This is a genomic window from Scytonema sp. PRP1 (assembly GCF_036697665.2).
Classification (GTDB): domain Bacteria; phylum Cyanobacteriota; class Cyanobacteriia; order Cyanobacteriales; family Nostocaceae; genus Kalymmatonema; species Kalymmatonema gypsitolerans.
Window position 1 is genome coordinate 115,343 of record NZ_JBAHYJ020000123.1, and the last position, 57,671, is coordinate 173,013.

A 57,671-nucleotide genomic window follows, 5' to 3' on the forward strand; every position below is an offset into this window, starting at 1 on the left:
TTCCAAGGGCACCTGCATGAGCAATTCCACGTAGACGACCCCAAACTAAAATATCTCCATCTGCAACTACGATACCACCAGGATTTAAGTCCCCTAAGAGAATAACATGACCGGGGTGGCGAATTTCCTCTCCAGAACGCAACGTCTTCTCTAGATACAAAGGTTCTGCAAGCGGGGGGTAAGCAGGTTTGGATTCAGAACCAAGCGTTGTTTGTCGCGGTACTTGTTCTACAGAATAGCCAGATGTGACAGCAGCGATCGCAGTTTGGCGACGACTGGTAGAAACCGATTTGAGCTGAATTTGAAATTGATTCAAACTTTCGGCGAGTTCTTGAAGCTGTCTGGTATCCAACAATCGGTCTTGCGCTATCAGATGCACGGCTGTATTGGGTGAAAAAGAGCGATCGCAAGCTAAAAGCCGCAGCTTCATCTGTTGCCAAATCTCAGTCCAACTGTATTCCGAGGCAGGCAATTGAGATTCTGTTGGTAAAATTAATAAAAGTTTTCCTTCCTGAGTTTTGAGTTGAACTTGGATATTGGGATTCACCGTATTTTCTAATGACGGTGATTCAGTCAATTCTAAATTTACAACAGCTGGATTGGACTCTATATCAGCAACGACGGAATTTGACTGAACATCTGGAAGGTGAGGATTGGACTGTGTACCGGATAAAACAGGATTTGCCTCAACATCGGGATGGTAAGAATTTGATTCGATGTCGGGATGGTAAGAATTTGCCTCAACATCGGGATGGTAAGAATTTGCCTCAACATCCGGATGGTATGAATCTGACTTTAAGTAAAGCAAAACAGAATTTACCTCTGCTTCAGGGAGGACAGGATTTTCCTCTGCTTGTGAAGTTGACTTTACATCAGAAAGGGCAGAGATTGCCTCCTCATCAGAGAAGGCTTTTTTTGACTCTAAATCAGGGATAGTAGAATCAGAAGTCATGTAACACTTGCCAAAATACGAAAAACGAGCAATTACCTATACTAGATTAGTCGCTGTGTACAACAGCGTTCTTAAAAATTTACATTTCTCATGCTGTATTTGTACTTAGTCTTTTGTAAACTATTGCCAACGCATCAGCATCGCCGACGTTCCCTGGAAACAGCACCACTGGCAAATTAGGAAATTGAGGATGGTCTGATGCAGTTGTCACCATTGAACAACCGGCTAAAATTTGACCGAGTAAACGTGCTGAAGTTAGTTCCAAACCAGTACTTAAAACATCGTTGGAAGTAATGCCACCTTTACTAATTAAGAATCCTATATCTGATGGTAAACCCCGTACGATATCCATCAATAAGCCTGAAACTTTTTCCCCAAACTGTAACCTTGTCTCAACATCCTTAAAAGTAAGTTCCTTACGGCTTGTGTAAACCACTGGTGTTTTCAAAGCATCATGTGCCGCACGGACATCATCTAAAATCTCGGTTAACAGCGTAGCACAATCATTTGCGACATCATCAACTAACCGCGAGACATCGACTTCGACTCCAACAGTTCCCTCTTGTTGCAACAGCACCTCTAACTGCTGAGTTGTCTTTTTCACATGGGAACCAACAATCACTGCACCTGGTTTCCCTCCTCGCACATACTGTGCCATATTTTCTGGGGCAATAGGTTGAGGAGGTAACGCTGCTAAAGCCGTTAAGATACTGGCTGCACTGCGAAACAAAAAGCGTTTTCCCTGACTGACTGCTGCAAGCACATCTTGTGCAAAGCGGTTGAGATCCGCTTGAATTTCAGCATCCACAACAGCGCACTGGTTCCCAGTGAGTTTCATCAGTCGTTCGAGACTACCAGCACGAATATCCGCCAGTAAAAATCTTTCTACCGACTCAGAACTGATACGTCCTTGTGTTTTTTCTTCGACATATTTAGGTAAGTAGCTGTGATGATAGCCAAAGACAGAATCACGGGCAAACTCGGTTTCATGCACGGGCGTGGTGACATCATCAGTCATCAAATAATGCACGCTGTCCTTAGTGATACGTCCGCCTTCAAAAAACGCTGGTACGAGAAAATGAGCATCAAACGGACCGAGTTCTTCAGCAATGACATCGGTTTCAATGGGGTAATGTCCCCGTAAAGTCGAATCAGAACGACTGACAATGAGAAACCCGTCTTTTTTAGCTGCTTGTAGGGATGAAGCAGCATCTCCCTCATCTCCTCCCCCTACTCCAGTTATCACTTGTTTGAGGTTATGGCAAACTTCTCTGGTAATAGATGCTGCTTTTTCTGGGGGTAGCGCTCTTGTATTTGTTAGCACAAATAAAATTGGTGAATCATCCTGCAACCCCAAGCGTAAGGTGTCCACATCCCAATGCATAAGCAGCAAGCAACTGTGGACTGTTTGAGAACCCGTAGGGTCATCATCTAAGACAATTATTTTTGGTTTGTTGGTCATTTTTAAGTCAATGGGACGACTGTATTTTTCTTATTTGTGCTTGCACATCAAGAGCAATCTGCAATGATTGATTTAGCAGTTGAGCATACTCGCCTGAAACAGGGCTAAGTTGCAGACTTTGCAATTTTGTTAAATTATTGACAAGTAACTCTTGATTATTAGTCTGTAACTTTTTATTATCTCTTAAAATTCGTTCTGTTTTCAAAGCGCGAACTAAATCTTCTCTTATAAGTTGCAGAGCAGCTACAACTTTTTCTCTATCAGTTATACTACTTTCTGTGTTCCCAGATGTTGCTAGTTGGTCATGAATATCTATCGCTTTGATCACAGCATGATATTCATCAACTTCATCTAACAGTGTTGTGAGTGTTTTGGGACAGGTTAAACGCCGCCAAAACCAGCGCCCAACTATGACACCAAGTGGGACGCTTATAAGTAAAATGATTCCTAAGAGAATTGAAGAACCAATTGTTGGCAGAATAATAAACCCATAAATCAACCCGACAATGATTGGAGTCAGCGCGAGTGCTACAATCATCTCATTCATAAAAAAACTCAATCGCTTGTCGCGATTTTTGATAATAGAAGGTCGGAAGATATTATCTGGGTCTAACCCAATCAGGCGTCTCAGTTCTCCTTTCGTCATTTCCAGGCTTAATAAATCTGGCTGCAATGGATACTCCTATGAAAGCGCGAGTAGCGTCTCTTTGATATGTTAATACTATGTACTCATTCAAGCTTTACCATTGGGGATTTGTCACGATTAATGCTGTCGCAGCTGAACTATCCAATGGATGGGAGAAGAAATATCCTTGACCATATTCACAGTTCAACCTTCTTAAAAATGCTAGTTGCTCTTTTGTCTCTACCCCTTCGGCGGTGACATCAACACCTAGTTTGTGTGCAAGTGTGACAATTGTCTCAATAATTTCCAAATTCTTGCCATTATTGTCTATCGGGGTGACGAAAGAACGGTCAATCTTTAAGGTACTAATTGGAAAGTTATGCAGACGACTTAATGAAGAATAACCTGTACCAAAGTCATCAATTGATAACTCAATACCCATCTCTCGAAGTTTTGAAAACGCAACAGTTGTCTCATTGCCATTTTCCATGATGACACTTTCGGTAATCTCTAGCACAAGATAGCAAGCATCAAGACCAGTCAAGTGCAATATTTGCGCCATTTGCTCAATCAAATCCGGTTGGGAAAACTGCTTGATCGAGAGATTAACACTTATTTTGTTTAGTGAATTGGTGGGATCATCGCACATTCGCCAAGCTTGCATCTGACGGCATGCCTCCTGCAGCACCCAGTAACCAATCGAGACAATCAGTCCTGTTTCTTCCGCTATGGGGATAAAATCTGTAGGAGATACTAGACCACGCTCTGGATGCTGCCAACGCAGCAAAGCCTCAAAACCTGAAATTGTGCCACTGGTAAGCGAAACTATCGGTTGATAATAAACTTGAAACTCCTGACGCTCGATCGCTTGGCGCAAAGCAATCTCTAACTCTAATCTAGCTACAGCTTCTTCATACATCTCTAAGTTGAACAGCTCATAGCGCGCCTTGCCTAGTGCCTTGGCTCGGTACATTGCTGTGTCAGCATCCCTCAGTACGTCTTGTGGTTGATTATAATCTACTGCTGAACTCAAAGCGATGCCAATACTCGCCGTGGTGGACACTTCATGCCCATTCAGCCTAAAAGGTAATGCGAGTTCCTGTTGAATTCGTTCAGCTACTTGAATGGCATTTGACACATTCTCAATTGGGTCAAGCAAAACGGTAAATTCATCTCCTCCAAGCCGTGCTGCTATATCCGTGGAGCGTACGCACGATTCTAACCTTTTTGCTATTTCAAGTAGAAATTGGTCTCCAAGTAAGTGTCCGAGACTGTCATTAATCAACTTAAATCGATCTAGGTCTAAAAATAGGACGGCAAATAAATAATCCTTATGGCGTTTTTTCTGCTCAAGTGCAACTCCTAATCGGTTCATAAACAAAGCTCGGTTAGGTAGACCTGTTAGTACATCGTAAAACGCATTCTGTAGCAACTGTTCCTCTGCCCGTTTGCGCTCAGTAATATCATGGGTAATCCCAAGAATCTGATGAATTTCCCCATGTTCGTTTAAAAGCGGCACATAGGTGACAACTATAGTGAAAGGGTCAGAACCAGGCAAACTAATTTTGCATTCTCCGGTTTGTAAGGTACGTGTCTCCACAGTTTGGCGGAGGATGGGGAGAAAACTATTTGTAACTTCTGGGGGGAATAATTCTTCATCTGTGTTACCAATAATTGCTTCTTGAGGATAACCGCTGCGCCTGACTCCGAAAGCATTGATAAACTGGAGCCGTCGCTCGGCATCATAAATCACAAATGTATCAGGGATGTTATCAAGCGCTAAGCGGAATCGCTCTTCACTAAGGCGCAGCGCCGACTCCACCTGCTTACGCTCCGTAATTTCAGCTTCTAGCTGCCTATTAGCTTCTAATAGTTGAGCAAATGACTGTTGCAGTTGAGTCGCCATTTGGTTATGCGCCTGAGCAAGAACTCTGAGTTCCTTGATGCCTTCTACTGTAACAATTTGGTCTAACTTACCATTAGCGATTTCCCTAGAGGCTTCACTTAACCTCACAATTGGTTGCGTTATCCAATGAGAAGTTTTCAATCCTATCACTGTAGCCAGTATCAATGCTACAAAACATAACAAAACAGTGATTCGCGTGTTGGCTTCAATATGCTCCATAAAATCGGCTTCTGGAACCACCACGACAATCACCCAATCTAGCCCATAACCGTCTGTAAAGGGCATAGTCTGTATGTATTGCCGCTTGCCATCTATTTCAAATTCGAGCTGCTGGCTAGGAGAAATATTATAAAAATTACTAAAATTTTGTTGTAAATACTGTGTTGTGAGACGAGTGACGCGATCGCTGCTTTTGATCGCCTTTAACCGTTTACCTTTTTTCTCTCCTCCCTCTTGACTCAGGATAAAAGGTTGCTCAGCCGTTGAACTTGCTACCAAGTCTCCAGAACGCTCAATAATAAATGTCTGTCCTGAACGACCGATTTTTAAACTGTGCAAAAAGTTACCTAGTTGCGATAGAGATTGCGTTGCATTCGTCACTCCACACAAGCTACCAGCCTCGTCATAAAGAGGTTGAGTTGCACTAATCGCCAGCCCTAATGAAGAGAAATACGGATAAATTTCAGTCCAAGTAAATTGACCTGCTTTCACAGCTTTTGTGTACCAAGGGCGAGTGCGAGGATCAAAGGTTGTGTTAACTCGAATTAACTTGAGGCGATTACCTTGGCTGTCGGTAGTGTAGGTATGATATTTACCACCTGTTGATTGGTTTAGGACGCGGATGACGAGTGAACCATTATTCAGGCGATCGACCGAATGAATGTCTCCCTTGGTACTTGCAAAAGCGATTGGGCTTAAGGAATTAAATAACTGCATTTGATGCCAAAAATGGCGTTCTAGACTTTTTATAGATTTTAAATTTAACTCACCACAACCAACAGAATAGGAGTTCATCTGAGTAACAATTTGTGGTGTCTTCATGTAAGCAGTAATATGTTGATGAATCCGAGTGACAATCTCAGTCCGCAGCTGCGAAGCAACCTCATTAACAGCTTTTTGACCATTTTTTAAGGAGAAGAACGCTGTTAGCCCTACAGCAGTAGAGATTTGCACCACAAAAGGTAGTACGAGAGCTACACGCAGCGGTGCCTTTAGTAAGCTCTTTGCAATCGGACGCAAGAAATTCTGCACTGGTATTTCTAGACAGATTTAATAAAAGGTACAATTGCACTTGCAAGCGTCTGAGATTGCTTTTAATCCTCTTCTAATTTTCTTATTTCTACTTCCACGTCTTGTGTAATTTTTAAAGCTTCATCAAGTTGTCGTACATATTCTCTCGCATCATGGCTGACTTGTAATGCTTGGATAGCAGTGAGGTTGCTATCCAAAAGTTCTGTATTGACAGCAATAAATTCCTTATTTTTCCTCAAAATACGTTCTGTTTTTAACGCACAAATTAAATTAGCTCTCGTGGTTTTTAGTAGGGCTATGGCTTTTTCTCGCTCAGTTAAACTCACTCCTTGGTTTCCCGCCGCTTCTAGCTGGTCATTAATATCTATTGCTTTTAATACTGCATGATAATTATCAATTTTTTTAAGAATATTTTTCTGATGTTCTCTGAATAATCTCCACTTAATCAAGTAAGCAATAGGAATTAATCCCCAGCCAAAAAACAATATCTGCTGTACATACTCGCCTAAAAGTGGTACAAGTGCAAAACCAGGATATTTTAATTTTTCATAAGCTTTCAAATCTCTAGGACTTAGGTCAGCTATTTGTTTCAAGTCATCTTGTGTAATATATAAGTCTTGTAAATCGGGTTGCATAGCTGTCTATTGATTCAAGAGATTAGCTATTGGTGAAAAATTGCCAAGCAGCATCTGCTCTTTAAAGCGATTATTTTGTCGTTTGAACTTTTATCTTCAATCGCAATTCATCCTTAATACGGTTGAGAATTGAACCTTCATCAAGCGTTCCCAAAATTTTACTAATTACAGCTTTAGGACCATCTGGTCCCCAAGTTGCCCCATTGGCTAAATACGCTTTGGTTACATACCCAAGACCATAGCAAGAAACGCCAGCCACACCAGCTTGAGTCAGCGCTACTGACACATAAGCACCCAAGGACGCGCCCCCAGTGGCAGGTGCAGATAGACCGAGTAATGTTTTCAGCGAACTCAACCCCAAGTTTGCCAACAGTTCGCTAGCAGTGATACCACCCATACTGAAGGCAATTGTTTGTAATAATTTTACGGCTCCGGCTTCGGTCATAGGAATGCCATAAAGTTTGGATAAACCTAGGATCAGGACGATATCTATGACTGCACCACTGAGAATATCTATAACTGTGACAGGATTGAGAGCGATCGCCATTGCCTTAGTGATCACCGCTTTCCAAATCAACTGATTGGCACTTGTATCTCGAATGTTTAGTTTTCGCTGCACCAATTGTTCGTTGACGTTGTCAGCATACAGCATTGTGTTGAGGGCAACCAAAGCTTTACCTTCGCGGTGCAGAATTTCCAAAATTTTCAGCTTCAGTTCCTCGACTTGGGCAGTACCTGTACGCACCTGCACACCTCTAGTACCGTCAGGACGATGAACCATTGTCCTCACTAACGGCGATGCTGCTGCCATAACAATTTCATCGGGTGAAAGTAATTCCCGCACCCTCTCATCCCGGATTTTTTCATAGATTGCCATCCGGTCTGCTTCGGGATACTGGTCTACTTTGTTAAACACTAGCAAGATCGGTTTACCCGCTTCTCGTAACTGGGCAAGGGCTTCGTGTTCAACTTTCGTCATATCGCCAGAAATCACAAACAGAATCAGATCTGCTTGTTTTGCCACCTGTTGAGCTAATGCGGTGCGGGTTTCACCATCTACCTCGTCTAACCCTGGGGTATCTATCAATTCCACTTGAGATTGACCAGTTCCCGATAAAGTCACTCGTAAAGCACGTTCTGTTTCCCCAATTGCTTCTTCAGTAATACTCCAACTTGCGGTTTGAGCATTGCGGGTGACACCGTGCAAGGGACCTGTTTCAAACACTGGTTGCCCCACCAAAGCATTGAGTAGAGATGATTTGCCGCGTCCCACCATCCCAAAAGCAGCTATTTGCACCACCATACGCTCTAACTTCGAGAGCATTGTTTCCAAATCCGCGATTTCCGTCTCAAGTCCGTTTTTTTCCTCTTGAGTGAGGTCAAGATGACCTACCAAATTTTGTAGTGCCGTTCGTGCCTGTTTATAGTTAAGTTCTGCTTGAATATCATCAAAAGTGAAAATGGCACTATCGAGTTCTTCCTCCCAGTTGAGAGGATTTTCGCCACTGTTGGGCAAATCGCTACGATGTGGATCGGGCAATGTTGAAGTCATATCAATTTTGGATTTTAAATTTTAAGTTACTTTAAGCTACTTATAGCTGATAAATTTTAATAAACCCCGTTACCATCCTAGTAATTTTTAGCAGCAGATTGGGGACGCGGGGAAATGAGTACGTAGGCAGGTGGTTAGTGAAACTTTTTGACAACTAACAATTAACTAATGGCTAACAAAAAGTCCTAAACTGAAGAATGCATCTAGTAGCGATATTGTTATTGACGAAATCACCTGTGCGAAAAATAGTTATTGCCGGTAACTGGAAAATGTTCAAAACCCAGGCAGAATCCCTGGAGTTTTTAAAAGGATTTCTGCCCAGCTTGGACGAAACCCCCCAAGACCGAGAAGTGGTATTATGCGTCCCCTTCACCGATTTAAACGTTTTGTCCAAGAATTTGCATGGAAGCCGTGTACAATTAGGGGCGCAAAATGTCCATTGGCAAGAGAGTGGAGCCTATACCGGTGAAATTTCCGGACTGATGCTCACGGAAATTGGGGTGCGCTATGTTATTGTCGGTCATAGCGAACGGCGGCAATACTTTGGGGAAACGGACTATACCGTCAACCTGCGCCTCAAAGCTGCTCAACGGTTTGGTCTTACCCCAATTCTATGTGTAGGTGAAACTAAACAACAACGAGATGCGGGAGAAACAGAATCACTTATTATCACCCAATTAGAAAAAGACTTAGTGGATGTAGATCAGGAGAATTTGGTGATTGCTTACGAGCCAATTTGGGCGATCGGCACCGGCGACACTTGTGAATCCAAGGAAGCCAATCGGGTTATCGGTTTAATTCGCAGCCAGTTGAGCAATCCTGGTGTGCCAATTCAATACGGTGGTTCAGTAAAGCCGAATAATATAGACGAAATCATGGATCAACCAGAAATTGATGGCGTTCTGGTGGGAGGGGCAAGTTTGGAACCTGCAAGTTTCGCCAGACTCGTGAATTATCGGTGATTTGTGTACATTTTTTCTCGTTCCCTGGCTCAGCCAGGGAATGCATACAGTGAGGCTCTGTCTCATGTAAAATCTAGCAAAAGTCATCCGGAAATCTGGAGGCTGAGCCTCTAGTCAAGCGTTCCCAGGCTGAGCCTAGGAACAAGTTTAGAGCGCAAATCTTATGACACCCAATTTGATAATTCGAGAACGCTGTTTTGAGTGGGGACAGCGAACATACCTCATGGGCGTTCTCAATGTCACGCCTGACAGTTTTAGTGATGGTGGCAAATTCAATACAACCACTGCTGCTTTAGCACAAGCGCAAGCAATGATAGCAGGTGGTGCTGATATTATCGATGTTGGTGGACAATCAACTCGACCAGGGGCACAGCAAATCACTGTTGCAGAAGAACTTGACAGAGTCTTGTCAGTGGTACAGGTTCTACGAAAAGAGATATCAGTACCAATTTCTGTAGATACAACAAGGGCAGTAGTTGCCAAGGCTGCTGTGCAAGCCGGTGCGGATATAGTTAATGACATTTCCGGCGGTACGTTTGACCCAGAAATGTTGTCCAGTGTAGCTACAATGGATGTGCCAATTATATTGATGCATATCCGAGGAAACCCACAGACAATGGCACAATTCACAGATTATCAGAATTTAATACAGGAAATTTATAGTTTTTTGGCAAAACAAATTGCCGCAGCAGTGGCTGCGGGTATTGATCAACGAAAAATAATTATTGATCCAGGTATTGGCTTTGCTAAGAACTATGAGCAAAATTTAGAAATTTTTCGCCGCTTATCCGAATTGCGTCAACTCAACTGCCCGATTTTAGTAGGAGCATCACGTAAAAGTTTTATTGGTCGTATTTTAAATCAACCAGACCCGAAAGCCCGAGTCTGGGGAACGGCGGCGGCGTGTTGTGCTGCTATCTTTAATGGCGCTGATATCCTCCGAGTTCACGATGTTAAAGAAATGCGCGATGTGTTGTTAGTTGCTGACGCAATCTTGCGACAATCTTCGTCAGTCCTAACCTAAAACTAGCTAGCACCACGTTCGGTACTCTTGCCATTACCACCTTCCTCCGTTGCCGATTCTTTCACCAACTCGTTCATCATGTCGCCAGTTTTGCCTGGATCTACAAAGACTACTTTGGCATTTGGGCTTTCACCAAGTCTGTAACTGGCATTGATGTAATCTTGAGCCACAAGATACCGCAGAATTTCCTTGCTTTCGGGATTGGTACGCAAAGCGTCAGAAATTATCTGCATTGAGGTTTTTGTACCTTCTGCTTTCTTAATTGCGGCTTGTCGCTGCCCTTCTGCTTCTAAAATTGCAGCGCGGCTATTAATTTCAGCTGCCCGCTGCTCTTCCATTGACCTGCGTACGCTCTCAGGCGGTGTAATACTCTGAATATCTACCCGGAGAATTTCAACTCCCCACTGTTCCGTTGTCCGATTTAACTCTTCTAATAAGGCTCTGTTCATGTCCACTCTGGATGAGTTGGTTTCCTCCAAGCTGTTCTGAGCAATGATTTCTCGAAGCGTGGTTGTAGTTAAGGTTGCTAACCCCTGTTGGAGATCGTCAATTTCGTAAAAGCTTTTCTCTATATTTCTGATCCGCCAGTACACAACCCCATCTACTTCTAGATAGATGTTATCTCTGGTGATCACATTTTGCGGCTTGATGTCCAATACCTGCTCGCGCGTTGTGTCCTCCATCACAATTTGATCGAGCAAGGGAACAATGAAGTTTAGCCCTGGTCTCAGTTTCCGATGATACTGCCCCAAGCGTTCCACTAAGGCTTCATTCCCCTGATTAATAAGTTTTGCAGAGCCTAATGCATATCCTATAAGGACTAAGACTATGGCAATAATCGGTTCCATGTATTCTCCTATTTAGCGTTTAGTGGCATTAACTGTAAGGACGCGGCACTACCATGTCCTATCTTCAGTCTAATGTCCAGAATGTGTAATGTTAATATCACAAGTTGCGGTACCAGGCAAGACTATTGGGAAATGTAAAGATTTACAGGTACTTAGGATTGGACATGGCTAGTGAACTACCCCGCGGCTCCGGGTGGACGGGGCTTCTGTACTCATAGGGGAGTGCCTCAGATGAGACTTTCGCCCCATCTTTGGTCTTACCTCCCCTCCTACAGCAGAGACGGCTGAACCTTCCGCCTTTAGCATTCTGATACCCTCTACTCTAATATTAATGGCTGCATTTCCATCTCTGTCATGATGAGCGCCACAGTTCGGACAAGTCCAGTCCCTTACGTCTAACGACATCTCTTTGACTTGGTAAAAACACTTAGAACAGAGCTTGGAACTAGGGAACCACCTATCAATTTCAACCAACCTTGCACCTTTGCGTTCTAGTTTGTAGGCTAAGAAGTTGGTCAATGTTCCCCATCCAGTATCAGAGATTGCTTTCGCCAAGTTATGGTTACGAACCATGCCTTTGACATGAAGATTCTCTACTATGACAGCTTGGCTATCGCTGACCAACTTGTAACTAAGTTTATGTAGAAAATCTTGCCGCGAGTTGCTAAGGCGTTCGTACACTTTGGCAACAACTTTTCTATATCTGTAGCGTGAATTACTTCCCTTTTGTTTACGTGCTAGCTTTTGTTGTTTGCGCTTGAGATTATTCTCGTGTTTGGCAAGATGCTTAGGATTATCATATTTGGACACCTTTTTACCGTCTGTGACAACAGCAAAGTGTTTCAACCCTAAATCAACGCCATAAATCTTACCTTCTGTTGTAGATGAATTTTCACATTCTACTTCAGTTAGGATAGATGCAAAGTATTTCCCCGATGGCGTTTTGCTAACGGTAACAGTTTTGATTTTCCCCGAAATCAGTCTGTGTATTTTGGCTTTGACTACTCCGATATTACCTGGAAGTTTGACATTGCCCTCTACTATTTTGACGTTTTGAGGATACTGAATTGACTGTTTACCATGTTTGGATTTGAACTTGGGAAACCCAGCACGTTTATCAAAAAAATTTTTGTATGCTGTGGTCAGATTGAGTGTTGTAGCCTGCAAAACCTGGCTATAACAATCAGCCAACCATTCCGTATCTTTTTCTTTTTTAAGTTTTGGTAATAGTGAATTGAGTGCCACTTGTCCAAGTCCTTTCCCTGTTTCTGTATAAACTTCAATAGATTTATTCAAAGCATAATTCCACCACCAACGCGCACAACCAAACGTCTGAGCTAGTTGTATCTGTTGTTCTTTTGATGGATATAAACGAACCTGTACAGCTTTGTGTAGCACTCAATATCACCTCCTTGTTTTGTTGATTCTACTAGTATATGTAGTTAGCAGTAAAGTAATATCTGGATAAATTTGGAAATTGTGAGGTACATCCATAAAGGATGTACCTCACAATTTCCCGACTATCCATCCCCACCGCATTGGTTGCGGGAATTCCATCAAATTCGTTAAATCACCAAGGGAGTTGGGTATGCAAATACAATTTGTATAATTATTCTACTGATATGATATCGAACATACTTTCCAGAAAACGTACAGGCGATGCCCCTCGTACTTTGCACCATCGCCACACAATGAATCGTTGTAGACTACATCTATAACCATTCTTGTGGGATGGATGTCGCAGTACGTGCCGCACTCCGTCGCCCGTCTTTGGTTTAGGGCGGACAAGATGTCCACCCCACAAGAAAATCAGAGCATTAGCCCTGTTTTTTGGCCTTTTTTGGGCTTTTTTGGGCGCAGTGAGTCTGTGTGATGAAATTTTTTCACACAAAGTGCCAATCAATTGCCATCCTTATACTATTTATCGATAGGCTCTAGCCACCGTTTGATACTTGCTGGTAATTCGGAAACCAGACGCAAGGGTAGCTGGGATGTAGAGAGAGATTGAGCGTAAGCTGGTGTTAAAAAAGGTTGGTAAATTTTTGCTTCTGGTGTTAATTGCTTGATAAATGCTAAAGTCACTCCTTGAGTTAATTGACGTAAAGATTTGGTTTCTTCGCCTATTCGTTCTTTAACAATAGTGGTGGCTGCACTTGTTGGGTATATTGGATCGCTAATACTTAAGTGAGTACCACCAATCGCAGTTAACAGATACTTCTCACCCCGCAGTTGGGTAAAAGGTTCTATCTGATGCTTCAGCGCTGGAGTCAGGGCGTCTTCGGTTCCAGTTAAGATTAAGACTGGTTTGCTGACTTGAGCCAGACCTTTTTTGCCGAAGAGGTTTCCAACTAGGGGGTTGAGAGCGATCGCACTCTTGATTCGCTGATCTTGTAACCTCAGTTTTCTCTCTTGTAAGGAAGCCGCCGCACACTGCAACCAATCACCAGGAGCTTCGCCAATATTTAAAGAATCTTTGCAAAATTTACGCAACTCCTCTAAGTCTACCTCTCCCCCCACCAAAGCCAAAGCGGTGTAACCTCCCAAGGAGTGACCGATAACAGTGACTTTTTTGGTGTTTAACTTTCCTTGAAGTTGTCCAGGTTGAGTATTGAGTTTTGCCAGTTCATTTAACGTAAAGCTGACATCTTTTGGTCGATCAATAAATTCAGTTGCTCTTAGCAGCTGTCCCAAATTCTGTGTATCTGAGGCTCTACTGACAGCGTTGGCGTTGCTACCAGGATGTTCAACAGCAGCAACAGTCAAGCCATAAGAAGCTAAATGACGCGCCAAATAGCTCAAAAATCTTCGGTTTCCCCCAAACCCGTGGGAAAGGACAACCAGTGGGTTTTCGGCGTTTCCCTGACTCGAATAAATGTCTACAGGAATCGTACGGTTACGCTGTCGGTCATTCAAAATGATTGTCTGCTGCTGTACTGCTTCAGAACCGAGCGCTGCTGGATTGAATGCTGCTTTAAAGGGTATGCTACTTTCAGCAGACAAGTCTCGTTCTAGTAAGAGACCAAAAGCTTGACTTTGTAAGTTATTTGGGTTAAAATCAACAGCCAAACCGATAGCTTTCGTGGCGTCTACGGTAATATTCTCTCCTGGGTAAGCTCGCAAGAAGCTGAGTGCGTTAAAACCGTTTGCCTGGCGTAGTGCGAAATTCAGGGTTGCCTTGATACTTTCTGATGTACTGCCTGGTATAACTCCACCTATGGATGATATAAATTCTCTACCTCCTGGCGATCGCACAAGCTCGTCAACAAATTTATCAGCAAAAGCAGGATTGATCTCCAACCGTTTCGTCAAAAGTCCTCTGACTTCAGGCGTGAGCATCGATGACAAAACTTCTAGCCCGGATGGTAGTGTCCCGGTTTTGACAAATTTTTCTAAATCTGCGATCGCTACCGACTGCTGAAATGGACCAAGGCGGATGGTGACTGTTTGGGCTGCCAGAGTTGAGGGTATTCCAACACCCCATCCCAAAGTAAGCGTCAAAACAGAGAGTAATCTTTGTCGCCAGGATGCCTTACGCGAATGTTTGCCAAGCTGAAACTGCATATAAGTCATGAGTCATTAGTCACGCTTTCATAGTGGCGCAAAATTTATGACTTTCCTAATCGCAATACAGTTTCCTGGAAATCTGGGGACGCAAAGGGGGTAAAGGGGACTGGGGACCCTTGGATTGGGGTAATGGTTATCAAACGAAAAATTATGTCCGGGGCTTTAACTCCCCCCAAATTTTAGAGCATTTCCCCAGTCCCCAGTCCCCAGTCCCCAGTACCCAATCCCAGAGCATTTCCCAGTCCCGATCTTAAAAGCCGATTCCGAAAAATCTGATAATACTCAAGATAGTACCTAAAGGTCCTCCTACAGTGTTGATGGTATCAGAAGTCTTAGCTAGACCATTCCGGCTGATTAACACAACATCATTATTGCGAAGTATGGGATTCGTTTGCTCGTTAATTCCTGCTGTTAAATCTACTTTTACTAGACGTTTGGTCACAGAACCATCAGGATTGAGGCGAACCAAATCTACATTAGCCCTGGTAGCTCTTGCATCGTTAAATCCACCTGCAGCAAGTATTGCTTGGTTTAAGGAGCTATTCGGCTGAATGTCTATTGGTCCTGCTCTTTTGACTTCGCCGACCACGTTTACTTGAATGCGTGAGGGGGATAAAGTTGTTGTCGCTAATTGAGTCGCTTCTGATCGGTTGATTTCGGTTGCAGTTGGAAAATAAATTGTATCTCCGTCTTGCACAATCAGATCTTGATTGATGTCACCACTTTCTAAAAGTTTCCACAGGTCAATTTTTATATTTTGTTCTCCACCAGTTCTTGTGGGGCGGCGGATCACGACATTGCGAATATCCGCTTGTGACGTGATTCCCCCAGCTAATTGCAGCGCCCGTGATACAGTGGGCAAACCTGATATGGTAGGCGCACCGGTTGTGGTGCCTGACCCTTCTGCAGCACCTTGGGTGATAAGATAGGTTCCCTGACGCACAACTTCACCAACGACTGCGACTGTACGGGGTGTGGTGGGGTTTGCGGCAAAGGTAGTTGCGGATAAATTTCGTGCCTCTGCCAAGTCTAAGTTGCTTGCCATTGGCACATAGATGGTGTCTCCATCTCGCAAAGTAATATCCTGTGGTAATGTGCCTGTTCGTAAGAATTCCTTCAAATTGAGGGTGAGGATTTGCTGTGGACCGCGTCCTAACTGACGCCGTAATTCCACTCTTGTCAGGTCCGCACTCGCTGTCACTCCCTGAGCTGTCGTCAATGCCGATAATACAGTGGGGTACTGCACACCAGGATTATCACCCGCGCCTCCTTGTAAGCTGAGACTGTAGCCTCCTGGACGTGTCACCTCTCCGGCAACATTAATATTGATGGGACGGGATGATAAAAGATTGACTGATATAATAGGACGCTTGAGATAGCGAGAGTATCTTTGAGTAATTAAGTCAGCTGATTGTTCTGTTGTTAGCCCTAACAGGGATACAGTGCCAATCAGAGGTAAGTTTATCCCTCCACCCGGCGGAATTTGGTACTCGCCTGAATACTCTGGAACCTCAAATACACTGATTCTGATGCGATCGCCGCCTGCTAATGTATAGTTTGTATCTACCCTACCCGTTGTGCCTGGTGCGGTTTGTCTCTGGGTATAGTTTGTATCTTTCTGTAACGTTGATGGTGCGGCTTGCGTTTGTCTATTTGTTGCGGCTGGTACGGCTTGGCTTTGAGAAGTTGTTTTTATTTGCGTCGTTGTTGGTACGGCTTGTCTTTGAGGACTTGTTTTTATTTGTGTTGTTGGTTGTTTGACTTGATTCTGAGCTAAGCTAACAGACGGAAACGCGATATGAACAACAGTTAACAGTACCACACCCCCGAATGGTTTACTGATAAATTTTAACCTTGCATTATCCATATTTACCTAAGACTACTATTTAGTAAAGTACTTTCTAAACATTTTTAGCTTGACTCTTCTTACCTATTCAAGTTCCTCACAATCATCTCTTCTTAAAGAATCTTCTTTTTCAGGAGCATAATTGTTTATTGTCTTTGAACTTTTAGTAAAGTTCATTTAAAGTTGAATATTTATCATACCTACTCTTTAAAATATTGTGGTTTTCATTACACTTTATATGATTGATTTTGCACTTCACTATTAGTATAAACAAAAATATTCCTCTTTAGCAAATATTACGGGTAATAAAAGTAGGATTTGTAAGTAATAGGTGGTGGTATCTAAGCAGCATGAAACTACAATAAAAATATTAGGAAAAACAGACAAAGCTTTGAATTTTCCTATTTATTTATACGTTATTCGTTGTTTTTAATAGTTATACAAAGAGCATCTGACTGAGGATGGTGAGTAAATAAGGTTAGCAGAATCCCCGTCAAACTATCCTTTGAGAGTTGTTATGTCTTTGGATTTGTTGGACAAAAAACTCCTCCAAAGAAGGACGAGACAAATTCATGGCAATGAGTTGCCCTCCCATCAAGCGAAGACTGGCAAGAAAATCATAAGCATCGCCTTGCACTTCACCTAGCCAAGAACCATTAGGCTGATACTCTAGATTGGGAACCCATTTTTTGAGAATTTCCCAATCACCACCTTGACCTTGGACATGATATACATTACTTGTTCCTAATAGTTCATTAAGGAAACCAGAGGAAATTAGTTCTCCTTGAGCAAGGATAGCAACGCGATCGCAAAGTTGCTCAACTTCACTAAGAATATGGCTGTTGAAAAAAACCGTCTTACCTGAAGCTTTAAGCGTCACAATAATTTCGCGCATTTGGTAACGCCCCACAGGGTCAAGACCGGACATCGGTTCATCAAGAAACACCAGCTCTGGGTCATTGATGAGTGCCTGTGCCATACCGACACGCTGTAGCATTCCTTTAGAATAGCGACGAAGCAGCTTTTTGCGGGCGTCTGCTTGGGATAACCCCACCAATTCCAACAGTTGAGGAATGCGTTGACGTTGTACTTTTTTAGGAATTTGAAACAGCCCAGCTGCTGCTTGTAAAAATTCCCAAGCAGTGAGGTAGTCATACAAATAAGGATTTTCGCTGAGATAGCCGATGCGTTCTTTAACACTGCGATCGCCCAATGGTCTACCCAAAAGCAATCCCCGTCCTGACGTTGGGCGAATAATCCCCAGCAACAATTTCAACAGCGTCGTTTTTCCAGCACCATTCGGTCCAAGTAACCCAAAAGTTTCTCCCTTATAAACTTTCAAAGAACAGCTTTTGAGGGATACGACTTTTTGATTCAAAAAAAAGCCAGTACGATAGACTTTTCGCAACTCAGAAGTTAGGACAACAGGCGGAATGCCTGTGGTATTTAGTTGAGAGTCGGGGGCGTCTGCAACAGACATCATGTTGTGCTTACGGCTACAGCAAAAATACGATGTAATGATAAATTACCCAGTTGACTGACAATAATAACACCTTATTGACGAATGTCCTCTCAATAGGGGATGAGGGAGTGACGGCTTCGCGGCTCGACTGAGCTTCGCCGAACGTCCGTGAGCGCTCAGCGGCTCGAGTGAGCCTTCGCCGAACTCCGAACGGAGGGAGGGACTGAGGGAGACTCATAATGCCCTACTTTATGAATGCGTGAATTTTGAATTGGTTTCCCTTGCTCCCCTGCTTGTTCACAGCATCCCCTTAGAACTAGGAATCATACCTGCACGACGCTTATCGATTTCTACTGCCATCCGCATTGCTCTGGCAAATGCCTTAAATGTTGCTTCAATAATGTGATGGGAATTCATGCCATCCAATTGGCGAATGTGCAGTGTCATTTCGGTGTGGTTCACTAAAGCCACAAAGAATTCGCGTACTAGTTGGGTGTCATAAGTTCCCACTCGCTGAGTGGGAATTTGCAAGCCATAGCTAAGGTGGGGGCGTCCAGAAAAATCCAACGCCACCTGAATGAGTGCTTCATCAAGAGGTGCAAAGAAATGACCAAAGCGGACAATACCTTTCTTATCGCCAAGTGCCTTGCTAATAGCTTGACCCAAGGTAATACCTACATCTTCGTTGGTATGGTGGTCATCAATGTGCAAATCCCCGGTCGCCTTGATCTCCAAATCAAATAACCCGTGGGAGGTGATTTGATGCAGCATATGATCTAAAAAGGGAATGCCGGTTGCTGCATTGCAAACACCTGTACCATCGAGGTTAACTCTGACATAGACATCTGTTTCGCTTGTCGTGCGGCTAATTTCGGCAATACGATCGCCATTGGGAGGCGCTTCGTTGTGTGAGGGGAGAATTTGGCGTAGGACGGAGTCCTTAGCGGAGGCATCGCTTATTTGCATACAGAACCTAGCTTATGCTTACTATAGAGTAATGGGTCAGAGCCATTTGCTAACAGCTAATCGCTAATGGTAAATAGACAAATAGTGATTATGAGTTAACAAATAGCAATACTAACTTTACATTCCCATGATTTCATATCCTGCATCCACGTACAGGACTTGCCCTGTGATTCCACTTGCCAAGTCACTACATAGGAAAGTCGCCGCATTGCCCACTTCTTGCTGAGTGACGGTGCGTCTTAAAGGAGCAATCTGCTCCACATGATGAATCATATCCAAAATGCCTCCTACAGCACTAGAGGCTAAAGTCCGAATCGGACCGGCAGAGATGGCATTCACTCTGATATTTACAGGACCCATCTCAGCTGCTAAGTATCGCACGCTCGCTTCCAACCCTGCTTTGGCAACTCCCATCACATTATAGTTGGGAATTGCCCGCACACCTCCTAGGTAGGTGAGAGTGACGATACTTCCTCCCTGTGTCATCAAAGGTTTAGCATATCCGGCGAGTTGCACTAGGGAGTAGGTACTGACCTCTAAAGCTAGATTGAAGCCAGAACGGGAGGTTTGGCTAAAATCTCCACTTAGATCATCTTTGTTGGCATAGGCAAGGCAATGGATAAGAATATCTAAAGACCCCCATTTAGCGCTAATCGTATCGAAGGTAGATTTAATCTCCTCGTCGTTCTGGACATTACAAGGAAGAAACAAACTAGGGTTTAGCGGTTCTACCAGTTCTGCGACTTTTTTCTCCATTTTGCCTTTCTCATCTGGCAAATATGTAATGCCTAGGTTAGCTCCTGCTTTGTGTAGTTGTTGGGCTATCCCCCAGGCGATCGAGCGGTTGTTTGCGATTCCCGTTACTAAGGCATTTTTTCCGGTGAGATCCAGCATAGAAATTCTTAATGTGAACATTCATGCTTGAGCATACTAGAATCTGACACCAATTTGTCTTTGTTTTGGGTACTATTTGCAAACATGATTTTTCAGTAAACTTTTGATACAACACAATTCACACTTAATTTTTAAGACATGGTCAACATATAGCGGTTATTAATGATTGTCTCGTCTTGCGGTAGCTGGTTGAAAGTAGGTAGTAGATAGTAGGTATTAGGTAGTCAATAGGATTTTTCTCCCTATCGGCCACATACCATTATCAAGAACCTTTTCATACCTTCAATAGAATTACTATGTCTATTTTTTTTACTTCATAAAACTTTTGAAAAGAAGTTTTGTAATTAACTATTAAAAAGGACTAGATCTAAAGACTAAAAATTATGTATTATGATGAACAAATAACTGTAAGGCAAAGATGATAAGTATAGGAAAGTACAAAAACGTTGACAATGTGTGATTGATTTTTCAGGTGTATTCTTAGGGAATCGGTTTTAGTTTTTCCGGCATTGGGTAGGGGAAGGGAGATGATAGTGACACAAGATAAAGCCCTAGCAAATGTTTTTCGTCAGATGGCAACCGGAGCGTTTCCGCCGGTTGTGGAAACATTTGAACGCAATAAAACCATCTTTTTCCCCGGCGATCCTGCCGAACGAGTGTATTTTCTATTAAAAGGTGCCGTTAAACTCTCCAGGGTGTATGAAGCAGGAGAAGAAATAACCGTAGCACTGCTGCGGGAAAATAGTGTTTTCGGCGTCTTGTCCTTGCTGACAGGAAACAAGTCAGATAGGTTTTACCATGCGGTTGCTTTTACATCTGTAGAATTGCTGTCAGCACCAATTGAACAGGTGGAACAAGCGCTAAAGGAAAACCCAGAATTGTCAATGTTAATGCTGCGAGGATTATCTTCGCGGATTTTACAGACAGAAATGATGATAGAAACACTCGCTCACAGAGATATGGGTTCTAGGTTGGTGAGTTTTTTGTTAATTCTTTGTCGTGATTTTGGCGTTCCTTGTGCAGATGGAATCACAGTTGATCTGAAGCTATCTCATCAAGCGATCGCTGAAGCCATTGGTTCAACCCGCGTTACCGTCACTAGGTTACTAGGTGACTTGCGCGAGAAAAAGATGATTTCCATACACAAGAAAAAGATTACTGTTCATAAGCCTGTTACCTTAAGTCGGCAATTCACCTAAAAAAGTTTTGAGTTCGGAGTCCTGAGTTATGAGTAAGATAAAAAAGTCAGAAAAAAGAACTCAAAACTTAGGGCTCAAAACTCAGACCTTTCTTGGATTGGAATAAGGATAGGTGAAAATTGAGTGAACTCAATGCTTGCCTTTTTCCCAATTTCCCACAGATAATGACTGGAAGTAGTAGGCTGTATCTGGAAGGATTTCGTCGGTAGCTGAAGATGACCACCGGGTACATCCTAATTTTGGCAATTTTAATTGTGGGAGGCGTGATTGCCACCGTAGGCGATCGCATTGGCACAAGAGTTGGCAAAGCGCGGCTCTCACTGTTCAAGCTGCGTCCTAAAAACACCGCAGTACTGGTAACGATTTTGACAGGAACTTTGATCTCGGCATCTACCCTAGCAATTTTATTTGCTATTGACGATGGTTTGCGCACAGGAGTGTTCGAGCTAGAGGATATTCAAAAAGACCTCAGGCGCAGACGCGAACAACTGAACACAACAGCAAAACAGCTAGAAGACACTAAAGGAGAGCTAGAGCAAGCTCGAAAAGAACAAAAGGCTCAAGAAGAACGCTTGCAGCAGACGAATCAGTCCTTGCAGGAAGCAAACGCCAAACAACAGGCAACACAAGCTCAACTGAACCGTACCATAAGCCAACAAGCTCAGACTCAAGCTCAACTTCAAGGCACACAAAACCAGCTTAATCAAGCAGTCAGTCGCTATAAACAAGCCATAGGGGAACTTCAAAGCGTTGCTGACGAGAAAAAAAAGCTGTTGGTGGAAATAGAACAAAGAAAAGTAGAACGTCAACGACTTTATGCGGAAGCGAAAAAAGCAATTGAGCAAGCCAAAACAGCGATTGGCAAACGCGATCGCGAACTAGCCAACCGACAGCAAGCTATTGAAGAACGTGATAAAAAAATCACCGCACTGGATCAACTCATTCAAAAACGCAATGCAGAAATTGCAGCCCGAGAGCAAGTGATTACTCAACGGGAATCTCGCCTCCAAGAATTGGAAAGACAACAATACTCTCTAGAACAGGAAGTGGCAAGGCTGGAAAAATACTACCAGTCTTACCGTGACCTGCGTTTAGGGAAACTAGCACTATTTCGTGGTCAAGTTCTTGCCGGAGGCGTTGTTCGTGTCGAGCAGCCTGTAGCAGCACGTCAGGCAATCATTCAACTTTTACAAGAAGCTAACCGAAACGCTAGCATCGAATTAACTGAGCCTGGGACGAATCCGACAAATTCGCAGCCGCTCCAAGTGACACAAGAGCAGGTAGAGCAATTGAGCAAGCAGATTAATGATGGTCGAGAATACGTAGTGCGAATTTTTTCTGCAGGTAATTATGTTAAAGGAGAGAAGCAGATTGGATTTTTTGCTGATGCAGCGCGCAATCAAGTGGTTTTTACCGGAGGTGAGGTCATAGCAACCACGAGCGCAGATCCCAACACCATGACATCCTATCAACTACGGCAACGGCTGGAACAGCTCATTTCTGCTTCGCAATTTCGTGCCCGTAACGCTGGGATTTTAGAAAGTATTCAAATTGATGGAACTTTCATTCGCTTTATCGCCCAGTTGAGACAGTACAACCAGCCAATAGATATCAAGGCTATTGCCGCTGAGGACACATATACAGCAGGACCATTGAAAGTTAAACTAGTGGCAATCCAAAACGGACAGATTATTTTTAGCACTTAAAAAACTAAGGATAAATGAAAAATGCTTAAGTACGAATGTGATTGAGCTATGTTGCTAATTGTTAATTTTTAATAATTTCTAGTCAAAAGTTTATAGTTCAAAAGCTATTGACTTTTGACTTTTGACTTTTAACTTTTTATTATGACTTTGCGTGAATTCTTGCCAACTCAACCAGCTATCTTGGGCTTCGACCCAGGTCGTGATAAGTGTGGTTTAGCAGTGATGGGACTGGATAGACAACTGTACCATCACCAAGTCGTATCGGCAAGCGAGGCGATCGCCGCTATTGTGTCGCTGCGTCAAAAATTTCCCATTTCCTTACTGGTGATGGGTGACCAAACCACGGCAAAACGCTGGAAACAGCAACTGTATGACCAATTAACAGATCCGCTGAACGTTATTTTAGTGGATGAGCGCTACACTAGCTTAGAGGCACGCGATCGCTACTGGCAAATGTATCCTCCTAAAGGATTGGCCAAGCTGATACCACAGGGCTTTCGGCAACCACCACGACCAATAGATGACATTGTAGCCATCCTGTTAATTGAAAGATACCTCAATCGTTTAACTGAATCAGTAGTTAGGAATCAAGAGTGAAGAAACAACAGGGAAAAGTGAAGAAAGAAGACTCAAGCAACCATTCTGTCTTCTCTGTTGTGTCTTCTATCTTATTTCTTACAGTTCTGCTCGAATAGTAAAAGCATAGTCTCCTCCCGGTTCAAGCTGGTAGTCTCGTTGCTCTAAAAAGCGACCGAGAGGTTCTTTGATTAAAGCTCGCCCTTGAGAAGGCTTGACAGACAGTTCTCCCTGGCGGAAATGCCATTGGAACTGCCATTCAAAGTCACCTGCTCTGACTTCACCTTCAAGAAAGCCCTGTTGCCAGGATTGACGGGTAATCCTCACATGGGCGGTAGTTTCTGGTAAACGTTTAGCACTCACAATGCTGTGTGTCAAGTTTAAAATGAAAGCTAACTTTTTATAGCTTTACATTTCCTCAAAATACCTCAAATAGACCAATGGGAGTATTTGGGTGTTCGCTTGACACTCCTACGGGTAAGATATATGAGAAATTCTAAAGCCCGCGCAAGCGGGCTTGATCCATGTAGCCGCAAGTTCACTCGTGCGGCTGTCAAGATTTTGGATTTGCAATTTAGCCGCAAGTTCACTCGTGCGGCTATCTAGATTTTAGATTTGCGATTCATCCACAATCGGTAAATCTAAATCCTGATTTAGAGATTACCGATTCACAGCCGCAGCTTCTCGCGCTGCAGCCGCCTGTTCTGGATGAATACCTAGGCGGGTGAGATTAATCCTGCCTTTGTTGTCAATTTCGCGGACTTTGACAATCACTTCATCACCGACTGCGACTTCATCCTCAACTTTGCCAACACGATAGTCAGCAAGTTGCGAAATGTGGATCATCCCTTCTTTGCCAGGTAAAAATTCCACAAACGCACCAATCGGTATGATTCGCGTCACCCGACCTACGTAGACATCACCTTCGTTGAGCTTTCGTGTCATGCCTTGGATGATGTTACGCGCTTTTTTCGCCTTGCTTTCATCCACGGCAGAAATCGTCACCGTTCCATCGTCTTCGATGTCAATTTTTGCACCTGTTTCCTCAGTGATGCCCTTAATCGTCTTACCACCTGGTCCAATGACCAGACCAATCATGTCTGAATCAATCTTAATGGTCAACAGACGTGGCGCATAAGGTGACATTTCCTCACGCGGTTGAGCAATTGTCTGGAGCATTTTCTCCAGAATATGCAACCGTGCTTCTTTAGCTTGGTGGACGGCTTGGGAGATAATATCCAAAGGCAAGCCTGGAATTTTCATATCCATTTGCAGGGCGGTAATCCCTTTATCCGTCCCAGCGACTTTGAAGTCCATGTCACCCAAAAAGTCTTCGATCCCCTGAATATCAGTTAGGACTCGAACTTCGTCGCCTTCCTTAATCAAACCCATTGCAGCACCGCTGACAGGTTTGGAAATGGGTACGCCTGCATCCATCAAGGCCAGCGTGGAAGCGCACACCGAACCCATTGAGGTAGAACCATTGGAAGAAAGAACTTCTGATACTACCCGAATGACGTAGGGAAATTCTTCTTTTGACGGTAGCACAGGTAATAAAGCTCTTTCTGCAAGCGCCCCGTGACCGATTTCCCGTCGTCCTGGCGCACGTAAGGGTTTGGTTTCCCCGACGGAGAACGGTGGGAAGTTGTAATGGTGCATGTAGCGCTTGTGTTGATCCTGTTGCAAGTCATCATTTAATGTTTGGGCATCTCCCGGTGTGCCGAGAGTACAAGCGGTTAGCACCTGAGTCAGTCCCCGGTTAAATAAACCACTGCCGTGGACTCGCTTGGGTACGACGCTCACTTGAGAAGATACGGGACGTACTTCATCAAGTTTGCGACCGTCAACGCGAACGTTATCTTCGATGATTTGACGGCGCATGAACTTTTTGGTAAGTTCTTTGAAGGTATTACCAACAGCCTTACTGTTTGCAGATGCGGCAACGCGAACGGTGTCTTCTTCTGGAAGTTCGGCGATCGCTGTTTGAATTGAATCCTTTATGGCATCTAAAGCTGTATCTCGTGCTGTTTTGTCCAGATCAAATTGCGACAGAATTTTCTTAATTCCCTCGGCAGCGCGATCGCGGATATAATTTTCCAGCGTCGGGTCTACCTCTGGTGGCTCCTGCACGACAATTTCCAGACCCATTTCTACGAGCAAATCTTGCTGCGCCTTAATTAAGTCCTGTACAGCTTCATAGCCAAAATCAATCGCTTCGATAATGTCTCTTTCTGACAGTTGATTGGCTCCTGCTTCCACCATGATCACACCTTCTGGTGATCCAGCAACTATCAGATCAAGGTCTCCTGCTTCAATTTCTGCATAAGTAGGGTTAATGATAAAATCATCTCCCACAAGACCCACACGCACTGCTGCCATTGGTCCATTAAATGGTATCTTAGCGATCAGAGTGGCGATCGAAGCACCAGTCACTGCTAGCACATCAGGTGGTACCAATTCATCCATCGACAACGTCAAGGCAATGACTTGCAAGTCATCTCGCAACCACGACGGGAACAAAGGACGCAGGGGACGGTCTATGAGACGGCTGGTAAGAATTGCTCTTTCTGGCGGACGACCTTCCCGCCGCATGATCCCTCCGGGAATTCTACCTGCCGCATACAGTCTTTCTTCGTAATCTACTGTTAAGGGAAGAAAATCAATGCCTTCTCTGGCATCTGAACGCGTAGCCGTCACTAAAACTGCTGTGTCCCCAGATTCTATCAACACTGAGCCACCAGCCTGGGGAGCTAGATGACCAACTTTCAGTCGAATATCCCGTCCGTCAAAGGATATTGACTTCTCAAATTCTCCCATTCAGTTTTTTTTCCTTCTATGCACGCTATTCTCTCTCTGTGGCAATCCTAACATTTATGCTCTATGGCTGACGTCAGTTCCATACAAAGATAAACAACTATAACTTACGCACCTAAGTCTACCCTCTTGAGGCAGGTATAAGAGGGCAAGCGAGTAAGGGGCTAGGGAAAATTTATTTTCCTACAGGCGTACCGGGCGCGGTAGGCTTATTCCTCATAGCCCTAGATTGTTTCTCAAAAACATCGCCAATGCCCAGCAATTCCTTAATTCCTTGCCTACGCAGTCTAGGTTGTACAATGAAACCAGCGTTGCAAATATGCCTACACTAACCTGGTATGTAAAGACACGTTTGCAAAGCTCTACTCTAATGAGAAGACGTCCAAACAGCGTCTCCTGACGAGCGAGCAAGTTTCGCGTCTCTACAAAAATCCAAGATTTTTTGGCTTGTGTATTGCACTTCATCAGCTTTACTAATATTTATTCAGTTTTTTTAAATGTTATCTATATGAAAGACTTGTCTATAAATATCTATAAATAATTTTAAAGAATAGAAAATCTACCAAAACAAGTAATTTGCGATATTAAAAGAAAAGCGTTGCTAAATTTAGGTATGAAACAAACCACTGCAAAAATCTAAAAAATACAATCTTTGCGACGCCCTTCGGGTATCTCCTCCCCAGAGGCTGCGCCAACGCCAGTTCCCTACGGCGGGAGACCCGCCTAAGCCCTGCGGGCAGGCTGTGCCAACAGGACTGGACTCACCAGTCGCCGTGACAGCTGGAAACCAACGCCAGTCACCTGGGCGTGGGAAACCCGCCTGCAGTGCTGGCTCCTCCTGCAGCGCTGGCTCGTCTTTACGCGATACAAAATTTATCTCACGTTCAGCAACAAAAAAAGAATTCTAGACCTTAAAAAAGCGAAAATCTAAGTTGTTGTCAAATGGCAATTTTACATGGTAGTTGGTTAACACAAAATCAGGGTAGTTGTTTATTTATTTGGGGGGAGACTTGGCGAACTCTTGGAACAAATTCTAGTAAGGGTGCATCACATATACCGCCACATCCATTGGCGATGACACCATTAGAATTAGTTGAATGGCTGGGTTCGCGTAATATTTCAATCGCTAGAAGCCTGCAAAAACAAGATGTAGAGAAGTTGTCTGCAACGTCTCTACGAAATCGCAAAACACCCAAAACTCCCAGCGCTGCTGAAGTAAGTTTGCCAACGCACTCGCAAATCATTGCCTTACCAACTCATATTTTAGAGAATACTTATGAGGAAGCAGCATCAATATTCCCAGCACATTCTGCCGCATTAGGTTTAGAAGAAGAAACTCCACAGTACCTGCAACCGTGGCTGATTGAAGGTTTTTGTCTCAACCCTGAAGAGGCAATAAAATTTCTCACTTCTCTACCACTGAATGTCCCCAACGGAGAAAATACCTTTTTGGGGGGAGATTTACGCTTTTGGGTGCAGGTTGCCCGCTGGAGTTTAGATTTAATTTCCCGTAGTAAGTTTTTGCCTGTCATTCAACGACAACTAAATAATTCCGTCGTCGCCAAATGGCAAGCACTTCTAGACAGCGCCCAAGATGGAACTCGCCTGGAAAAATTTTCTCAATTGATGCCACTGGCTTGTCGGACTTACCAAGGAAGTGGGCGAGATGAGGGAGATAAGGAAGCAACATCCTCCTCATACCCTCATATAAACCTCCCGCCCGAACCCCAAGAATTGCTGCTGGGATTTCTTCACAGTACGATAGATGCCCAAGTACGAGTGATGGTGGGTTCCCAAACTTTGGTAGAACCCAGAGTAATGGCGTCTTTACCGTCTGCGGTGCGAGAGTGGTTACATTCTTTGACGGCTGCGTCAAACACACTCAGCAGCGATCCGTTTGGGGTGGAACGACTGGAGGCGGCGCTGAAAGCTTGGACTATGCCCTTGCAATACCAAATGCAGGCGAAAAACCAGTTTCGTACCTGTTTTGTACTACGTTCCCCGGAGTCAGGCGAGACAGATTGGACTTTGGCTTATTTCCTCCAAGCGGCTGATGACCCAAATTTTCTAGTAAATGCGACAACGATTTGGAAGCATCCTCTGGAAAAATTGGTTTATCAAAATCGCACAATTGAACAACCGCAAGAGACATTTTTGCGGGGTTTGGGATTAGCTTCGCGATTGTATCCACCAATTCAACTCAGCTTAGAAACCCAATATCCTGAATCTTGCCGTCTCAATCCAGTTCAAGCTTACGAGTTTATCAAGTCTGTGGCGTGGCGGTTTGAAGATAGCGGTTTAGGCGTCGTTTTGCCTGCCAGTTTGTCGAACCGTGAAGGATGGGCGAACCGTTTGGGTTTAAAAGTCACAGCGCAAACGCAGAAGAAAAAGCTAGAACGCTTGGGTTTGCAAAGCCTGTTGAATTTTAAGTGGGAATTAGCAATTGGTGGGCAGACTCTTTCCAAGGCAGAATTTGACAAGCTGGTGGCGTTGAATAGCCCATTAGTAGAAATTAACAACGAGTGGGTGGAATTGCGACCTCAAGACATCAAGACAGCGCAAGCATTTTTTGCTTCTCGTAAAGACCAAATGGCGCTGTCTTTGGAAGATGCTTTACGCATCAGTACAGGGGATACCCAGACGATTGAAAAATTACCCGTGGTCAGCTTTGAGGCGTCTGGGGCATTGCAAGAATTAGTCACGACGTTAACGAACAACAAAGCCGTCGAACCTCTGCCTACACCCGCCAGTTTCCAGGGACAGTTGCGACCTTATCAAGAACGTGGGGTGGCGTGGCTTGCCTTTTTGGAACGTTGGGGCTTGGGCGCTTGTCTCGCGGACGACATGGGATTGGGAAAAACGATTCAATTCATCGCCTTCCTTCTACACCTAAAAGAACAGGAAACACTGGAAAAACCAACTTTGCTTGTTTGCCCAACTTCAGTGTTAGGAAACTGGGAACGGGAAGTCAAAAAATTTGCTCCAACACTGAAAGTTTTCCAATATCACGGTGACAAACGCGCCAAAGGTAAGGCGTTTTTGGAAGCAGCAAATAAGCATGATATAGTCATCACGAGTTACTCCCTAGTTCAGCGTGATGTCAAGTCATTGCAGGGCGTTTCTTGGCAAGTTATTGTGTTAGATGAAGCGCAAAATGTGAAAAATCCGGAGGCAAAGCAGTCCCAGGCAGTACGGCAAATAGAATCTACATTTCGCATTGCCTTGACAGGAACACCAGTAGAAAATAGACTCCAAGAACTCTGGTCTATTTTGGATTTTCTCAATCCAGGGTATTTGGGAAATCGGCAATTTTTCCAGCGACGGTTTGCCATACCAATTGAAAAGTATGGTGATGCAGCTTCGTTAAATCAATTGCGTTCATTAGTTCAACCTTTTATTCTGCGCCGCCTGAAAAGTGACCGCGAAATTATTCAAGACTTGCCAGAAAAGCAAGAAATGACTGTATTTTGTGGTCTGACTACTGATCAAGCAGCACTTTATCAAAAAGTGGTGGAAGAGTCTCTGGCTGAAATTGAAGAAGCCGAAGGTTTACAACGCCGGGGAATGATTTTAGCTTTATTGATAAAGTTAAAACAAATTTGCAATCACCCATCGCATTATCTGAAGCAAGACACATTGGAACAACATCATTCTGGAAAACTGCAACGGTTGGAAGAAATGTTGGAGACAGCGATCGCAGGTGGCGATCGCGCTTTAATTTTCACCCAGTTTGCCGAGTGGGGTAAGTTGCTAAAACCATATCTGGAAAAACAGATAGGGCGAGAAACATTGTTTTTATATGGGAGTACTCAGAAAAAACAACGTGAGGAAATGGTAGACCGTTTCCAACACGATCCCCAAGGACCACCAATTATGATTCTGTCGCTGAAAGCGGGTGGTGTTGGACTGAATTTAACACGGGCAAATCACGTTTTTCACTTTGATAGATGGTGGAACCCAGCAGTCGAAAATCAAGCAACAGATAGAGTATTTCGGATTGGTCAAACCCGCAATGTCCAAGTCCATAAATTTGTTTGCACTGGCACTTTGGAAGAAAAAATTCACGACATGATTGAAAGCAAGAAACAACTTGCTGAACAAGTTGTCGGTGCGGGCGAAAATTGGTTGACTGAACTCGATACAAACCAACTCCGCAACTTGTTAATACTTGACCGTAGTGCAGTGATCGACGAGGATGCAGAATGATTAGGAACCCCACCCCCTACCCCTCCCCGCAAGCGAGGAGGGGAGGAAATGCTTCTGACTTGTCGCAAGCAAGCAGGCGAGGAAATGCTTCTAACTTGTCGCAAGCAAGCAGGCGAGGAAATGCTTCTAACTTGTCGCAAGCAAGCAGGCGAGGAAATGCTTCTGGCTTGTCGCAAGTAAGCAGGGGAGGAAATGTTTCTGACTTGTCGCAAGCAAGCGGGGAAGGAAATGTTTCTGACTTGTCGCAAGCAAGCGGGGAAGGAAATGCTTCTGACTTGTCGCAAGCAAGCGGGGAAGGAAATGCTTCTGAATTGTCGCAAGCAAGCAGGCGAGGAAATGCTTCTGAATTGTCGCAAGTAAGCAGGCGAGGAAATGCTTCTGAATTGTCGCAAGCAAGCGGGGGAGTAAATGTCCCCCTCTCTGCTGGCGAAGAGGTGGGTAGGGGGGTGAGGTTTTATGCAGTTATAGAAGAGGAAACACAATGACAAGTTACACCCTTGAAGCGAGTCGAGAATGGTGGTCACAACGGTGGCTTGATTTGTTAGATTCCTATCGTTTTAAAAAACGTCTGGAACGTGGGCGAAACTATTCACGTCAGGGAAATGTCCTCAGCATCGAGTTTAAAGGCGCAAAAGTTTTGGCTAGGGTGCAAGGTTCGGATCCAGAACCATACAAAGTTTCCCTGTCCCTTGACCCATTTAGCGAGGAACAGTGGGGTTATGTGATTGAAACTATGTCGCAAAAGTCAATTTTTGCTGCAAAGTTATTGGCAGGGGAAATGCCGCAAAATATGGAAGACGTTTTCACTAGCAATGGTCTTTCCCTATTTCCTTTTACCTTGTCTGATGTTCACAGTAAATGTTCTTGTCCTGATAAGGCTAATCCCTGCAAACATGTTGCTGCAATTTACTATCAGTTAGGCGATCGCTTTAGTGAAGACCCATTTGTTTTATTTCAATTACGGGGACGCACAAAAGAGCAAATTATCAGTGATTTACGCCAGTTACGCAGTGCTAGCAATGTAAACACGTTGGATGCAACGTCTCTAGATGAACCATCTCAGGTACAAGAGTCAACACCAGAGAAACAATTTTCTGTAACAATGAACTCTTTTTGGCAATATAATGAGCCATTGGAGTCTTCTTTGGTAGTCATTGTACCATCAACAAACGAAACAGTTTTAGATGTGTTGGGGTCAATTCCCTTAGCAAAAGAAGAGGAAAATTTAACTTCTTTAACTGCTGCTGATGTGGTGATGAAGTATTTAGATACAGTTTACAAAGATGTTAGCCAGAAAGCTGTTTTAGCAGCAATGAATGTCGGAGGTGGTTAAGAGAAGGAGGATGAGAGAAATTGAAGAATAAGAGGTATTTACTTTCTTCTCTCTTTCACCTTCGCTATCTCCTAGGTTCGCGTTTGCGTAACAAAGTGGAACTTCGGCTTGTATGTTTTTTGTATTCTTGATGATTTTTATGACTAAGGATGGAATGCTATAAAAGCAGAGTAATCGAGTCAAACACACATGGAACTCCAAACCAAAATTATTGCAGTAGAACTTGCTGATGGTACAAGTGTCAGAGTTGAAGCTACACAGATAGGCGATCGCAAAATCAATTTTCAAACGCGACCTTTTGAGGAAGTCACCACCGCGATAGAATCGTTGACCAAAGAAATTGCGTCAGCATTACACAAGGTGAAGCCAGATAGAGCCAGAGTAAAGTTTGGTGTAGATATTGGCATTGAATCTGGTAAACTTACAGCTTTACTGGTAAAGGGTTCTAATACGGCAAATATAGAGATTACTTTAGAATGGGGTGAGTGATCGGATTTGGTATCGCTACATCTATAGCAATCCTAAATCATTCGTGAAAATCAATCGTACATAAACATTTTGGCGAAATCGAAGATTTGATGGTGAGTTATGAGTTCAAATAATCTCTTAACCGCACCACTCGTATTTACACAGATGATAGAACTCTGTAACAAACTTTTTGGCGTACAACCAAATATCTTCTACCGGGTTTTGTTCTGGGTCATTTGCGGCAAAGCGAATACAAGTAATTTTCCACTCCTGAACATCCAAACCCTGATTTACGGAATTTAGGTATGCTGGAAATTCAACCGAACGATGATAGCTCGCTCCATCCCAAATCAAGGCAATACGGCTTTTGGAAAACTGGGAGAGTAAGTATTCAACAAATGCGAGCGCGTTGCTACCTCAAGGCTCTAATCCTTTAGGCGGGGATGTGTAAGATATGGTTTAACGAAATATTCTGCAATCTTCTAATTCTTCTCGCAAACATAGAGGATGATAACCTAAAGAAAAAGCTTTGGAACTATCTAAAGAAACATCAGATGGTCTAGGTGCTGCCATTTTTACATCTTTTTGTCGGCAGGCTTTTAATCCGTCGGAGGGAAGTTGAAAAACCTCAACTAATAAACGACCAAAATCATAGCGCGAGATTCTCTCTTTTCCTCCTAAATGAATGAGTCCGTTCACTTTTTCCAATGCTAATAACAACCCTTTTGCTGCACTTTTTCCACTGACAGGTGTCCGAAACTCATCTATAAATAAATTTAATTCTTTTCGCTGTTTAAGAGTTTGAATAAATGGTTGTATAAAGCTTGTTGCTGTGGGTGTTTCCTTGCCAAACATTAACGGCATACGGCATATAGCAGTCATGGGATAACGCTTTAGCATACCTTCCTCAGCCATGACTTTTTGCTCACCATAAATATTAACAGGACATACAGGATCTGTTTCTTGATAGGGAGCATTTAAGCCATCAAAAACCAAGTCGGTTGAAGTAAAAGTGCAAGAAATAGAAGAATCCGCACAAAGTCCAGCGATATTGCAGGATGCTGTCACATTAATTGCGTGTGTTTCATCCGGATGAGTTTGACAAAAATTTGGTTGGGATATTGCGGCGGTATGAATCACCGCGGCTGGTTCAACAGCATCAAATATTTGTTTCAGTTCTTGAAAATTTGTCAAATCCACTTTCAGCATTTTTATGCCTGGAATTTCTAAAAAATGGGAAAAGTAGGTTCCATAAACTTCCCATTCTTGTTTTGCTATCTGGCAAATGTGCCATCCTAAAAAACCACTTGCGCCAGTAATTAACAGTTTTTTCATATTTAAAATCTATACTTTGACTAAGGGTAACAGTAACAATTTTAAGAAGTAAATCTTAGAGGTTGTTTAAAAAGTGGTTGGCTGTGATTTTTGGCACTTATTGATCCCCCCTAGCCCCCCTTGGAAAGGGGGGAACCGGAATCAAAGTCCCCCTTTTTAAGAGGGATTTAGGGGGATCTAGAACACTTTGCTACCGACAGTAGGACTTTTAAAACATCCTCTTAAAACAGTTATCAGTCCTGACGGCGTATGGTGGGGGACGCGCGACCACTCATATTTAACTGATAACTGTTCACTGTTAAATATTTAGGGTGCGTTATGGCAAATTTAACGCACCCTACTGTAGTTTAAAAGTTTACAAATTATTCTATCAATTCCTGGAATTTCTTATGAGTACGAATTTTGGCAAAATCTGAGTCTGTTTTTGCTAACTTGTCGTACTTACCCGGAAAAAGCTGAATCGCCTTTTGTAGGTTCTCAACTGCTAATTTTGTATTATTCTGTAATGCATAAGTACAAGCTTTGTTGTAGTAAGCTTCATGCTTGTTTGGTTGAATGGCGATCGCCTTATTGTAGGATGCTAAAGCTTCCTGATAGCGTTGCAACTTTGTCAGGGCTATGCCTTTGTTTATCCAAGCTTCAAGCTTGTCTGGTTTAATGGCAATTGCTTTGTCGTAAGATACTATCCCTTCTTGGTAGCGTTGCAATTTTGTTAGGACATTACCTTTATTAAACCAGGCTTCATGTTTGTCTGTTTTAATGGCAATTGCTTCGTCGTACGATTCTACAGCCTCCTGATACCGTTGCAAAGCGGTTAATGCATTACCTCTGTTAATCCATGCTTCCGCACTCTGAGATTTAATCGATATCGCTTTGTCGTATGCTGCTATTGCTTCCTCGTAGCGATGTGAGTTGAACAAACTATTCCCTTTAGTGAAATAGTTTTCTGCCTTTTGAGCATCATTTGCTTCTGTAATTAACTGGGCAACATTAGTTTCCTTAATCACTTGCCTGCTATTTTGTCCAGCTGATTTTGCCCACTCACCACAGCCAGATAGAAATACAGTCGTTAAAAAGCTATAAGCAACAAAGCAACGCCAACTGACCATGCTTGACTATAGAACTCTTAGTATCATCCTAATCTTTTTCTTCTTTAAAAGAAGTATAAAGACATACTGACATTTTAGCAAAACTATGGATAAAAAAATGTATTAAAACCTTTGCTGAAAAAAAGATATTTGACAAAATACTTCTTATTGATAATACCATATTATACGTAGATGAAAAGGTAAATTTTGGTATTTTCTTTATCTTGACAATCTCATATCTAAAATAACAAAATTGATTTATGTCCTAAGATAGATATAATTATTTTATTTATATCAATCAAATTATTTTTGCAGAGAGTCCAGAGTTACTCTTGACTTTTGAACGGCAAAGACGTATATGAGGATTGCTCGATCTCGATTTGAACAAAAAAGCAGCTAGCTGCGCATTTACTTACTTTTGTGTCAGATGCAATTGGTTGAGGAACCGCAATCTTTTCAGAAATCCTACCGTAAATATTTGTACAGAGAAAAAATGGTAAAAATATAACGGCATTGTCTGGATTTGAGAGCAGAGCCGATGTCTAAAAAAAGCCACATATTTGACATAAGTAATTTGACTGTAGGCATCATTGGTGCTGCGGCGGGTGTCGCTGGTTTAGTCTTGGCGTACGATGTTGCTACTGGCTGGACTCCAGGTATATTCGGCTTCGGCTCAAAAGACCGCTTTTCTTGCGCCTTGCAACCCGATACACAAAACGGCGGCGAGATGTGGATGGTAATGTATCGTAATGATCAGGCCAGGATAAATAGCGATAACGCCTATTTTTTTAGCGCCCCAATAGATTCAGTGACCGCTGGCGTTTATTGATTACTGTTTGTAAGTCAGGTTTGATTTGAAGGGCTTTATTATAAGATTTAAGCGCTTCATCGTACCGTTTCATCTGCTCCAGTACATAACCTCGGTTCTCCCAAGCTTCGGCAGGGCTAAGTTTGCCCCATTCACTATTGACTTGAATAGCACGATCAGTTGTTACCTGCGGCTGTTGCCTAACCCCACCTTCTAGCAGATACCATGAGACAGCTGTTGAACTGAAGCGTGCTGGTGGCAAAATATAATCATGCCGATTGAATCCAACTCCAACTCATCCCTGTCTCATAAACAAGAACCTGTTCTCGAAGACGACTTACAACCAGATGACTTTGAGGACGTAGGTGAAAATTGCTTCATCCCAGATGGGCTTGCCACTCAACAAGCCCTTGCGGCACTTTCATCGCTGCAATCTCCGCGCAACACAGCTGCCCTCCAACAAGCACGTTCCACTCTCCAAGGGATCACTAGACCTGTCACTGTCAAACCCAGGGCATTGTTGCTGATCTTAGTAGCGATCGCCATCACTTTTATAGGAATAGCCATCAATAACTGGATCATTGGTATCTTGGGAACGCTGGGAACTTTGGTCTTGTCACTAGCAGTGCTGTTACCAACTATAGTCACTGTGGTACAAGAGTGGTTTTCAGATCAAGAACGAGCGCTGTTTGTTGCGTTTTTAGGAGTCATAGCAGGTCTCATTGGTGGAATTAAGTTCAGCGGTTTGGGCGATCGCATCCTAGCTTTTGGACGCCGAATAAACTGGGAAGCTTCTGGGACACTTGCGGAATGGTTTGGTGCTTTGGGGCAAATTCTCATTGCCATTATTGCCGTTTATGTTGCTTGGCGACAGTACGTCATTTCTAAAGACTTGACCATTCAGCAAAACCTCCTCACGGTTCAGCAAAATATTATTACCCAACAGCAGACGATAGATTCCTATTTCCAAGGTATCTCTGACTTAGTATTAGATGAACAAGGATTGTTAGAGGATTGGCCACAAGAACGGATGATTGCGGAAGGACGCACAGCAGCAATTCTTAGTAGTATAGATGGTAGTGGGAAAGCGAAAGTTCTCCGCTTTCTCTCGCGTTCCAAATTGCTGACACCCCTGAAGCGCGATCGCCATCTTGGGCGTGCCATTCTCGACGGTAATGGCGGTTATGCAGAAGATCGAGAGGCTGGTTTGCGTGTCATCGATTTAGGAGTGATGCTTGCGGGAGCTGATCTTGCTAGTACTGATTTGCGTTGGACTGATCTGTCGGAAGCCAATCTTGTCCGCGCTAACCTCATTAACTGTGACTTGGTAAAAGCCAATCTCTCCCGGGCTATTTTATATGAAGCAAAACTCAACGGTAGTGATTTAAACGGAATTCGCCTCTTCTATGGTTCCGCTGAAACCGCCTCGCCTCGCAGCCGTACTGCACCGCCAGACTACGAGACTGGCGAACACACAGGGGCTGTTGTCGAAGACGCTGATTTCACCAATGCCCAGCGAATGTCTGAGTCAGCGCGATACTATTGCTGTGCTTGGGGAGGCGAAAAAACCAGAAGTACTATTCCCGGCGGTTGCGAAGGCATTCCTAATAAGTTGGGCAGGTAGTCATTAGCAAATCATTTGTAAGAAACAAGATCCCCGACTTCTTTAAGAAGTCGGGGATCTGTGGCTTTCAATTCTCACAAAGAAAGCGGAGGATTACTATTTGACTTTTGCAAGAAGTCTATTTGTTAGTCATTAGTTGTGTTGGTTTTTCTTGTAACCACTAACTACTTGCTTTTGACGTTGGAGGCATGACAACTTTCTTAGCTAACCCCAGAGTCTGCAATGTTTTAATTGCCCACCAAGTCATATCTACTTCCCACCAAGAGTATCCGGCTTTTGCGACATTTGGATGAGCATGGTGATTGTTATGCCAACCTTCACCATAAGTTAGAATTGCCGCCCACCAAAGATTACGAGAGTTATCCTTCAACTGGAAACTACGATAGCCGCGCAGGTGAGCTGCAGAGTTGATGAACCAAGTGGTATGCCACAGCACTACTGCCCGCAGAAAGACTCCGTAGATTACAAAACTCCATCCACCCAAAGCATACAATAAGACACCAACAGGAATCTGGAGTGGCAAGAAGTTGCGATTCAGCCAACGATAAAAGGGGTCACGGTATAATTCCGGGGCAAATCTTTTGTAATGTTGTTCCTCAAAAAACTCTGCACGCGGGTAAAAAATCCAAAGCATATGGCTCCACCAAAAACCACGCTGGGAAGAGTAGGGGTCTTTGTCTGGATCCTCTGTATGCGCATGATGTAGCCGATGTCCCGCCACCCAAAAGATTGGTCCTCCTTGCATCGCAAGCGCACCCACAATAGCGAGTCCATACTCCAACCACTTCGGTACCTGAAAACTTCGGTGAGTCAAAAGCCGATGATATCCTAAACAAATACCAATGCTGCCAAACAACCAGTGCAGGAATATCATCACTCCCAAAGCAGACCAAGAAAAACACCAGGGAGCGAGGATTGCCAAGGCATGAAATGTACCGAAAAATGCCACGTTGATCCAGCTCAGAGTAAGCGGCTGCTTACCAACAGCCGCAGCTGAGTTGATAGTCATAAATCTTTCCTTTGACGTGAATGCCGTAAATAAACTAGTGCAGAAGACTGTACTCGTTACCACATCCTCTGCAAACACAGGCGTTGACAGCTAAAGTAGGAGGAGAGGATGCAAGTGCTACTTACATCTGTTAGTGTAGCAAAGGTAAAATTTAAATGCAAGTGCCACTTGCAGTTTTCACTTATGTCTGGAGAAATAATTTCAACGCGACAGAGACTGATTAATGCAGCAATGGAGTTATTCGCGACTCAGGGAATCACCGAGACGACAACAAAAGCTGTCGCAGAATTAGCAAAAGTGAATGAAGTGACCTTATTCCGGCATTTTGGCAACAAGCACGGATTGGTTCTAGCGGTGATTTCCGAGTCACCAGTGTTTAAAGAACTGGGTGAATCCTTAAAAACGCAAGTCAGTCAAAGCAACAGTGTTAACCAAGCTCTCAAAAATTATTGCGAAGAGCGCTTAACGGCTTTAGAACAAGTTCCTGAATTAATACGCTCTGTAGTCGGTGAGTCAGGAAAATATCCAATAGAAAATCGTCAAGCACTGGGAAGAAGCTTAGCGCAAGCCAACAACTATGTAGCTGAATATTTAGCAACAATGATGGAGCATGAGCAATTATACACCCAATTGCCGCCTCAAAAGCTAGCCAGTTTACTCAATAGTATCTTGGTAGGATATGCCGTGATTGAATTTACCAGTGAATTTCATGAACTTTGGCATGACAGAGATGAGTTTTTGGAAAATTTGGTGGCGCTGTTTTTAAAGGTTGCCACAAACTCTTCAAATCAAATCAATCATGAATCTATTGCAACAGACAAGGTGGTAGATTTACCAGCAAATTTAGTCTCCTTGATTTTGCAAAGAGCCAAAAAATCAGGGTTGCGAGATTATGCCCTAATGTACGTTTTGTTTGGAGCAGGTTTATCTTCCGAAGAAATTGCGAACTTAGAGCGATCGCACCAAATTAACGACGCCAAGCAGCACTTATTGCAAATCACCCAAGGCTCTATTCGACAAGTTCCTGTCAATCAGTGGATCATGGGTAAGCAGTATGGCTCTTATACTCGCAATCCCTTAACTCAGTGGTTAAAAAGTCGTAAAGATAACCACTCTGCATTATTTCTCAACGACGGTGGAATGCCTATTTCAGAGGTAGAAATACAACAGCGCTGGCAAATATTAACTGAGGGATTATTAACACCAGAAGGGCAACAGCCAGTCATTGAGCAAGCTCAACAAACATGGTGTGTAGAAATGTTGATGAAGGGAATGAATTTAGAAGATATGAGTATAATTACGGGTTGGAATATCACAAAATTGCAGCCGTATGCTCGTAGAGCCAGAGAAAAATCAGTTCTAGAGCAAGCGATTCGCCTCGATCATAAATCGAGGCAGGTAAATCGCGAAAGTTAAGTCTCACGAGTCTCACCTTAATGCATAACCTTGATAGAGTTTCCAATCAAACTTATGAGCTAACGACGAAGATCAGCGACAGCAAGCAACCTCGGCAACTCCACAGGCGGTTCTCGTCCTTCTGCTGCACCGCGTAGCTCCCGCTTGCTGGCAGGCGATCGCAGCTATCCAACGCTTTACGCGTGGGAGATCATTTGGTGGAGCGGATGAAATTTTGAGAGAAAGTACACAATTACAGAAGTTGATGGTATTTATGTCAATGATTCTTAGCAGATTTTAATGATTCTATCAGGGCTCATTCATGGTTATCGCTCATGCTAGTCATTAAGCTAGCTCAATCGGCAAATTAATGATGCATTATGAAAAAACGATATTTTTTACACGCTGGTGCAGCAATGCTAGGCACAGTATGGTTATCACGTTATTTATCAGGAAGGTCAGAAGTTATGGCAACTGCAAAGAATGAGTTTGAAATCAGCAAAACCGAAGAAGAGTGGCGCAAAATTTTAACGCCGGAACAGTTTTCTGTGCTGCGGAAACATGGGACTGAACGCGCTCACACCAGCTCTCTCGATAAGCAATATGCTAAAGGGGCTTATGTATGTGCTGCCTGTGACTTGCCACTTTTTACATCTGATACCAAATTTAACAGTGGTACTGGTTGGCCTAGTTTTTTCAACTCAATAGAAGGGGCGATCGCCACAACCGTAGACAAGTCATTTTTTATGACCAGAGTAGAAGTACATTGCCATCGCTGTGGTGGACATCTGGGTCATGTATTTAACGACGGTCCCGCACCTACTGGTAAGCGTTATTGTATGAATGGGGTGGCAATGAAGTTTATTGAAGGTTGAGGTTAGTGTTTGCAGGCGATAGCAAACCGCTCCAGCATAGCGGCAGATCGCTCTTGGAGAGAGTAACAAACGAGATGATTTCGTGTGCTCGCCTACCCTCAAACCGGAAGCTTCTCCCTACTCCCAGGACATCGGTTTAACGGTTGTGTTCAGCGGCGGCAAATAAGACTGAACTCAGCACCAGTGAATTGCAACTGTCTGCTGCACTACAGTTGTTAGATCGCTGTCGCTACTTTCTGCGGGTGTACTTCTCGTTCTTTTGCAAGGGTCTTTCGATAATCAGCAGCTTCAGCAATTTTGGTAAATTTTACCTCTGATTTGCAGATTTTAAGTTCCTCATCTATCTCTCTGACAACTTTAACTATTTCCTCCAATGAAACTCGGAAAAATTCTTTTTTCTCGTTTGCTTTGTTCATTCTTCTGGTGTCAAAACGTTTGTGCAAGCAAGATTCAAGTTCTGGTGCATTTTCACAAAAGATCATGGCGTGAACATCAAAAGGAAAAGGAACAGAAGCATCGCCCAGTTCCTTAACCCGATCCATTGGTTCTAGGCGACGTGTCATACCGATTTTGTAAACATCTTCACCAAATGAACCAATGTTTGAAATGATATAGACGTGTCCAGATTTAGTCATTTGAGCTTGAGAAATAGCTCTCTTTCTATTTGCTTCAGCCTGTGCAAGTCGCTTTTGTAATTCCTCGATTTGGCTAAAGAGTTTTTCCTGATTTTTACCCGTAGCGGATTCTATCTCCCTACGAGCTTTTTCTAGAGCCTCTTGATAACGACGTTCTTCTCGCTCAGCATCTTGCTTGACTTTTTCGAGTTCGCGCAATGCTCTTTCTTCTTCGCGCATCTGCTCACGAATAATGCGTTGTTCCTCTTGCTCTTGATACTTTTTCTCCTGATATTCATGGGTCAGCCAAAGCTCCTGTAATTTCAAATCCAAGAATTGTGAAGTGATTTCGCAGTGCGTAGTCTGAGAAAGTTTATTTAATTCCTCATAGGTCTTTCTGATTCGATTTTCCATGGTTTGAACGTTATTATATTTAACCTTCATCACCGAAGCGTCACATTCACCATTAAAGGCACGAAGAACTAGCTTGATAAAATTATCAGTCATCTTTTTACCTTCTTTCACACTACCGCTAACTGACCATTCAGTATGACAAACAGCAGCTTGTTTGTCCTTTATCATCTGTTTCTGCTGAGTGCGAATCTTATCTAAGCGTTGCTTATACTCTTCAGCCTCTTGAAAATCATACTTAGATTCATAAAATCCAAAAGCTTCGACAATTTCTTGTTCTTCGAGTCCTTGAAGCTTCGATTTTAGTGATGAAATCTTGATAGACAGTTCACATTCTTCCGCCTCTGCTTCCTTATCCAGTTGTTTAACGCGATCCTTCAGAATCATGATTTGTGAATCTAGCTCCCTAGCGGTATCTTCTCTAGAGATAAGTCCACCATATTTTCGATCTGCTTCTTGTAATCGCCTATCTACCTCTTTAAGACGCTGCTGAGCCACTGTATAATCGTTCTTGCGTTGTTGTAGCTGCTTGATTACCAAAGCAAGAGCGGTGGCTAATCCGATGGACAATAAGAACAGTAGGTATGTCATGGAAGCAAGCCGAAATCGTCTATCATCTACTATAGGTTGGTCGAACTTGCACCCTCTTATCTCAAAATTCTCTCAACTTTAGGTTTGATTCTAGCTGAAAGATCTCAACTCATGAGATTTCCAACCGAGATCTCGAAGTACGGTCTCAATCAGGATATAAACCGATCTAACTACTCAATTATACGGAGTATTTCCATATAACTACCCTCTACAGAGTATTTATACAGACTTTTTCCATATAAAATCCGAAATCTGAGTATTACAAATAAATGTACCGTATAATTACTTTGATAAATTATACTCACCTTCTTAACCTAAGTAGTAAAAGTGTCAGCAGTCTCCTAGATTTTTGAATATTTTTGATTCGTTCACTAGACATCGCTTCATCCCAAAATGAACATACATAGCGGCTGAACAACTCTACAAAAGACAGTTTTACAATAAAAATTGTGGTGAAAAACCTAATGTATATGCCTGAGGCAAACCCAAAAATGGCAAAGACATCGATACCTGCATTTAACCTTTACGAGTCCGACTTCTACGCTTGGACGCAGGAACAAGCAACGTTGCTCCGCAACCAACAGTGGAGTCAGGTTGACCTACCAAACCTAATTGAGGAAATTGAATCTTTGGGTAAGCAGCAACGCCAAGAACTGCGTAGCCGTTTGAGCGTGTTGATTGGACATTTGCTGAAATGGGAGTACCAACCTCAGCGTCGCAGCCGCAGTTGGCTAGCAACACTTCGCATACAGCGTCGCGATACGATACGGTTACTAAAAGACAACCCAAGCCTCAAACCTTATCTTGATGATGCTCTGCAAGAAGCATATGAGAATGCCAAGGACTTAGCAATGGGAGAAACTGACCTGCCAGAGCAAATCTTTCCTCTCAATTGTCCCTACAACTTGACTGAGATTCTAGAAGATTGCTTTTATCCTGGCGAGTTAAGTGAATTAGTAGACAAGTCGGAATCATAAACACCTGTGATCAATGCTCTAAGAATCTGGGGCTAAATCTGTCATTGCTCCTTTTGAATTTGTCTAATGAACAACAGAGCGATCGCCCTGATCCCCAAAAAGCTTATGAATATTACATGATCTCAACCTGATTAGTCGTTAAAATTTCAGTTGAGATTGTAATGTAAAAAAAATGCCCTCTCATCAACTCTTAATCCCAATCTCAACACAATATAGGCTTTATAACCGATACTCCAAAATATCAATCCCAAAGAAGGGTGTTGACTTATGTGTATTGAATTTGGGCGGGAAATCTGTGGCAATCTCGACATCGCACAGTCGCGGGAATGGTTAGTCACCAATGGCATCGGCGGTTACGCTTCTGGTACTGTGGCAGGTTTACTGACCCGTCGCTATCACGGCTTACTGCTAGCGGCTTTGAAACCGCCTCTGGGTCGGACTTTGCTGCTGGCAAAACTGGATGAAACTGCCTTGTATGACGCTCGCTCTTTCTCTTTCCACACGAACCGTTGGGTGGATGGTATCGTCAGTCCCCAAGGCTACCAGCACATTGAACACTTTTCCTTGGAAGGCACAATTCCTGTGTGGCGTTTTGCCTTTGCTGACGCTTTGTTAGAAAAACGGGTGTGGATGCAGCAGGGAGCTAACACAACCTATGTCCAATATGCCCTGCGTCGCGCCACCCAACCGTTAAAGCTGACGCTTAAAGCAATGGTCAACTACCGCGATTATCACGGCAGTACCCAAAGCAACGGTTGGCAGATGACCGTTGAGCCAGTGACACAAGGGATTTGTGTCGCAGCTTATCCGGGTGCTGTACCACTGTATCTTCTGAGTGACCACGGCAGTGCATCTGTTGTCCACAATTGGTATTACGGATTTGATCTAGCAGTTGAACGCTACCGAGGACTGAGCGACAAAGAAGACCACCTCCACGCTGCTACTTTTGAAGCTACACTTAACCCTGGGGAATCGCTCACCTTTGTCGCCAGTACTGACAACCAACCAGACTTGGATGGTGAAGCAGCACTCCACCACCGTCACACCCAAGAGCAGAAGTTAATCGGACAGTGGAAATCTAACCGACCCCTCCATGCTCCTGATTCTCCTGCCTGGATCAATCATTTAGTGTTGGCTGCTGACCAGTTTATTGTTGACCGCTCCGTGCCAGAACACCCTCACGGCAAAACCATCATCGCTGGTTATCACTGGTTTAGTGACTGGGGACGCGATACGATGATTAGCCTACCCGGTCTGACCCTTGCCACTGAACGCCCAGAGATAGCACGCTCAATTCTCCGCACCTTTGCCACGTATGTAGACCAGGGAATGTTGCCGAATCGCTTCCCCGATGCGGGTGAAACACCAGAATACAATACAGTCGATGCGACTCTGTGGTATTTTGAAGCAGTCCGCGCTTACTACAGCGCCACTGAGGATGATGATTTGTTGCATGAACTCTTTGGGGTGCTTGCAGATATCATCGACTGGCACTGTCGCGGCACTCGCTACAACATCCACCTCGATTCCACCGATGGTTTGCTTTATGCAGGGGAAACGGGTGTGCAACTCACTTGGATGGATGCCAAAGTCGGAGATTGGGTTGTGACGCCGCGCATTGGCAAACCCATAGAGGTAAATGCCCTCTGGTATAATGCTTTACGGACAATGGCAAACTTTGCTCGCCACATTGGCAAGCCCCATCAGGAGTATGAGGCGATCGCCGACCGTACCCAAGTCAGATTTTCTCGCTTTTGGAATCAACAGACAGGCTACTGCTACGATGTGCTGGATGGTCCCGATGGAGATGACCCATCCTTGCGCCCTAACCAAATTTTTGCCGTCTCCTTACCCGAAAGCCCGCTCACGCCAGCCCAGCAACAAGGAGTGGTAGATGCTTGTGGGCGGATGCTGCTAACTTCGCATGGATTGCGTTCGCTTGCCCCTGAGCATCCCCAATACCAGGGAATTTACGGCGGTAATCAGTATCAACGCGATGGAGCCTATCATCAAGGAACAGTCTGGGGTTGGTTGCTAGGTCCGTTTGTCCTGGCACATATGCGTGTCTATAAAAACCCAGCTATTGCTCGTCAGTTCCTAGAGCCAATGGCGAACCATCTCACTGCTCACGGTGTCGGTAATCTCAGCGAAATTTTTGATGGCAATGCCCCTATGACCCCACGGGGATGTATTGCCCAAGCGTGGACAGTAGCAGAGGTTTTGCGTGCTTGGCTTGCGGCAGAGAATTCCTAAAAGGTTTCTTGCGATGTGCAATGCCTAGAGATGAGTTTTTCCTGAGTCTATCCTGCATTTTTCTCGTCGCATTTTCACCGAACCTCCTGGTGGCGGAAGCCCCTGTTTTCTAAACATGGCTGCAGGAGCAAACAGGCGAATTTATTCGCTGTCCAGATATCTTAAAATGCATACGAGTAACCGTCCTTTTGATGAATTGGTGTGCAAAATCTGTAACTAATACCCGCAATGCGACCTGTTTTGGTGGCAATATCAAAACTACCAGTTTTACGACACAACACTCGACCAACGTACTCGCCAACCTTTTTTCCAGAAGTGACAACAGCTTTAATGATGTCGCCAGTTCTGAACCCAAAGTGAACTTGCTTGCGCTGTCGATGACGAGTTGGGAATCCGTAATTGTCAGTACCACACATTTGACGAGTTCCCCAACCAGCACACTTAATGCGTACTGGTTGTTGAGTCAGCAAATTGATGTTTCGACATTCCCAACACAAGCCGCATCAATACCAGTGTTGCTTTGGTAGTTCAAAGCTTGTTCGGTTGTATTTGGTTTGTCCACCCGTTCCCGTTGTTGTAGGTAGGATATTTTTTAAGGTGCGGAATAATTCCCAACGAGTCGAGTTGACTGCGGCTACATCTTTTAATGGTTGCTTGGCTTGTCGTTTTATTCTTTCTAACCTAGAACCATCCTTTTTGAGGAACTCGTCTATAGACTTGATTCCTTTGTTGATGTTGCATCGCTCGCAAGACAAGGTTAAATTGCTGGCTCGGTTGCTACCGCCCTTTGATTTGGGATGGATATGCTCAATCTGGAGCGGAATACCTTCTTTATCGCAGTACGCACATTTGCGCGCCCACTTCTCTAGAAGATATTCTCGCACTTCATAGCCTGCAAGTTCTCCTTGTTGATACTCAACCCCATCAACTTCTGGGTTTTGCATTTTTTGGGTGTCAAACTTAACTAGCTCTATAGCTATTTGAGTTATTGGAGCATAGCGGCAAAGTCGTTTTACCCAAGTTACCAAAGTAAGAACACGATGCATTAATGATGGTGGTAGCCAACCCTCTAGACGGTTGCGGTTGTCAAAGCGTGGTTGACGATATCGAGTCTTGCGTGTACGCCTTGAGCGACGCAATGACCTTCTCGACTCTAAAGAGTCTTTAATTTGCCATCCCCTGTGTTCCAATTCAGCCGCCCAAATAACCTTATCCTGGTCAAGAATCGCAATACCTGTAAATCGACTACCGGGGTCAAGCTTGATTACTAGTGGTTTTGGTGTTGCGTTGCCAACTACGTGTTTGAGTATCAAAGTAAACGGGTACACCCTAAAGACACCGGCTTTCCTTTTGCTGAGCAATTCTCTTGCTCGTGCTGGAGGGATTGGATTAAGAGGTTGTTTGTTTTCGTCGATAACGAATACATAATTTTGCATTGCTGCATACTCCTTTCGGGTAAAGTTTGCTTCGACATTGTTTAGAGTCGGTACTATCCAAACGACACTGGTTTATTCTCCATAAGCCTGTTTAATCGTTCGGTTCCAGTGTTCAGAACTAGCAAGCATCCTGAAGTGGGTCTTTTAACTCTTGCTCTAAACGAGTAGTCTGGTCAGGTGAGTCAACCAGCAAGCCCCTGCCTTTTAGGCATGGGGTTCGCACTGTCAACGAGAGAACCCTGACTATCAATTTCTCATCAGAAATTCAGCCTTATTTAGGGCAGGACTGTTTCATTGTCTGAAGCCAACCGGGACGGATTTATATTGCTCTGCCAGATCACCACCTGCTTGTGGAATCGGGGCATATCTGAGTAACTCGCGGATCTAAGGAAAATCGCTTTCGTCCCTCGATTGACGTCTTGTTTCGCTCCGCCGCCCGGAGCTATGATCCGCAAGTGATTGGGGTAGTTCTAACTAGATTGCTTGATGATGGGGCATCTGGGCTGTACGCGGTGAAGGAGCAAAGCGGGAAAGGGGTTGTCCAAAACCAGCCTTTGCCCCAACCGCATATGTGTATTTGATGCAAGTGAGAAGCGCTATAGTTTTGATGCCATCAACACAGAAGGTTTTTGATGGTTAAGTCTCACCTTCGGGTAACGTGAGGATTTCAACGCCGTCTTCAGTCACAGCGAGAGTATGCTCAAATTGAGCGGAAAGCTTGCGATCGCGTGTCACAGCAGTCCAACCATCACCCAGAACCTCGACTTCCCAAGTGCCTTCGTTAATCATCGGCTCAATGGTAAAAACCATACCAGGTCGCAGACGTTTTCCCTTGCCTCGTGTCCCAAAGTGGGGAATTTCCGGCGCAGTATGGAAAACGTTGCTCACACCGTGTCCTACGAAGTCTCGCACCACCGAAAAGCCCTGCGCCTCGGCATACTCTTGAATGGCTGCACCAATATCCCCAACCCTTGCTCCTGGCTTGACTTCAGCAATGCCCCTTCTCAAGCACTCGTGTGTCACCTCAACCAGCTTTTTGGCTTTTGGCGAAGGCGTGCCAACAAAGAATGTCTTGGATGTATCACCGTGGTAGCCATCAACAAGCGGTGTCACATCAATATTAATGATGTCACCTTCCTTGAGGATTTGCTTGGCATTGGGAATCCCGTGACAGATGACTTCATTAACACTCGTGCAAATTGACTTAGGAAAGCCCTTGTAGCCAAGAGGTGCGCTTTTTGCACCATGCGCCTGTGTCCAGCGTTCAGCTTCGTCATTGAGTTCCAGGGTGCTTACCCCTGGCTTGACAAGTGGTTCAAGATGGTGTAAAAGCTCCGCTGCCAAGCGTCCAGCCTTACGCATCTTGTCTAGTTCTCTGTTAGATAAAATTACAATCGTTTCGCTTTTCATGAAATTTAACGAATTCGGCGGAATTCAAGAGTCCGCCTATGCGGTGGGGATGGATAGCCGGAAAAATATGAGGTACATCCCTTGAGGATGTCCGAATATTTTTCAATATATACTGAATTGTAAGGACAAATGTGGTAAAGTCTAAATGCCCAAAGCAATTCCGTTGCTCTTGTGTTAGCGAAGTGGGACGAAGTCCGGCAACATTGGTGACGACCAACCAGATGACACAAACGGACTGGTAAAACAGGTGAACAGTGCATAACTTGGGAAACGTAAACAGACATAGAATTCTTTCGGATTCCCTGCATACAAAGACTCCGTGGGGGGTCAGGAGTCTCTAAACTGCCTGTGGAGGTATCGGAACGCGGATGTTGCTGTATGGAGTAATCCTTGGGGCATTTGGAGTAACGACCAATGAAGCAGGAAATTTCTACAGGGCGACTTGTAGAAGCCCCACGAAGAGCCGTCAGGCAGCGTGGGGAGAACGTCACTGTAAAGCATCATCCAATACTACCGTTACCCCCGTTTCAGCAGAACGTCGTGCCGCATCCGCCACTTTTAGAGTGTACAAGCTTTCTTCTGAGGTGACGTATATGGGAGTACCATCAATGAGATGGTCTAACACTATTGTCGTATCTTTGGCAAACAAACCTCGACGATCACCAACTTCTATCGTCTTTGTTTCCCCTATCTGTACCAAAATTCCTGTGTTGCCATCAAAAAGTAATCCGCCGTTTTCACCATGAACTTCAAACTTACGTTCTGGTTGCCACAAAGTTTCGCCTTTACCGTAGACAACATGGGCTAACAGTCCGTTATTAAAGGACAGATGAGTATCGCAGAAACAGCTTTGGTAATACTCTGTTTCTTCTATCCGCCAAAATCGGTTATGACAGTTGACCGATAAAACTTCACCAAACAAATCTACAAGACGGTGCAAGCGCGAAAGTGCGCCAATCAAAGGAAACCCGAAAAGCTCGTGATTGTAAGTCCATTTGCGGGGTGCGGGATGCTGGGGATTAATGGTGTTGTAGCGCACAAAAAATACTTGACCAACTTCTGGGAGGTATTGCTTCAAGGCTTGATGCACACCACCCAACAGTTCAAGATGTTCGACATGGAGCAATTTTTTTTGTGCTTTGGAAAGGGCAATAAGTTCTTCAGCTTCCGCCACATCTACAGAAAGGGGATACTCTACAACAACGTGTTTACCGTTCTGCAACGCTTTTCGTGCAATTGCACCATGATCCCGAGTCACAGTGCAAATCACCACCAAGTCTATATTGTCTTGCTCTACCAGTTGCTGCCAAGAATCTATCACCTCAGCCTGGTAGTCTCTAGCAAAGGCTTCTGTCTTTTCGGGTGTATGACCGGCAACAGCAACGAGATGTGAGCGTTGATCATGCACCAATGTTTCAGCCCGGAGCTTTGCTGCATACCCAGTACCAACCAAACCCACCCTTACTGGGCATTTTTGCGAAAAAGCTGAGTTATCGTACATTATTATTGTCACCGCTTTGTTTATTGTTGTGTATAAGCGCTAAGGAACCGATGGGTATAAGGGCGTAAAGGCATTACGCTCGTATCAAGGTAAGAATATAGGGAAAAATAGACTCCTCTGTCTACACTCGTACACCCCCTATTCCCACAACAAACAGCTTTAACATCTCAACCAACCTCAGATTGGTTTACTATGTTATTTTTATACATTGATTTTTGCTCGTTTATAACTTTATTTAACAATCTAACAAGTAGAGGCTTAGTCTTATAAAAAAAATTATTTTGGTTAACTCACTAAATTTCATTATTCATCGAGTTCAGTTTCCGGTTAGATCGTTTTATTTTTCTCGTAGTATCAGAAGTGAAGCAAATGTTCATGAACTGCTGATCCAATCAGATTAGCCGTCCTATTTGCTTTAGGATAACTTATACGATCCGTTTGTAGAAGAGAGGATGACAAAATGGCTACTTACAAAGTGACACTCGTCAATGACGCTGAAGGGATAAACAAAACAATTGAGGTAGGAGATGATGAATACATTCTAGATATAGCTGAAGAAGCTGATCTTGATTTGCCCTACTCGTGCCGATCTGGTGCTTGCTCTGACTGTGCTGGTTTCATTAAATCAGGTTCCGTTGAGCAGTCTGACGGGTCTTTCTTGGACGACGACCAGATTGAGCAAGGATATGTGCTGACCTGTATCGCCAAACCTACCTCTGATGTCACCATCGAAACCCACAAGAAAGATGATATCGAATAAAGCTTAGGCACCTCAAAAATCAACTTGCAAGAGCCACTGATGTGGTAATGACAGAAAAAAAAGCAGGATAGACAGAGAAATATTCCCCCTGTGCTGTGTCTGTTGGTTACACCTACTTTGGCAATAAGTCTATATTCAGGTTATGCAAGCAGGAACATAGAAAACCCTATGCTCCTGCTTGCATAACTTACTTACACTGTGACAGAGTGGCTTAAAGGGTATTCGTAGACAAATGAAGGTGCAGCAAATTGCTGGTTAAATAAGCTATAAATTGATATAGTACGCTAACTTTTTATACTTTCAAGATTTTTTGTCCACTTATAATTTTATTTAATAATCTAAGGAGTAGAGACTCAGTCTTATAAAAAAAACTTATCTTGATTAACTAACTAAATTTCATTACTAATCGAGTTCGATTTCCGGTTGCATCGTTTTATTTTTCTCGTAGTATCAGAAGTGAAGCAAATTTTAATGAACGGCTGATCCCATAGGATTAGCCGTGGTATTTGCTTTAGCATAACTTATACAATCCGTTTGCAAAAAAGAGGATTACTAAATGCCGACTTTCAAGGTAACTCTGATTCACGAAGCTGAAGGATTCAACGAAACGATTGAGGTTAACGATGATGAATATATTCTAGATGCTGCTGAAGAGAAAGGTTTTGACCTCCCCTACTCTTGCCGTGCTGGTGCTTGCTCTACGTGTGCTGGTAAACTTGTATCTGGTGCCGCGCCTGACCAGTCTGACCAGTCTTTCTTAGATGATGACCAGATGGAAGCTGGATATATCTTGACTTGTGTGGCTTACCCAACTGGAGACTGCACCATCGAAACCCACAAGGAAGAGGAACTTTACTAAAAGTTAGACATCTCAAAAATCAACCTCTTGGAAGAGTATCCGATGTCCTAGAGACACAAAAGTAAAAGAAGCAGTACAGACAACAGAAATCATCCTCTGTTGTGTCTGCTCCAACACCTACTTTGGCATTCAGTCTAGATTCATGTTATGTAAGCAGGAGCACAGGGAATCCCGCGTTCCTGCTTTATTAATTTAATTTTAGCAATTTCCACAAGCATCCCTGTGTTGAGCTGCAAGGGAAGGAAAGCATTTTGAGTGTGATAGATATAGATTTGCTCAGTTTGTTTGCGCAATCCCGTTGCCGAGAATTTGAGTTTTAGTCCCAGGATAGTAGAACTGAAGAATCTTTGGACTTGACCAGCCGAGGTTAGCTAAATTTTGAGCACCCACTTGACTCAAGCCAACTCCATGTCCTAAACCACCGCCAACAAAGGCGTATCCCCAAAGTTCTGAGTTGCCTTTATTTAATGGTTGTAGGTAAAACAGGGTGCTGATAGGAGCCATAAAGGCACTGCGAACTTCGTCTTTATGTAAAGAAAATGTGCCAATATCTGTTTTGACATCGAGTTTGAGAATCCGACCGCTCTTGCTTCGCTCTACTACTTTCATTTCTCGGATAGTTTGGAACTTCGCATAGGGGCTGTTTTTCACCTTGAGAAATTTTTGTAAACCCTTGGTAATCTCTTTCAAGCTCGTTTCCCGACGCCAACGGAACAAGTCCCTATCACTTTCATTAAATCCTTGTTTGAGACTGATAAACTGTTGAAATTGGTTTTCATCCGCTAAATTCTGCCCAGACAAGTTCCATATATCATGGCTCGGAGCATCTACTATCGGTTGCAGATAGGGACGGTCATCACCATTCCAGACATCGCTAAAGGAAGCGGTGACACCACCAGTTGTGGAAGAATATAAAGCATCCACTAGCTGGTTTTTATAAGTGAGAACCATACCCCGTGTTGTGGCGATCGCCCGATCTGTGTTCGGTGTCACTCCATTCAACCCATAATAAACTTGACAGTGAGTATCCGCGCACAGTTGATACCCATCTATAGCAAATCTATGTAAATTCCGTAAAGCATAAGTCCGGGCGAGAATCGCTTGTGCTTCCATTGCTGGCATGGGAGCTGTCGCGCCAATTTCATACGGCACAACTCCACGCAAGTATGTTTCTAAAAGCACTTCATTCACGAGAGTATAGTCACCATAAGCATTTGGCTGCAACTTCATGCGTCCAGGGTAAAGATGTGCTTTCTCGGGTTTTTTACTTTCATTGACCCGAATCAAATTTTTGTCGCTACTAATTTCTAAATTATCTGGGCTGAAGCGTTTGCCATCCACTTGCCAAGTGACTCGGGGTACGTTTTGTAAAACTTGGGTATCGACAAAAGCAGTTTTTTGACCAGCAGCTTGGACGCTTTGCAACAGCAAACGTCTGAGTAAGGGAGTGTTGTAAACTTCCCGTTTTGCCCAAACTTGCCAGCGATCTGGTTGGGCTATTTCTACTTCTATTCCGCGATCGCGCCACTTTTGCGCACTATCTTCAGCAGTTTCATACGTACGGAATGTTCCCAAGACGACCCTTTCCTTGACGACTGCTGCAGGCATTGCTTGCATCAAGACTTCTAGTTTCACAGGCTTGGTCGTGACTAAAGTTTGCTGGGTACTCCCATCTTGAAACTTCAACCTCAAGCGATCGCCTTTGGTAGGTTCTAATTGCAGCGTTTCTGTAGGCTGATCTCCAAATCGCTGCACAATACCAACGCTAATTTCCACATCCTTTGTTTTACTTGCAGGACCCGACGCCCCAGTTAGACCCAACAAACAAAACGTGGTGAGTACCGTGTAAGAAATACGCCAAATGATTTTCATGGAATCTTTGTTTTGCCGCCACAGCTGTCTAGGGGTAGATGATCGCCAAAATCATTATTAGGTAAGAAGGATAATGTCAGACATACTTGGTTGCAAGCCCCTAAAACGGAAAAAATCCGTCCAGAAAAATTCAAGCGAAGCATCCTGATTTTAAGACCCCCCTTTCATCTTTAGGGTTCCTTTTTAGCATTCTGACTTTCCTATGTAGTGTAGTAGTTTTTGGCACAAGTTATTTGCTCAAACCAATACCTGTTTGACAACCAAAATCAGTTGCAACTTGAAGTCATAACGAATATGATTTATAAAGAGCGACAAAACACCACTCATATATGGTCATTCAAGAAATTCCTTTAAATCAGATACGGCGACCTTTGCCACGCCAAAACGACCCAGAAAAGGTAAAAGCTTTAATGGAATCGATTGCTGCCATTGGGCAGAAAGAACCAATCGATGTTTTAGAAGTCGATGGACAGTACTACGGATTTTCTGGATGCCATCGCTACGAAGCTTGCCAGCGTTTGGGTAAAGAAACTATCATCGCTAGAGTCCGCAAAGCCCCTAAAAGTGTTTTGAAGATGCATCTGGCATAACCTTGTCTTTTGTCTTTGGTACAACAATTCAATAAATCATTTGGAGAAAATTATGCCAAGTCAAACATTCCCAGTAAACATTGGTATTGACGAAGCAAGCAGGGCTAAAATTGCCGAAGGTTTGTCTCGTCTGCTGGCTGATACTTATACGCTGTACCTGAAAACTCATAACTTTCATTGGAACGTCACAGGACCGATGTTCCAAACTCTGCATTTGTTATTTGAGACCCAGTATACAGAGTTAGCGGCAGCAGTTGATTTGATTGCGGAACGGATTAGAGCATTGGGCTATCCTGCACCCGGTACTTACAGCGAGTTTGCCCAACTCAGTTCGATTTCAGAAAGTCCTGGTGTCCCCAAAGCTACAGAAATGATCCGCCTGCTTGTCGAAGGACAAGAAGCCGTTGTGAGAACTGCGCGGTCTATCTTCCCCGTTGTGGATGAAGTTAATGACGAACCCACTGCCGATTTATTGACTCAGCGGATGCAGGTACACGAAAAGAATGCTTGGATGCTGAGAAGTTTGCTGGAAGAATAGAGGTATGGGGAATGGGGAATGGCAAAAATAACCAATTCCCAATTCCCAATTCCTAATTCCTTGTATGCTGTCATGTCCAACACCGATTTCACTCAAAAATTGCATGATTTAATGCAACGGGTGGGTATTTCTAGTTTTAAAGCGTTGAGTCGCACTGCTGGTGTCTCAGAACGTCAAATTTTGCGGTTGCGACGGTTCGGAGTTGGGCAAATGCGCGTGGATGTCCTACTTAAGTTGTCGCAAGCGCTGAAACTCAGCTTAAATGAACTAGTTGCGACTTTCTCTCAAGTAGAGTTGGTAATAGATAAAGATACACCAACCCAAGAATTGTTACATTATGTAGCTCAATTAAAAAAAGAATACGAGCGATCGCAACAGCAAATACAACAGCAACGACAAGTATTACAGCAAGAGTTCCAGCAGTCTAGTTTGCAACTGCTGGAATCTTTGTTATTGCAATTTCCCACAGCCGCACAGAAAGCACGAGAAAATCCCCAGTTACCGGCCCTCAACATCGTTCCGTTGGTACACAAACCCTTAGAAAAACTTTTGCAGCAGTGGGGAGTGGAAGCCATAGCACCTGTGGGAGCAGAAATACCGTATAACCCACAACTCCACCAGCTTCTCGAAGGAAATCCACAAGTTGGTGAAATTGTCAAGGTGCGTTACACTGGTTACCGTCAAGGTGACAAGTTGCTATATCGAGCTAAGGTCAGCCCCGTTTCACGCCTAAGTGTAGGCAAATCATAGCAGAAACAGGCACTTACGCTTGAAAAATTACAAACAAATAGTTCTCGGTAAATCCGAATTTATTATTCAGAAGTTTTACATAGGTATGTGGTTACAGTTTTTCAAATGAATTACTATTGGTATAGACTAACAATGTCAAGAAAATTTTATACTAATTAGTGTTCCTACGTTATGATAGAGCAAGTAAAAGTTATTCAACTAACTGGAATGTTAGGGAGTAGTCAATCCCAAGACTTTCGAGAAAAAATTAATGAAATTATAGAAAAAGAAAGTAGCACCAAAATAGTATTAGTTGATTTTAAAGATGTGACTTTTATGGACAGTTCTGGCTTGGGTGCTTTGGTGTTAGCTTTCAAAGCTCTACGGGCTGTAGATAGGAATTTGGTGATCTGCTCGATCAATGAACAAGTTAGGATATTGTGTGAACTGACCGGTATGGATAAGGTATTTGAAATATTTCCTAGTCAAGAGGAATTTAACAAAGTTGCCATATCTAAAATAAATTAATCAAACTTCATCTTGATGATAGATAAATCATCATCAAAAGCTTCTTTTGAGTTTAAAGAGATGATGTAATTTAATATCTGGTCAAGTTTACCCTCAAATCGCCCCTGTGAGGTGACAAGCATCTGAATGAAACCTTCTAATGTCCAAAGAGTGCCATCTGATTGGGTGATTTCGTAAGCACCATCACTGAAAATATAAAGAGAACTCGATTCTTCAATATTGCAAAAGTCATCTACATATTTTACCTGTGGAAACATACCCACAGGCACACCTGGAGTTCTCAATTTTTTGACTTTAGTCGAGGTTGCGGATTTTCCCGATATTAAGACTGCTGGTGGATGACCGGCACTTGCGTAAATTAATTGGCGTTTAACTCGGTTATAAACTCCATACCAGATAGTAAAGTACTTATCGTTTTGATAATTCATTTGAAAAGTATTATTCAACGCTTGCAGGACATCACTAGGTTGATAGTAATTCAGACCCTTAAGAGCACGCGATCGCAGTAAATTTAGCACAGAAATCGAGGGGAGAGTTGCTCTGAGTCCATGTCCTGCGGTATCTAACAGATATATTGCCAGGTAATCAGGGTCAAGCCAATAGTAATCAAAACAATCACCTCCCAGTTGGCGTGAGGGAATGAATTGGAAATTGATGCCCAAAGGATGCGTCATTGGAGGTGGTAGAAGCGATCGCACATATTCTGCTGCTTCTGCCAATTCTGCTTCTAAAATTTGCTTTTGGGTTTGTAAATCCCTACTAAGCTGGTGCAGACGTAATCCTGCTCTTACTCTCGCTTGCAATTCATTATGTTCAATCGGTTTTGTGATAAAGTCATCAGCACCCGCATCTAAGCCCTTAACGCGATCGGCTACGGAATCTAAAGACGTTAATAAAATAAAGAATGTAGTAGATAACTGGGGATCTGCCTTGATTCGTTGGCAAACTTCCAGTCCGTTTAACCCTGGCATAATCCAATCACAAATAATCAGCGCCGGACAACAAGCAACTGCCTTGACAATTCCTTCCTCACCATTGCTAGCAACCACGACTTTATAACCCTGTCTTTCCAGCATCCTTGTCAGAAGTATCTGTACTGCCAGGTCATCATCAATTATTAAGATTTGATACAAATTAGCCATTAGTCATTAAGTCACGAGTCATTAGTCAGTTATAAGTCATTAGCCATGGAAGACTTTTGACTTTTGACTATCTCTCTAGATGATTATGGAGGGGAAAGAGGATTTAGCCACAACAGGATGGTGCGTTGGAGCTGATTGAGGTCGCGGTATACTTCTTGCTTGAACCACTGTCCGAAGGCGTCAAACGGCGTGAACGATTCTCCCGTCTGCCATTTAATATCTTGCCCTAAGGGTGTGGTATGAGTTCCGGTGAGTGTCTGTACCGTCACCATCTCTGGAAACCGTTGTTTCAAGAGTTCAGTTAAAGTTTTTGATTGATCAAGTGTGTCGTTACTAAATTTTATCAACAAGTTGCGGCGAATATTATAGCGTTCTTGCACGAGTTTATTGGTTTCTAAGGGTGAGGGGGTAAACTCGACAGCGGTGGCTAAGTTGAACTGTTCGATTAAGGGAATGGCTTCGCGTGCAGCGTAGTTGTTATAGGATATGAGGATATTGCCAGCGCGTTCTACAGGAAGAAGGCTACCAATGAGTAAATGGAGTTTGCACCCCATACTGTGTCCGATTCCGTAGATGGGAAGGTAGCGCTTGCGTATTGCCGAAGTATCGTGTAAGCGTTCTACGGCGCGTTCAAAGTTTAATAGTACAGATTTGGCGATCGCACTATGATCCAAAGTGTTCACAAACGGCGTCGCGATCACAGCATAGCCTTTGCTTGCCAGTTGTTCTAATAAGTGGCGGTAAGTCAGGTGGGGTGCGGTAGCAACGAATGCGCCGCCCAGGAAGTGAATGATTGCAACAGGATTTCGGGGAACGAGTACCCAGTTGCCAGAGATTTCTTGCCAGTCCATCTCAACAAGGTAAAGGGTGAGAGATCAAAGCCGAGTATTTAATACTTTTTAATAGTAAGCTTTGTTGAGTGTTGTTGTGGGGTGGGTATCCGCCAAAACCGACACTCTTTAAGGCTGATGGCGTGCGTGCTAATTTTATAGCGGTTTGCAACCGTTGTAAGCTACACCAAAGAAATAAAGAAATTAGAACTTACGCACTGTACAGATTGACCATCATATGCGTT

At 43.6% G+C, this 57,671-nt stretch carries 47 protein-coding genes and 2 pseudogenes (1 of these 49 cut by a window edge); 22 read left to right on the top strand and 27 right to left on the bottom strand.

From position 1 onward, the window contains the following. The 6 genes from minC to V5G28_RS32815 all read right to left on the bottom strand — a co-directional run. On the bottom strand, positions 1-952 hold the 5' portion of the coding sequence (minC, locus tag V5G28_RS32790) for a septum site-determining protein MinC (protein WP_332991572.1). It extends 206 nt beyond the left edge of the window; the window shows 952 of its 1,158 coding nt (coding positions 1-952); it begins with the start codon at positions 950-952; its stop codon lies off the left edge, out of view. 88 nt (positions 953-1,040) lie between these two features. Further along, the gene (locus V5G28_RS32795; RefSeq protein ID WP_332991574.1) at positions 1,041-2,414 is read right to left on the bottom strand and encodes a four-carbon acid sugar kinase family protein; all 1,374 of its coding nucleotides are present in this window, start codon (positions 2,412-2,414) and stop codon (positions 1,041-1,043) included. A 7-nt stretch (positions 2,415-2,421) separates the two neighbouring features. Continuing rightward, positions 2,422-3,087 carry a hypothetical protein gene (locus V5G28_RS32800; RefSeq protein WP_332991576.1) on the bottom strand — a complete coding sequence of 222 codons (666 nt, stop codon included), beginning with the start codon at positions 3,085-3,087 and terminating at the stop codon, positions 2,422-2,424. A 67-nt stretch (positions 3,088-3,154) separates the two neighbouring features. Beyond that, positions 3,155-6,196 carry a bifunctional diguanylate cyclase/phosphodiesterase gene (locus V5G28_RS32805; protein WP_332991578.1) on the bottom strand — a complete coding sequence of 1,014 codons (3,042 nt, stop codon included), beginning with the start codon at positions 6,194-6,196 and terminating at the stop codon, positions 3,155-3,157. Between the two features lie 62 nt (positions 6,197-6,258). Continuing rightward, positions 6,259-6,831, bottom strand: coding sequence for a hypothetical protein (locus V5G28_RS32810; RefSeq protein WP_332991581.1), 573 nt, complete (start codon positions 6,829-6,831; stop codon positions 6,259-6,261). A 70-nt stretch (positions 6,832-6,901) separates the two neighbouring features. Further along, complete coding sequence (locus V5G28_RS32815; protein ID WP_332991583.1) at positions 6,902-8,383, bottom strand: GTP-binding protein; 1,482 nt, start codon at positions 8,381-8,383, stop codon at positions 6,902-6,904. 236 nt (positions 8,384-8,619) lie between these two features. On the opposite strand from V5G28_RS32815, the gene tpiA reads away from it, so the two are divergent. Continuing rightward, positions 8,620-9,345, top strand: a complete 726-nt coding sequence (tpiA, locus tag V5G28_RS32820) for a triose-phosphate isomerase (RefSeq protein WP_332991585.1) — start codon at positions 8,620-8,622, stop codon at positions 9,343-9,345. 163 nt (positions 9,346-9,508) lie between these two features. Continuing rightward, positions 9,509-10,369 carry a dihydropteroate synthase gene (gene folP, locus V5G28_RS32825; protein WP_332991587.1) on the top strand — a complete coding sequence of 287 codons (861 nt, stop codon included), beginning with the start codon at positions 9,509-9,511 and terminating at the stop codon, positions 10,367-10,369. Positions 10,370-10,371: 2 nt separating this feature from the next. Here folP and V5G28_RS32830 read toward each other — a convergent pair whose 3' ends face one another. The 7 genes from V5G28_RS32830 to fabI all read right to left on the bottom strand — a co-directional run bounded on the left by V5G28_RS32830 (position 10,372) and on the right by fabI (position 19,949). Then, on the bottom strand, positions 10,372-11,217 hold the full coding sequence (locus V5G28_RS32830) for an SPFH domain-containing protein (RefSeq protein ID WP_096565154.1): 846 nt from the start codon (positions 11,215-11,217) through the stop codon (positions 10,372-10,374). A 168-nt stretch (positions 11,218-11,385) separates the two neighbouring features. Then, a complete protein-coding gene (locus tag V5G28_RS32835; RefSeq protein ID WP_332991589.1) occupies positions 11,386-12,615 on the bottom strand; it encodes an RNA-guided endonuclease TnpB family protein in 1,230 nt (409 codons plus the stop codon). A gap of 519 nt (positions 12,616-13,134) precedes the next feature. After that, positions 13,135-14,778, bottom strand: coding sequence for an alpha/beta hydrolase (locus V5G28_RS32840; protein WP_332991717.1), 1,644 nt, complete (start codon positions 14,776-14,778; stop codon positions 13,135-13,137). 253 nt (positions 14,779-15,031) lie between these two features. Further along, on the bottom strand, positions 15,032-16,648 hold the full coding sequence (locus V5G28_RS32845) for a polysaccharide biosynthesis/export family protein (RefSeq protein WP_332991591.1): 1,617 nt from the start codon (positions 16,646-16,648) through the stop codon (positions 15,032-15,034). A 472-nt stretch (positions 16,649-17,120) separates the two neighbouring features. Further along, the gene (locus tag V5G28_RS32850; protein WP_332991593.1) at positions 17,121-18,110 is read right to left on the bottom strand and encodes an ABC transporter ATP-binding protein; all 990 of its coding nucleotides are present in this window, start codon (positions 18,108-18,110) and stop codon (positions 17,121-17,123) included. 276 nt (positions 18,111-18,386) lie between these two features. Continuing rightward, on the bottom strand, positions 18,387-19,055 hold the full coding sequence (hisB, locus tag V5G28_RS32855; protein ID WP_332991595.1) for an imidazoleglycerol-phosphate dehydratase HisB: 669 nt from the start codon (positions 19,053-19,055) through the stop codon (positions 18,387-18,389). A 117-nt stretch (positions 19,056-19,172) separates the two neighbouring features. Continuing rightward, complete coding sequence (fabI, locus tag V5G28_RS32860; protein ID WP_073633267.1) at positions 19,173-19,949, bottom strand: enoyl-ACP reductase FabI; 777 nt, start codon at positions 19,947-19,949, stop codon at positions 19,173-19,175. A 527-nt stretch (positions 19,950-20,476) separates the two neighbouring features. Between fabI and ntcA the strand changes: the two genes are divergently transcribed. The 3 genes from ntcA (at position 20,477) to V5G28_RS32875 (ending at position 23,451) form a co-directional block, all read left to right on the top strand. Next, on the top strand, positions 20,477-21,148 hold the full coding sequence (gene ntcA, locus V5G28_RS32865) for a global nitrogen regulator NtcA (RefSeq protein WP_041034146.1): 672 nt from the start codon (positions 20,477-20,479) through the stop codon (positions 21,146-21,148). Between the two features lie 215 nt (positions 21,149-21,363). Next, complete coding sequence (locus V5G28_RS32870; RefSeq protein ID WP_096565170.1) at positions 21,364-22,854, top strand: DUF3084 domain-containing protein; 1,491 nt, start codon at positions 21,364-21,366, stop codon at positions 22,852-22,854. Between the two features lie 141 nt (positions 22,855-22,995). After that, on the top strand, positions 22,996-23,451 hold the full coding sequence (locus V5G28_RS32875; protein WP_073633269.1) for a pre-16S rRNA-processing nuclease YqgF: 456 nt from the start codon (positions 22,996-22,998) through the stop codon (positions 23,449-23,451). A gap of 78 nt (positions 23,452-23,529) precedes the next feature. Here the strand turns inward: V5G28_RS32875 and V5G28_RS32880 are convergent, their stop codons facing one another. Both V5G28_RS32880 and V5G28_RS32885 read right to left on the bottom strand, forming a co-directional pair. Further along, positions 23,530-23,793, bottom strand: coding sequence for a DUF3146 family protein (locus tag V5G28_RS32880; RefSeq protein WP_332991602.1), 264 nt, complete (start codon positions 23,791-23,793; stop codon positions 23,530-23,532). Between the two features lie 297 nt (positions 23,794-24,090). After that, entirely contained in the window at positions 24,091-26,247 is a 2,157-nt protein-coding gene (locus V5G28_RS32885; RefSeq protein ID WP_332991604.1) for a polyribonucleotide nucleotidyltransferase, read from the bottom strand. A gap of 939 nt (positions 26,248-27,186) precedes the next feature. Here V5G28_RS32885 and V5G28_RS32890 point away from each other — a divergent pair. From V5G28_RS32890 to V5G28_RS32905, 4 genes are all read left to right on the top strand, one after another. Continuing rightward, the gene (locus V5G28_RS32890; RefSeq protein ID WP_332991606.1) at positions 27,187-30,450 is read left to right on the top strand and encodes a DEAD/DEAH box helicase; all 3,264 of its coding nucleotides are present in this window, start codon (positions 27,187-27,189) and stop codon (positions 30,448-30,450) included. After that, a complete protein-coding gene (locus tag V5G28_RS32895; protein ID WP_332991608.1) occupies positions 30,447-30,935 on the top strand; it encodes a hypothetical protein in 489 nt (162 codons plus the stop codon). The genes V5G28_RS32890 and V5G28_RS32895 overlap by 4 nt, the downstream gene beginning before the upstream one ends. Continuing rightward, complete coding sequence (locus V5G28_RS32900; RefSeq protein ID WP_096565183.1) at positions 30,932-31,783, top strand: SWIM zinc finger family protein; 852 nt, start codon at positions 30,932-30,934, stop codon at positions 31,781-31,783. The genes V5G28_RS32895 and V5G28_RS32900 overlap by 4 nt, the downstream gene beginning before the upstream one ends. Positions 31,784-31,972: 189 nt before the next feature. Continuing rightward, entirely contained in the window at positions 31,973-32,272 is a 300-nt protein-coding gene (locus tag V5G28_RS32905; protein ID WP_332991627.1) for a CU044_2847 family protein, read from the top strand. A gap of 117 nt (positions 32,273-32,389) precedes the next feature. Here V5G28_RS32905 and V5G28_RS32910 read toward each other — a convergent pair whose 3' ends face one another. The 3 genes from V5G28_RS32910 to V5G28_RS32920 all read right to left on the bottom strand — a co-directional run bounded on the left by V5G28_RS32910 (position 32,390) and on the right by V5G28_RS32920 (position 34,695). Then, positions 32,390-32,605: a hypothetical protein gene (locus V5G28_RS32910; protein ID WP_332991629.1), complete on the bottom strand. Its 216-nt coding sequence runs from the start codon at positions 32,603-32,605 to the stop codon at positions 32,390-32,392. Positions 32,606-32,710: 105 nt separating this feature from the next. Then, entirely contained in the window at positions 32,711-33,586 is an 876-nt protein-coding gene (locus V5G28_RS32915) for an SDR family oxidoreductase (protein WP_332991632.1), read from the bottom strand. A gap of 362 nt (positions 33,587-33,948) precedes the next feature. Next, the gene (locus V5G28_RS32920; protein ID WP_332991634.1) at positions 33,949-34,695 is read right to left on the bottom strand and encodes a tetratricopeptide repeat protein; all 747 of its coding nucleotides are present in this window, start codon (positions 34,693-34,695) and stop codon (positions 33,949-33,951) included. Between the two features lie 517 nt (positions 34,696-35,212). Between V5G28_RS32920 and V5G28_RS32925 the strand changes: the two genes are divergently transcribed. Continuing rightward, positions 35,213-35,503 carry a hypothetical protein gene (locus V5G28_RS32925; protein WP_332991636.1) on the top strand — a complete coding sequence of 97 codons (291 nt, stop codon included), beginning with the start codon at positions 35,213-35,215 and terminating at the stop codon, positions 35,501-35,503. On the opposite strand, the gene V5G28_RS32930 is transcribed toward V5G28_RS32925, so the two are convergent. Continuing rightward, the gene (locus tag V5G28_RS32930) at positions 35,463-35,744 is read right to left on the bottom strand and encodes a tetratricopeptide repeat protein (RefSeq protein WP_332991638.1); all 282 of its coding nucleotides are present in this window, start codon (positions 35,742-35,744) and stop codon (positions 35,463-35,465) included. The genes V5G28_RS32925 and V5G28_RS32930 overlap by 41 nt on opposite strands. Before the next feature lie 9 nt (positions 35,745-35,753). On the opposite strand from V5G28_RS32930, the gene V5G28_RS32935 reads away from it, so the two are divergent. Next, on the top strand, positions 35,754-37,106 hold the full coding sequence (locus V5G28_RS32935; RefSeq protein WP_332991640.1) for a pentapeptide repeat-containing protein: 1,353 nt from the start codon (positions 35,754-35,756) through the stop codon (positions 37,104-37,106). 160 nt (positions 37,107-37,266) lie between these two features. Here V5G28_RS32935 and V5G28_RS32940 read toward each other — a convergent pair whose 3' ends face one another. Next, on the bottom strand, positions 37,267-38,115 hold the full coding sequence (locus tag V5G28_RS32940; RefSeq protein WP_096565199.1) for an acyl-CoA desaturase: 849 nt from the start codon (positions 38,113-38,115) through the stop codon (positions 37,267-37,269). A gap of 183 nt (positions 38,116-38,298) precedes the next feature. Here V5G28_RS32940 and V5G28_RS32945 point away from each other — a divergent pair, with 183 nt between their 5' ends. Beyond that, entirely contained in the window at positions 38,299-39,531 is a 1,233-nt protein-coding gene (locus V5G28_RS32945; protein ID WP_332991645.1) for a TetR family transcriptional regulator, read from the top strand. 359 nt (positions 39,532-39,890) lie between these two features. Next, entirely contained in the window at positions 39,891-40,385 is a 495-nt protein-coding gene (gene msrB / locus V5G28_RS32950) for a peptide-methionine (R)-S-oxide reductase MsrB (protein WP_332991647.1), read from the top strand. 215 nt (positions 40,386-40,600) lie between these two features. Here msrB and V5G28_RS32955 read toward each other — a convergent pair whose 3' ends face one another. Then, positions 40,601-42,001: a DUF4041 domain-containing protein gene (locus tag V5G28_RS32955; RefSeq protein ID WP_332991651.1), complete on the bottom strand. Its 1,401-nt coding sequence runs from the start codon at positions 41,999-42,001 to the stop codon at positions 40,601-40,603. A 491-nt stretch (positions 42,002-42,492) separates the two neighbouring features. Here V5G28_RS32955 and V5G28_RS32960 point away from each other — a divergent pair, with 491 nt between their 5' ends. Next, entirely contained in the window at positions 42,493-42,978 is a 486-nt protein-coding gene (locus tag V5G28_RS32960) for a DUF29 domain-containing protein (protein ID WP_336231518.1), read from the top strand. A 267-nt stretch (positions 42,979-43,245) separates the two neighbouring features. After that, positions 43,246-45,231 carry an amylo-alpha-1,6-glucosidase gene (locus V5G28_RS32965; protein ID WP_332991653.1) on the top strand — a complete coding sequence of 662 codons (1,986 nt, stop codon included), beginning with the start codon at positions 43,246-43,248 and terminating at the stop codon, positions 45,229-45,231. Positions 45,232-45,392: 161 nt separating this feature from the next. On the opposite strand, the pseudogene iscB reads toward V5G28_RS32965, so the two are convergent. Next, positions 45,393-46,667: pseudogene (gene iscB / locus V5G28_RS32975) on the bottom strand (RNA-guided endonuclease IscB). Between the two features lie 395 nt (positions 46,668-47,062). Here iscB and V5G28_RS32980 point away from each other — a divergent pair. After that, positions 47,063-47,248, top strand: a pseudogene (locus V5G28_RS32980) (chemotaxis protein CheB); the annotation flags it as partial. Positions 47,249-47,303: 55 nt separating this feature from the next. On the opposite strand, the gene map reads toward V5G28_RS32980, so the two are convergent. Next, a complete protein-coding gene (gene map, locus V5G28_RS32985; protein ID WP_096565211.1) occupies positions 47,304-48,077 on the bottom strand; it encodes a type I methionyl aminopeptidase in 774 nt (257 codons plus the stop codon). Positions 48,078-48,564: 487 nt separating this feature from the next. Continuing rightward, complete coding sequence (locus V5G28_RS32990) at positions 48,565-49,578, bottom strand: Gfo/Idh/MocA family protein (RefSeq protein WP_096565213.1); 1,014 nt, start codon at positions 49,576-49,578, stop codon at positions 48,565-48,567. 460 nt (positions 49,579-50,038) lie between these two features. Between V5G28_RS32990 and V5G28_RS32995 the strand changes: the two genes are divergently transcribed. Continuing rightward, a complete protein-coding gene (locus V5G28_RS32995) occupies positions 50,039-50,338 on the top strand; it encodes a ferredoxin (protein WP_332991657.1) in 300 nt (99 codons plus the stop codon). 556 nt (positions 50,339-50,894) lie between these two features. Continuing rightward, complete coding sequence (locus tag V5G28_RS33000) at positions 50,895-51,197, top strand: ferredoxin (RefSeq protein ID WP_332991659.1); 303 nt, start codon at positions 50,895-50,897, stop codon at positions 51,195-51,197. 276 nt (positions 51,198-51,473) lie between these two features. Here the strand turns inward: V5G28_RS33000 and V5G28_RS33005 are convergent, their stop codons facing one another. Continuing rightward, the gene (locus V5G28_RS33005) at positions 51,474-53,069 is read right to left on the bottom strand and encodes a SpoIID/LytB domain-containing protein (RefSeq protein WP_332991661.1); all 1,596 of its coding nucleotides are present in this window, start codon (positions 53,067-53,069) and stop codon (positions 51,474-51,476) included. Positions 53,070-53,398: 329 nt separating this feature from the next. On the opposite strand from V5G28_RS33005, the gene V5G28_RS33010 reads away from it, so the two are divergent. The 4 genes from V5G28_RS33010 to V5G28_RS33025 all read left to right on the top strand — a co-directional run bounded on the left by V5G28_RS33010 (position 53,399) and on the right by V5G28_RS33025 (position 55,454). After that, positions 53,399-53,659, top strand: coding sequence for a ParB N-terminal domain-containing protein (locus V5G28_RS33010; protein WP_041034194.1), 261 nt, complete (start codon positions 53,399-53,401; stop codon positions 53,657-53,659). 52 nt (positions 53,660-53,711) lie between these two features. Beyond that, complete coding sequence (locus V5G28_RS33015) at positions 53,712-54,197, top strand: Dps family protein (protein ID WP_332991663.1); 486 nt, start codon at positions 53,712-53,714, stop codon at positions 54,195-54,197. A 72-nt stretch (positions 54,198-54,269) separates the two neighbouring features. Continuing rightward, on the top strand, positions 54,270-54,947 hold the full coding sequence (gene grpE / locus V5G28_RS33020) for a nucleotide exchange factor GrpE (protein WP_332991722.1): 678 nt from the start codon (positions 54,270-54,272) through the stop codon (positions 54,945-54,947). A gap of 171 nt (positions 54,948-55,118) precedes the next feature. Beyond that, entirely contained in the window at positions 55,119-55,454 is a 336-nt protein-coding gene (locus tag V5G28_RS33025) for an STAS domain-containing protein (protein ID WP_332991665.1), read from the top strand. On the opposite strand, the gene V5G28_RS33030 is transcribed toward V5G28_RS33025, so the two are convergent. After that, a complete protein-coding gene (locus V5G28_RS33030; RefSeq protein ID WP_332991724.1) occupies positions 55,451-56,587 on the bottom strand; it encodes a PP2C family protein-serine/threonine phosphatase in 1,137 nt (378 codons plus the stop codon). The two genes, V5G28_RS33025 and V5G28_RS33030, sit on opposite strands and share 4 nt — an antisense overlap. Before the next feature lie 92 nt (positions 56,588-56,679). After that, positions 56,680-57,447 (bottom strand): DUF1350 family protein, encoded by a 768-nt coding sequence (locus tag V5G28_RS33035; protein ID WP_332991667.1) that lies wholly within the window; start codon positions 57,445-57,447, stop codon positions 56,680-56,682. Positions 57,448-57,671 lie beyond the last annotated feature (224 nt).

Excerpts from the sequence above, each read along its gene's own strand:
- V5G28_RS32795 (WP_332991574.1), bottom strand. The coding sequence starts at position 2,414 with ATGACCAACAAACCAAAAATAATTGTCTTAGATGATGACCCTACGGGT.
- V5G28_RS32810 (WP_332991581.1), bottom strand. The coding sequence starts at position 6,831 with ATGCAACCCGATTTACAAGACTTATATATTACACAAGATGACTTGAAA.
- V5G28_RS32815 (WP_332991583.1), bottom strand. The coding sequence starts at position 8,383 with ATGACTTCAACATTGCCCGATCCACATCGTAGCGATTTGCCCAACAGT.
- folP (WP_332991587.1), top strand. The coding sequence starts at position 9,509 with ATGACACCCAATTTGATAATTCGAGAACGCTGTTTTGAGTGGGGACAG.
- V5G28_RS32830 (WP_096565154.1), bottom strand. The coding sequence starts at position 11,217 with ATGGAACCGATTATTGCCATAGTCTTAGTCCTTATAGGATATGCATTA.
- V5G28_RS32840 (WP_332991717.1), bottom strand. The coding sequence starts at position 14,778 with ATGCAGTTTCAGCTTGGCAAACATTCGCGTAAGGCATCCTGGCGACAA.
- V5G28_RS32845 (WP_332991591.1), bottom strand. The coding sequence starts at position 16,648 with ATGGATAATGCAAGGTTAAAATTTATCAGTAAACCATTCGGGGGTGTG.
- V5G28_RS32850 (WP_332991593.1), bottom strand. The coding sequence starts at position 18,110 with ATGATGTCTGTTGCAGACGCCCCCGACTCTCAACTAAATACCACAGGC.
- hisB (WP_332991595.1), bottom strand. The coding sequence starts at position 19,055 with ATGCAAATAAGCGATGCCTCCGCTAAGGACTCCGTCCTACGCCAAATT.
- fabI (WP_073633267.1), bottom strand. The coding sequence starts at position 19,949 with ATGCTGGATCTCACCGGAAAAAATGCCTTAGTAACGGGAATCGCAAAC.
- ntcA (WP_041034146.1), top strand. The coding sequence starts at position 20,477 with ATGATAGTGACACAAGATAAAGCCCTAGCAAATGTTTTTCGTCAGATG.
- V5G28_RS32870 (WP_096565170.1), top strand. The coding sequence starts at position 21,364 with ATGACCACCGGGTACATCCTAATTTTGGCAATTTTAATTGTGGGAGGC.
- V5G28_RS32875 (WP_073633269.1), top strand. The coding sequence starts at position 22,996 with ATGACTTTGCGTGAATTCTTGCCAACTCAACCAGCTATCTTGGGCTTC.
- V5G28_RS32885 (WP_332991604.1), bottom strand. The coding sequence starts at position 26,247 with ATGGGAGAATTTGAGAAGTCAATATCCTTTGACGGACGGGATATTCGA.
- V5G28_RS32890 (WP_332991606.1), top strand. The coding sequence starts at position 27,187 with ATGGCAATTTTACATGGTAGTTGGTTAACACAAAATCAGGGTAGTTGT.
- V5G28_RS32895 (WP_332991608.1), top strand. The coding sequence starts at position 30,447 with ATGATTAGGAACCCCACCCCCTACCCCTCCCCGCAAGCGAGGAGGGGA.
- V5G28_RS32900 (WP_096565183.1), top strand. The coding sequence starts at position 30,932 with ATGACAAGTTACACCCTTGAAGCGAGTCGAGAATGGTGGTCACAACGG.
- V5G28_RS32905 (WP_332991627.1), top strand. The coding sequence starts at position 31,973 with ATGGAACTCCAAACCAAAATTATTGCAGTAGAACTTGCTGATGGTACA.
- V5G28_RS32915 (WP_332991632.1), bottom strand. The coding sequence starts at position 33,586 with ATGAAAAAACTGTTAATTACTGGCGCAAGTGGTTTTTTAGGATGGCAC.
- V5G28_RS32920 (WP_332991634.1), bottom strand. The coding sequence starts at position 34,695 with ATGGTCAGTTGGCGTTGCTTTGTTGCTTATAGCTTTTTAACGACTGTA.
- V5G28_RS32925 (WP_332991636.1), top strand. The coding sequence starts at position 35,213 with ATGTCTAAAAAAAGCCACATATTTGACATAAGTAATTTGACTGTAGGC.
- V5G28_RS32935 (WP_332991640.1), top strand. The coding sequence starts at position 35,754 with ATGCCGATTGAATCCAACTCCAACTCATCCCTGTCTCATAAACAAGAA.
- V5G28_RS32940 (WP_096565199.1), bottom strand. The coding sequence starts at position 38,115 with ATGACTATCAACTCAGCTGCGGCTGTTGGTAAGCAGCCGCTTACTCTG.
- V5G28_RS32945 (WP_332991645.1), top strand. The coding sequence starts at position 38,299 with ATGTCTGGAGAAATAATTTCAACGCGACAGAGACTGATTAATGCAGCA.
- msrB (WP_332991647.1), top strand. The coding sequence starts at position 39,891 with ATGAAAAAACGATATTTTTTACACGCTGGTGCAGCAATGCTAGGCACA.
- V5G28_RS32955 (WP_332991651.1), bottom strand. The coding sequence starts at position 42,001 with ATGACATACCTACTGTTCTTATTGTCCATCGGATTAGCCACCGCTCTT.
- V5G28_RS32960 (WP_336231518.1), top strand. The coding sequence starts at position 42,493 with ATGGCAAAGACATCGATACCTGCATTTAACCTTTACGAGTCCGACTTC.
- V5G28_RS32965 (WP_332991653.1), top strand. The coding sequence starts at position 43,246 with ATGTGTATTGAATTTGGGCGGGAAATCTGTGGCAATCTCGACATCGCA.
- map (WP_096565211.1), bottom strand. The coding sequence starts at position 48,077 with ATGAAAAGCGAAACGATTGTAATTTTATCTAACAGAGAACTAGACAAG.
- V5G28_RS32990 (WP_096565213.1), bottom strand. The coding sequence starts at position 49,578 with ATGTACGATAACTCAGCTTTTTCGCAAAAATGCCCAGTAAGGGTGGGT.
- V5G28_RS32995 (WP_332991657.1), top strand. The coding sequence starts at position 50,039 with ATGGCTACTTACAAAGTGACACTCGTCAATGACGCTGAAGGGATAAAC.
- V5G28_RS33000 (WP_332991659.1), top strand. The coding sequence starts at position 50,895 with ATGCCGACTTTCAAGGTAACTCTGATTCACGAAGCTGAAGGATTCAAC.
- V5G28_RS33005 (WP_332991661.1), bottom strand. The coding sequence starts at position 53,069 with ATGAAAATCATTTGGCGTATTTCTTACACGGTACTCACCACGTTTTGT.
- V5G28_RS33010 (WP_041034194.1), top strand. The coding sequence starts at position 53,399 with ATGGTCATTCAAGAAATTCCTTTAAATCAGATACGGCGACCTTTGCCA.
- V5G28_RS33015 (WP_332991663.1), top strand. The coding sequence starts at position 53,712 with ATGCCAAGTCAAACATTCCCAGTAAACATTGGTATTGACGAAGCAAGC.
- grpE (WP_332991722.1), top strand. The coding sequence starts at position 54,270 with ATGTCCAACACCGATTTCACTCAAAAATTGCATGATTTAATGCAACGG.
- V5G28_RS33025 (WP_332991665.1), top strand. The coding sequence starts at position 55,119 with ATGATAGAGCAAGTAAAAGTTATTCAACTAACTGGAATGTTAGGGAGT.
- V5G28_RS33035 (WP_332991667.1), bottom strand. The coding sequence starts at position 57,447 with ATGGACTGGCAAGAAATCTCTGGCAACTGGGTACTCGTTCCCCGAAAT.